Annotated in this window: 44 protein-coding genes and 1 tRNA gene; 28 read left to right on the plus strand and 17 right to left on the minus strand. The window is 65.3% G+C overall.

Features of this window, described 5'->3' with window-relative positions; all coding sequences use genetic code 11:
* Positions 1-312: 312 nt before the first annotated feature.
* From ACMZ91_RS19900 to ACMZ91_RS19940, 9 genes are all read left to right on the plus strand, one after another.
* Positions 313-744: a DUF2946 domain-containing protein gene (locus tag ACMZ91_RS19900; RefSeq protein WP_414578424.1), complete on the plus strand. Its 432-nt coding sequence runs from the start codon at positions 313-315 to the stop codon at positions 742-744.
* A 72-nt stretch (positions 745-816) separates the two neighbouring features.
* Complete coding sequence (locus tag ACMZ91_RS19905) at positions 817-2880, plus strand: TonB-dependent copper receptor (RefSeq protein ID WP_414578423.1); 2064 nt, start codon at positions 817-819, stop codon at positions 2878-2880.
* Between the two features lie 276 nt (positions 2881-3156).
* Positions 3157-4263 carry an efflux RND transporter periplasmic adaptor subunit gene (locus ACMZ91_RS19910; RefSeq protein WP_071228524.1) on the plus strand — a complete coding sequence of 369 codons (1107 nt, stop codon included), beginning with the start codon at positions 3157-3159 and terminating at the stop codon, positions 4261-4263.
* The gene (locus ACMZ91_RS19915; protein WP_414578421.1) at positions 4260-7385 is read left to right on the plus strand and encodes an efflux RND transporter permease subunit; all 3126 of its coding nucleotides are present in this window, start codon (positions 4260-4262) and stop codon (positions 7383-7385) included. The genes ACMZ91_RS19910 and ACMZ91_RS19915 overlap by 4 nt, the downstream gene beginning before the upstream one ends.
* The gene (locus ACMZ91_RS19920; RefSeq protein ID WP_121504476.1) at positions 7378-7917 is read left to right on the plus strand and encodes a GNAT family N-acetyltransferase; all 540 of its coding nucleotides are present in this window, start codon (positions 7378-7380) and stop codon (positions 7915-7917) included. Before ACMZ91_RS19915 ends, ACMZ91_RS19920 begins: the two co-directional genes overlap by 8 nt.
* Positions 7918-8095: 178 nt before the next feature.
* A complete protein-coding gene (locus ACMZ91_RS19925) occupies positions 8096-9616 on the plus strand; it encodes an alanine/glycine:cation symporter family protein (protein WP_071228526.1) in 1521 nt (506 codons plus the stop codon).
* The gene (locus ACMZ91_RS19930) at positions 9609-10445 is read left to right on the plus strand and encodes a TrmH family RNA methyltransferase (RefSeq protein WP_414578419.1); all 837 of its coding nucleotides are present in this window, start codon (positions 9609-9611) and stop codon (positions 10443-10445) included. The genes ACMZ91_RS19925 and ACMZ91_RS19930 overlap by 8 nt, the downstream gene beginning before the upstream one ends.
* 237 nt (positions 10446-10682) lie before the next feature.
* Positions 10683-11675, plus strand: coding sequence for a hypothetical protein (locus tag ACMZ91_RS19935; RefSeq protein ID WP_032130209.1), 993 nt, complete (start codon positions 10683-10685; stop codon positions 11673-11675).
* 10 nt (positions 11676-11685) lie between these two features.
* Complete coding sequence (locus ACMZ91_RS19940; RefSeq protein ID WP_049399972.1) at positions 11686-13137, plus strand: alanine/glycine:cation symporter family protein; 1452 nt, start codon at positions 11686-11688, stop codon at positions 13135-13137.
* Between the two features lie 283 nt (positions 13138-13420).
* On the opposite strand, the gene ACMZ91_RS19945 is transcribed toward ACMZ91_RS19940, so the two are convergent.
* The 4 genes from ACMZ91_RS19945 to ACMZ91_RS19960 all read right to left on the minus strand — a co-directional run bounded on the left by ACMZ91_RS19945 (position 13421) and on the right by ACMZ91_RS19960 (position 16600).
* Complete coding sequence (locus tag ACMZ91_RS19945) at positions 13421-14842, minus strand: M28 family peptidase (protein WP_049461870.1); 1422 nt, start codon at positions 14840-14842, stop codon at positions 13421-13423.
* 224 nt (positions 14843-15066) lie between these two features.
* Positions 15067-15471, minus strand: a complete 405-nt coding sequence (mscL, locus tag ACMZ91_RS19950) for a large-conductance mechanosensitive channel protein MscL (RefSeq protein WP_032130206.1) — start codon at positions 15469-15471, stop codon at positions 15067-15069.
* A 55-nt stretch (positions 15472-15526) separates the two neighbouring features.
* Complete coding sequence (locus ACMZ91_RS19955) at positions 15527-16243, minus strand: fumarylacetoacetate hydrolase family protein (protein WP_032130205.1); 717 nt, start codon at positions 16241-16243, stop codon at positions 15527-15529.
* A 75-nt stretch (positions 16244-16318) separates the two neighbouring features.
* A complete protein-coding gene (locus tag ACMZ91_RS19960) occupies positions 16319-16600 on the minus strand; it encodes a hypothetical protein (RefSeq protein ID WP_005410817.1) in 282 nt (93 codons plus the stop codon).
* 178 nt (positions 16601-16778) lie between these two features.
* On the opposite strand from ACMZ91_RS19960, the gene ACMZ91_RS19965 reads away from it, so the two are divergent.
* Positions 16779-17114, plus strand: coding sequence for a Rieske (2Fe-2S) protein (locus tag ACMZ91_RS19965; protein ID WP_049401603.1), 336 nt, complete (start codon positions 16779-16781; stop codon positions 17112-17114).
* A 318-nt stretch (positions 17115-17432) separates the two neighbouring features.
* Here the strand turns inward: ACMZ91_RS19965 and ACMZ91_RS19970 are convergent, their stop codons facing one another.
* The 4 genes from ACMZ91_RS19970 to thiS form a co-directional block, all read right to left on the minus strand.
* Positions 17433-19280 (minus strand): SLC13 family permease, encoded by a 1848-nt coding sequence (locus tag ACMZ91_RS19970; RefSeq protein WP_010481466.1) that lies wholly within the window; start codon positions 19278-19280, stop codon positions 17433-17435.
* Between the two features lie 27 nt (positions 19281-19307).
* Complete coding sequence (gene trmB, locus ACMZ91_RS19975) at positions 19308-20042, minus strand: tRNA (guanosine(46)-N7)-methyltransferase TrmB (RefSeq protein WP_010481468.1); 735 nt, start codon at positions 20040-20042, stop codon at positions 19308-19310.
* Positions 20042-20836: a thiazole synthase gene (locus tag ACMZ91_RS19980; protein WP_010481470.1), complete on the minus strand. Its 795-nt coding sequence runs from the start codon at positions 20834-20836 to the stop codon at positions 20042-20044. Before ACMZ91_RS19980 ends, trmB begins: the two co-directional genes overlap by 1 nt.
* 153 nt (positions 20837-20989) lie before the next feature.
* On the minus strand, positions 20990-21190 hold the full coding sequence (gene thiS / locus ACMZ91_RS19985; RefSeq protein WP_008265079.1) for a sulfur carrier protein ThiS: 201 nt from the start codon (positions 21188-21190) through the stop codon (positions 20990-20992).
* A 207-nt stretch (positions 21191-21397) separates the two neighbouring features.
* Between thiS and ACMZ91_RS19990 the strand changes: the two genes are divergently transcribed.
* Both ACMZ91_RS19990 and ACMZ91_RS19995 read left to right on the plus strand, forming a co-directional pair.
* Positions 21398-23251, plus strand: a complete 1854-nt coding sequence (locus ACMZ91_RS19990; RefSeq protein WP_149908732.1) for an autotransporter outer membrane beta-barrel domain-containing protein — start codon at positions 21398-21400, stop codon at positions 23249-23251.
* Between the two features lie 128 nt (positions 23252-23379).
* Positions 23380-23453, plus strand: a tRNA-Gly gene (locus tag ACMZ91_RS19995).
* A gap of 137 nt (positions 23454-23590) precedes the next feature.
* Here the strand turns inward: ACMZ91_RS19995 and ACMZ91_RS20000 are convergent.
* A complete protein-coding gene (locus ACMZ91_RS20000; protein WP_049463496.1) occupies positions 23591-24328 on the minus strand; it encodes a hypothetical protein in 738 nt (245 codons plus the stop codon).
* A 296-nt stretch (positions 24329-24624) separates the two neighbouring features.
* Here ACMZ91_RS20000 and ACMZ91_RS20005 point away from each other — a divergent pair, with 296 nt between their 5' ends.
* The gene (locus ACMZ91_RS20005; protein ID WP_049463498.1) at positions 24625-25029 is read left to right on the plus strand and encodes a DUF805 domain-containing protein; all 405 of its coding nucleotides are present in this window, start codon (positions 24625-24627) and stop codon (positions 25027-25029) included.
* Between the two features lies 1 nt (position 25030).
* Here ACMZ91_RS20005 and ACMZ91_RS20010 read toward each other — a convergent pair whose 3' ends face one another.
* The gene (locus ACMZ91_RS20010; protein WP_238380425.1) at positions 25031-25888 is read right to left on the minus strand and encodes a PoNe immunity protein domain-containing protein; all 858 of its coding nucleotides are present in this window, start codon (positions 25886-25888) and stop codon (positions 25031-25033) included.
* Positions 25889-26003: 115 nt separating this feature from the next.
* Here ACMZ91_RS20010 and ACMZ91_RS20015 point away from each other — a divergent pair, with 115 nt between their 5' ends.
* Entirely contained in the window at positions 26004-27185 is a 1182-nt protein-coding gene (locus ACMZ91_RS20015) for a hypothetical protein (RefSeq protein ID WP_149908731.1), read from the plus strand.
* 125 nt (positions 27186-27310) lie between these two features.
* Here the strand turns inward: ACMZ91_RS20015 and ACMZ91_RS20020 are convergent, their stop codons facing one another.
* Positions 27311-27733: an acyl-CoA thioesterase gene (locus tag ACMZ91_RS20020; protein ID WP_149908730.1), complete on the minus strand. Its 423-nt coding sequence runs from the start codon at positions 27731-27733 to the stop codon at positions 27311-27313.
* Positions 27734-27812: 79 nt separating this feature from the next.
* A complete protein-coding gene (locus ACMZ91_RS20025) occupies positions 27813-28178 on the minus strand; it encodes a hypothetical protein (protein ID WP_223224661.1) in 366 nt (121 codons plus the stop codon).
* Between the two features lie 167 nt (positions 28179-28345).
* On the opposite strand from ACMZ91_RS20025, the gene rimK reads away from it, so the two are divergent.
* The 5 genes from rimK to ACMZ91_RS20050 all read left to right on the plus strand — a co-directional run bounded on the left by rimK (position 28346) and on the right by ACMZ91_RS20050 (position 32525).
* Positions 28346-29224 (plus strand): 30S ribosomal protein S6--L-glutamate ligase, encoded by an 879-nt coding sequence (gene rimK / locus ACMZ91_RS20030; protein WP_071229673.1) that lies wholly within the window; start codon positions 28346-28348, stop codon positions 29222-29224.
* Between the two features lie 245 nt (positions 29225-29469).
* Positions 29470-29946 (plus strand): hypothetical protein, encoded by a 477-nt coding sequence (locus ACMZ91_RS20035; protein WP_149908729.1) that lies wholly within the window; start codon positions 29470-29472, stop codon positions 29944-29946.
* A gap of 89 nt (positions 29947-30035) precedes the next feature.
* Positions 30036-30509 (plus strand): hypothetical protein, encoded by a 474-nt coding sequence (locus tag ACMZ91_RS20040; protein WP_071229642.1) that lies wholly within the window; start codon positions 30036-30038, stop codon positions 30507-30509.
* An 8-nt stretch (positions 30510-30517) separates the two neighbouring features.
* Positions 30518-31195: a response regulator transcription factor gene (locus tag ACMZ91_RS20045; protein ID WP_005410804.1), complete on the plus strand. Its 678-nt coding sequence runs from the start codon at positions 30518-30520 to the stop codon at positions 31193-31195.
* Positions 31158-32525: a sensor histidine kinase gene (locus tag ACMZ91_RS20050; RefSeq protein WP_032128829.1), complete on the plus strand. Its 1368-nt coding sequence runs from the start codon at positions 31158-31160 to the stop codon at positions 32523-32525. The genes ACMZ91_RS20045 and ACMZ91_RS20050 overlap by 38 nt, the downstream gene beginning before the upstream one ends.
* A gap of 173 nt (positions 32526-32698) precedes the next feature.
* Here ACMZ91_RS20050 and coaE read toward each other — a convergent pair whose 3' ends face one another.
* The 3 genes from coaE to ACMZ91_RS20065 are packed head-to-tail and all read right to left on the minus strand — an operon-like array spanning position 32699 to position 35453.
* Complete coding sequence (gene coaE, locus ACMZ91_RS20055) at positions 32699-33310, minus strand: dephospho-CoA kinase (RefSeq protein WP_149908728.1); 612 nt, start codon at positions 33308-33310, stop codon at positions 32699-32701.
* An 11-nt stretch (positions 33311-33321) separates the two neighbouring features.
* On the minus strand, positions 33322-34185 hold the full coding sequence (locus tag ACMZ91_RS20060) for a prepilin peptidase (protein ID WP_032128827.1): 864 nt from the start codon (positions 34183-34185) through the stop codon (positions 33322-33324).
* Between the two features lie 8 nt (positions 34186-34193).
* Positions 34194-35453 carry a type II secretion system F family protein gene (locus ACMZ91_RS20065; protein WP_149908727.1) on the minus strand — a complete coding sequence of 420 codons (1260 nt, stop codon included), beginning with the start codon at positions 35451-35453 and terminating at the stop codon, positions 34194-34196.
* Between the two features lie 357 nt (positions 35454-35810).
* Here ACMZ91_RS20065 and ACMZ91_RS20070 point away from each other — a divergent pair, with 357 nt between their 5' ends.
* The 6 genes from ACMZ91_RS20070 (at position 35811) to pilB (ending at position 43163) form a co-directional block, all read left to right on the plus strand.
* Positions 35811-36221 (plus strand): pilin, encoded by a 411-nt coding sequence (locus ACMZ91_RS20070; RefSeq protein WP_149908726.1) that lies wholly within the window; start codon positions 35811-35813, stop codon positions 36219-36221.
* An 82-nt stretch (positions 36222-36303) separates the two neighbouring features.
* Positions 36304-38265 carry a hypothetical protein gene (locus ACMZ91_RS20075; RefSeq protein WP_188348074.1) on the plus strand — a complete coding sequence of 654 codons (1962 nt, stop codon included), beginning with the start codon at positions 36304-36306 and terminating at the stop codon, positions 38263-38265.
* Entirely contained in the window at positions 38258-38704 is a 447-nt protein-coding gene (locus ACMZ91_RS20080; RefSeq protein WP_180838167.1) for a GtrA family protein, read from the plus strand. The genes ACMZ91_RS20075 and ACMZ91_RS20080 overlap by 8 nt, the downstream gene beginning before the upstream one ends.
* Positions 38701-40245 (plus strand): NAD(P)/FAD-dependent oxidoreductase, encoded by a 1545-nt coding sequence (locus ACMZ91_RS20085; protein ID WP_149908724.1) that lies wholly within the window; start codon positions 38701-38703, stop codon positions 40243-40245. The genes ACMZ91_RS20080 and ACMZ91_RS20085 overlap by 4 nt, the downstream gene beginning before the upstream one ends.
* 96 nt (positions 40246-40341) lie before the next feature.
* On the plus strand, positions 40342-41319 hold the full coding sequence (galE, locus tag ACMZ91_RS20090; RefSeq protein ID WP_329916249.1) for a UDP-glucose 4-epimerase GalE: 978 nt from the start codon (positions 40342-40344) through the stop codon (positions 41317-41319).
* Positions 41320-41435: 116 nt separating this feature from the next.
* The gene (pilB, locus tag ACMZ91_RS20095) at positions 41436-43163 is read left to right on the plus strand and encodes a type IV-A pilus assembly ATPase PilB (RefSeq protein ID WP_149908722.1); all 1728 of its coding nucleotides are present in this window, start codon (positions 41436-41438) and stop codon (positions 43161-43163) included.
* A gap of 151 nt (positions 43164-43314) precedes the next feature.
* On the opposite strand, the gene ACMZ91_RS20100 is transcribed toward pilB, so the two are convergent.
* Both ACMZ91_RS20100 and ACMZ91_RS20105 read right to left on the minus strand, forming a co-directional pair.
* On the minus strand, positions 43315-44688 hold the full coding sequence (locus ACMZ91_RS20100) for a sigma-54-dependent transcriptional regulator (RefSeq protein WP_032128822.1): 1374 nt from the start codon (positions 44686-44688) through the stop codon (positions 43315-43317).
* Positions 44689-44748: 60 nt separating this feature from the next.
* Entirely contained in the window at positions 44749-46362 is a 1614-nt protein-coding gene (locus ACMZ91_RS20105; protein WP_049401617.1) for a sensor histidine kinase, read from the minus strand.
* 405 nt (positions 46363-46767) lie between these two features.
* Here ACMZ91_RS20105 and sucC point away from each other — a divergent pair, with 405 nt between their 5' ends.
* The 3 genes from sucC (at position 46768) to ACMZ91_RS20120 (ending at position 50701) form a co-directional block, all read left to right on the plus strand.
* Complete coding sequence (gene sucC, locus ACMZ91_RS20110; RefSeq protein WP_004154430.1) at positions 46768-47937, plus strand: ADP-forming succinate--CoA ligase subunit beta; 1170 nt, start codon at positions 46768-46770, stop codon at positions 47935-47937.
* Between the two features lie 20 nt (positions 47938-47957).
* Complete coding sequence (gene sucD, locus ACMZ91_RS20115) at positions 47958-48833, plus strand: succinate--CoA ligase subunit alpha (protein ID WP_005410793.1); 876 nt, start codon at positions 47958-47960, stop codon at positions 48831-48833.
* Between the two features lie 233 nt (positions 48834-49066).
* The gene (locus tag ACMZ91_RS20120; protein ID WP_414578065.1) at positions 49067-50701 is read left to right on the plus strand and encodes an NAD+ synthase; all 1635 of its coding nucleotides are present in this window, start codon (positions 49067-49069) and stop codon (positions 50699-50701) included.
* The last annotated feature ends 181 nt before the right edge of the window (positions 50702-50882 follow it).

Here is a 50882-nt window from a genome sequence, read left to right on the forward strand (position 1 = left end):
TTTACGTTGGCAAAACGGATCTGACCCCGAGAGGCGTTCAGACAGATCGCAGAAATCTGTCGAAGGCGGGGTGGGTCCGGTTGCGGGGGCGTGAGCGCCATGGATGGCGCGACCGAGCTTACATGGACGTACTTGCAGCGGCCCCCGCAACCGGACCCACCCCGCCTACCCTCAGGAAACCAGCTTCTGCTGTTGCTTCGGCTCTTGACGTGGACGTGGCCTCTGCGGGTGCAGGGCGCAGCCCTGCCGAAAAACCCCTCCTGCGACGGTTCGTCGCACGGGCAACCCTGGACCCGGCTCTAAACTAGCGGGGTGACTCGCCTGTCCCGCCCGCAGCGCCTCCTGCTCCAGCTCGCCGTCCTGGCGACGCTGTTGATGGTGCTTGCGCCACTGGTCAGCCGCGCGCTGCAGGCGCAGCCGATGGAGCATGCCGCGATGGCAGGCATGGACCACGCCGCCATGGGTCATGATATGCACGACATGGCCATGGCCGGGCACGATCAGCACGGCGCCGCACCGGCCGCGCCCAGCCGCCCGCCCGACCCCCACGCCGTGCACGGCGAAGCCTGCGAATACTGCGTGCTGGCCATGCGCCTGCTGCCGTGGCTGGCGGTGCTGGTGCTGCTGTTGCCGCTGCTGTGGCGGCCGCGCCTGGTGTTCCCGTGGTCGCAACAGGTGCTGCCGGCACTGCGTTGGCCGGCGCATGCCGCGCGCGGGCCACCGCGCTTCTCCTTCGTCCGCTGATATCCCTATCGAATCTGCCGCACGACGCCTGACCCGGCGCCGTGCGCGCGTGCGTACTTTGGAGCTGTTCCGATGAAAATGACTTCCCGCCCCGCGGGCGCCTGCGCGCGCCTGCCGGTTGCCCTTGGCCTGGCCGTGGCCGCGTCACTGGCCCACGCTGCGCCTGCCGAAGAGGCACGTACCCTCGACACGATGGTGGTCACCGCCGCCGCACCGTCGTCCCCGCTGCACTGGGTGACCGATCCGCGCCTGCCGCGGCAGCCGGTGCCTGCCAGTGATGGCGCCGACTACCTGAAGACCGTCCCCGGCTTCTCCGCCATCCGCAACGGCGGCACCAACGGTGACCCGGTGCTGCGCGGCATGTTCGGTTCGCGCCTGAACATCCTCAGCAACGATGGCAACCTGATCGGTGCCTGCCCGTCGCGCATGGACAATCCGCTGTCCTACATCGCGCCGGAAAGCTTCGACCGGCTGACCATCATCAAGGGCCCGCAGAGCGTGCGCTGGGGGGCGGGCGCGTCGGCCGGCACCGTGCGTTTCGAGCGCGATACGCCGCGCTTCGAGGAGCCGGGCCTGCGTGCCGATGCCAGTGCGCTGGTCGGTTCGCGCAACCGCAACGACCAGGTGCTGGACCTGACCCTGGGTAACCCGACAGGCTACGTACGCGCCAGCGGCAACCGTTCCGAAGCCGATGACTACAAGGACGGCCACGGTGACGTGGTGCCGTCGAAGTGGCGCAAGTGGAACGGCGACGTGGCCATCGGCTGGACGCCGGATGCCGACACGCTGCTGGAAATTTCCGCCGGTGCCGGTGATGCGATCGCGCGTTACGCGGGCCGTGGCATGGACGGTGCCGCGTTCGAACGCACCAGCTACGCGGCGCGTTTCGAGAAGCGCAACCTGCCGGGGGCATGGGACACGTTGCAGGCCAACGTGTACTACAACAACGCCGACCATGTGATGGACAACTACACGCTGCGCACGCCGAACCCGAACAGCATGATGCCGATGCCGATGGCGTCGAACGTGGATCGCCGTACCCAGGGCGGCCGGGTCAGTTCCGAGTGGCGCTGGCAGGATGTGCAGCTGGTGGCGGGTATGGATGGCGAAGACAGCCGCCATCGTGGCCGCATGGGCATGGGCCGCGACACCTACCGCCAGGCCGCCTGGGAAACCGATGCCAACTTCCGCCGCTATGGCGTGTTCACCGAGTTGACCCTGGGTGCGGGCACCGACCAGCGCTGGATCAGCGGCCTGCGCATCGACCGCGCCAGCGTCCGCGATGAGCGGCAGTCGGTGCGCGGGATGATGGGCAACCGGCCGAACCCGACCGCTGGCCTGCAGCGCAAGGAATGGCTTGGCAGCGGCTTCCTGCGCTACGAGCAGGACCTGGCCGATGGCCTGACCTGGTACGCCGGCCTCGGCCACAGTGAACGCATGCCCGACTACTGGGAGCTGTTCTCGCCCAACCACGGCCCGGCCGGTGCAGTGAACGCGTTCACCGGCGTGCAGCCCGAGCGCACCACCCAGCTTGATGTGGGCATGCAATACAAGGGGCCCCGTGTGCAGGCCTGGGTGTCGGCGTACGCCGGGCAGATCCAGGACTACATCCTGTTCACCTACCACGGCAGCGGCATGATGGGCATGAGCCAGGCCCGCAACGTCGATGCCCGCATTGCCGGTGCCGAGGCGGGCCTGGAAGTGAGCATGGCCGAGCAGTGGAAGCTGGGCGGCACGCTGGCCTATGCATGGGGTGAGAACCGCGATCAGCATCGCCCGTTGCCGCAGATGCCACCACTGGAAGCACGCCTGAGCGCGAACTGGGAAGGCCAGCGCTGGAGTGCCGGTGCGCTGCTGCGCGCTGTGACCCACCAGCATCGTGTCGCAAATGGCCAAGGCAATGTGGTCGCGCAGGACCTGGGGCCGAGTGCCGGCTTCGCCACCTTCGCGCTCAACGCTGCTTACCGCTTCAGTTCGCAGCTGCAGCTCAGCGCGGGCGTCGACAACCTGTTCGACCGTGCCTACAGCGAGCACCTGAATCTGGCCGGCAGCGCCGACTTCGGTTTTCCGGCTGACCCGGTGCGCATCAACGAGCCGGGCCGCAGCCTGTGGATGAAGGTGAACTACCGGTACTGATCCGCCGGGTGTAAAAAAAAACCGGGGCCGGATCCCCGCCAGGATCCGCCCCCGCCCGACGCCCTCTGCCGGGCAGCTTCGACTCTACGATGGCAACGCCTGCGGTGCACGGCTGGATACACCTCGACACATGCCGACACCGCTGCGGTCAGCCTTGCACGGAACGGGTTCACGGCGCTATCGCGACGCCGGTTCCACGCCAGTAAACGCTTGGCACATATCGCTTCTGTGGGCGCTTGCCTACACTCGGCGGCCGTGGATCACTCAGGACCGTTCATGTTGGCTCGCATCGCTTCGACCCTGGCCCTTGGCCTCAGCCTGGCCGTGCTGGCCGGGTGCGCGGGCAAACAGGAGGCCGCCGCCCGTCGGCAGGGAGAAGCGGTGCCGGTCACCGCGCAGGTCGTGCAGTCCACGCAGTGGAATGACACGCTGCAGGCACTGGGTACGGCCAAGGCGCGCGAATCGATCAGCGTCACCGCCAAGGTCAGCGAGATCGTCGAGAAGGTGCACTTCGAAAGCGGCCAGCATGTTGCCGCTGGTGCGCCGATCGTGACCCTGCGCGGGCAGGCCCAGGAGGCCGCGCTGGTGCAGGCGCAGGCCACCTTCCATGAGGCCGACCAGCTGTACAGGCGCCAGCGCGAGCTGGCCACGCAGCGGCTGGTGTCCAGCGCCACGCTGGATACGCAGAAATCGATCCGCGATGCCGCCGAGGCGCGTGTGGCGCAGATGCAGTCGGACATCGGTGACCGCCGCGTGCGTGCACCGTTCGCCGGTGTGCTCGGCATCCGCCAGGTCAGCCCGGGCACGTTGCTGACGCCGACCACGGTGATCGCCACGCTCGACGACATCGAACACATGCACATCGATTTCCAGGTGCCGGAAGTGGAACTGGCCGCGCTCGGCGTCGGTGACAAGGTCAGTGCCACCAGCGTGGCGTGGCCAGGCCGTACCTTCGAGGGGGTGGTCAGCACCGTCGACGCACGCATCGATCCGGCCACCCGTGCGGTGACCGTACGGGCCGACTTCGCCAACGGCGACCATGCCCTGCGCCCGGGCATGCTGCTGGACGTGCGCCTGTTCCACCCCGAGCGCCCGGCGCTGGTGATTCCGGAAATTGCCGTGGTGCAGGTCGGTCGCGATACCTTCGTGTACCGCATCACCGCCGACGACAGTGTCGAACGCGTGGATGTGGTCACCGGCGCGCGCCGTGCCGGCGTGGTCGAGATCAGGCAGGGGCTGGAAGCGGGCCAGCGCATCGTGGTCGATGGCACCGGCAAGCTGCGCCCGGGCCTGAAGGTCGCAGCCAAGGACGCGGCACCGGCCACGGGTGCCAAGCCGGCTGATGCACCGGCGCCGGTCGCTGCCGAGGGCCACGGCGGATGAAGCTGTCCGACATCTCCATCCAGCGGCCGGTGTTCGCCGTGGTGATGAGCCTGTTGCTGCTGGTGCTGGGCGTGATGTCCTTCACCCGCCTGACCCTGCGCGAACTGCCCGCCATCGATCCGCCGATCGTTTCGGTATCGGTGGACTACACCGGCGCTTCGGCCGCGGTCATCGAAAGCCGCATTACCCAGGTGCTGGAAGATGCGCTGGCCGGCATCGAAGGCATCGATACGATCAACGCGCGCAGCACCAACGGCCGCTCGCAGGTCAGCATCGAATTCACCTCCAACCGCGATATCGAAGCGGCGGCCAACGATGTGCGCGATGCGGTCAGCCGCGTCGCCGACCGCATGCCGGAGGAAGCGCGTCCGCCGGAGATCGCCAAGGTCGAGAGCGATGCCGACCCGATCATCTGGTTCAACATGGTCTCCTCGACCATGGACACGCTGGAGCTGAGCGACTACGCCGACCGCTACGTGGTCGATCGTTTCTCCAGTCTCGATGGCGTGGCCCAGGTCCGCATCGGCGGCCGCCAGCGCTATGCGATGCGGATCTGGCTGGACCGTGACCAGCTGGCGGCGCGCGGACTGACCACCGGCGACGTGGAAACCGCGCTGCGCAACGAGAACGTGGAACTGCCGGCCGGCCGCATCGAGTCGACCGACCGCGATTTCACCCTGCGCGTGGAGCGCAACTACATCAAGCCCGAAGACTTCGCGACCATCCCGCTGGGCAAGGGTCGTGACGGTTACGTGGTGCGCATGGGCGATGTGGCGAAGATCGAGCTGGCCTCGGCCGAGCGCCGCGCGTACTACCGCAGCAACGGCGAGCCGGGCATCGGCCTGGGCATCGTCAAGACCTCCACCGCCAACTCGCTGGACGTGGCGCGTACTGCGCGCGCTGAAGCCGAACGGGTCGCGCTGACCCTGCCCAAGGGCACGCAGATCTTCGTTGCCTTCGACAACACCACCTTCATCGAAGCCGCGGTGGACCGCGTCTACGCCACGCTGGTGGAGGCGATGATCCTGGTGCTGGCAGTGATCTGGCTGTTCCTCGGCAGCTTCCGCGCTGCGCTGATTCCGGCGGTGACGGTGCCGGTCTGCCTGGTCGCGGCATTCATCGCGCTGTATGCGTTCGACTTCTCGATCAACCTGCTGACCCTGCTTGCGCTGGTGCTGTGCATCGGCCTGGTGGTGGACGATGCGATCGTGGTGGTGGAGAACGTGCAGCGCCGCATCGACCTGGGCGAACCCCCGCTGGTCGCCTCCAAACGCGGTACCACGCAGGTCGCCTTTGCGGTGATCGCCACCACCGCGGTGCTGGTGGCGGTGTTCCTGCCGGTCGGGTTCCTGGAAGGCAATACCGGGCGCCTGTTCCGCGAACTGGCGGTGGCGCTGGCGGCGGCGGTGGCGTTGTCCGCCTTTGTGGCGCTGACGCTGACGCCAATGATGGCCTCCAAATTGCTCAAGCCGCATACCGGGCAGGCACCGCGTGGCCTGCATGGCTTCATCAACCGCAACCTGGAACGCCTGGCCGGGGCCTATGGGCGGGTGCTCGACCACCACGTGGACCGCACCTGGATCTACCTGCTGGTGATGGTGGCCGCACTGGCCGCCAGCTGGGGCCTGCTCAAGCTGCTGCCGTCGGAACTGGCGCCGGCCGAAGACCGCGGTTCGTTCCAGATCATGATCGATGGCCCGGAAGGCGCCGGCTACGACTACACCGTGCAGCAGGTGCAGCAGGTGGAATCCATGCTGGCACCGCATGTTGGCCTGGACAAACCGATCGTGCGCGCCAATCCACGCGTGCCCGGTGGTTGGGGTGCCAGCGAGGAAATGCACACCGGCCGCGTCAGCATCTTCCTGCAGCCGTGGCGCCAGCGCAGCGAAGGCACGCCGGAAGTGGCCAACGAACTGCAGAAGGAACTGGACACCATCCGCGGCGTGCGCGTGCGTACGCAGGTGGGCGGTGGCCTGGTGCGCAGCGGCGGGCAGCCGTTCCAGATCGTGCTGGGCGGCCCGGAATATGCCGAGATCGCGCAGTGGCGCGACCGCATTCTGCTGCGCATGGCCGACAACCCCGGCCTGGTCGGTCCGGACTCGGATTACAAGGAAACGCGGCCGCAGATGCGGGTCAACATCGACCGCCAGCGTGCGGCCGACCTCGGCGTGCCGGTCACCGCGATCGGTTCGGCACTGGAAACCATGATGGGTTCGCGCCGCGTCACCACCTTCGTCGACAACGGCGAAGAGTACGACGTGCTGGTGCAGGCCGGTCGCGATGGCCGTGCCAGCCCGGCCGACCTGGCCGCCATCCGCGTGCGCGCGACCTCCGGCGAACTGGTGCCGCTGTCCAACCTGGTCACGCTGAGTGAAGTGGCCGAGGCTGGCACCCTGAACCGCTTCAACCGCCTGCGCTCGATCACCATCAACGCGGGCCTGGCGCCGGGCTATCCGCTGGGTGAAGCCATTGCCTGGGCGCAGCAGGTCACGCGCGAGGAGCTGCCGCAGTACGCACAGGTGAACTGGAAGGGCGAATCGCGCGAATACCAGAGTGCCGGTGGCGCGGTGCTGCTGACCTTCGCCATGGCGCTGCTGGTGGTCTACCTGGTGCTGGCCGCGCAGTTCGAGAGCTTCATCCACCCGCTCACCATCATGCTGACCGTGCCGCTGGGCGTGCTCGGCGCGCTGGTCGGGTTGTGGGTGAGTGGCGGTACCGTGAACCTGTTCAGCCAGATCGGCATCGTCATGCTAGTCGGCCTGGCCGCGAAGAACGGCATCCTCATTGTTGAATTCGCCAACCAGCTGCGTGACGACGGAAGAACCGTGCGCGAGGCGATCATCGAATCGGCGATGGTGCGCCTGCGCCCGATCCTGATGACCTCGATCGCCACCGTGGTCGGTGCGATTCCGCTGGTGGTGGCCGGTGGCCCCGGTTCGGCCAGCCGTGGCACCATCGGCATCGTGATCATCTTCGGTGTGACCCTCTCGACGTTCCTGTCGCTGTTCGTGGTGCCGGCGTTCTACGCGCGGCTGGCGCCCTACACCCGCTCGCCGGAAGCGGTGAAGCGCGAGCTGGAGAAGCAGGAAGCGGAATCGCCCTCGGTGGGTGGCCATGCCTGATCCGACCACCGTGCTGCGAGGCGACGGCTTCCAACTGCGCCCCTGGCGCCCGGATGATCTGGAATCGCTGCTGCGCCATGCCAACGACGCCGAGGTATCGCGGGGCCTGCGTGATCGTTTCCCGTACCCGTACACGCGCGAGGATGGCGAGGCCTTCCTCGCCGGTCGCGTGCTGGCCCCTGGCACCCTGAACCTGGCCATCGAGATCGACGGCCAGGCCTGCGGCAGCGTCGGGGCCCAGCAGGGCACTGCCGAGCGCGGGCACATGGCGGAACTGGGCTACTGGCTGGGCCAGGCCTACTGGGGCCAGGGCCTGATGACCCGGGTGGTCGGCCTGTTCGCACCCTGGGTGATGGACGAGCTGCGCCTGTTCAGGCTGCAGGCCGGGGTAGTCGACTTCAACCTCGGCTCGGCCCGGGTGCTGGAAAAGAACGGCTTCCAGGAAGAAGGCGTGGACCGCTGCGCGGTCTACAAGCGCGGGGTGCTGCACGACCTGCGCCGCTTCGCCCGGGTGCGCACGCAGCTGCCCTGAACACGCGGGCCGGCCGCGGTAGAGCCGAGGCCGTGCTCAGCCGCCGTCATCACCACGCCGAGCATGGGCTCGGCTCTACAACACAGCGCTACCGCAGCGGCCTTCGATCAGGGAGAATCGACCGGTCCCCTCCAGCCGACGGGACGTCCTCACAACCCGCCGACTGGAGAGAGCGCGCGTGGAAGCTACCGTACATTTCATCAACAGCATCATCTGGAGCAAGGCACTGATCTTCGTGTGCCTGGGCGCCGGCCTGTTCTTCAGCCTGCGCACGCGCTTCATGCAGATCCGCGGCTTTCTCGAGATGTGCCGCCTCACCGTCAAGGGTGAGAAATCCGACGCCGGTGTGTCGTCCTTCCAGGCCCTGGCCATGTCGATGGCCGGGCGCATGGGTATCGGCAACATCGCCGGCGTGGCCACCGCCATCGCCTTCGGCGGCCCCGGTGCGATCTTCTGGATGTGGGTGATGGGCTTCCTCGGCGCATCCACCTCGTACGTGGAATGTACGCTGGCACAGATCTACAAGACCAAGGACGCCGAAGGCCGCTACCGTGGTGGTCCGGCGTACTACATCGAAAAGGCCATGGGCCTGAAGTGGTACGCGCTGGTCTTCGCCATTGCCACGATCATTGCGGCCGGTTTCCTGATGCCCGGCGTGCAGGCCAACGCCATCGCCGACAGCATCATCAACGCCTGCCGTGGCACCGCGCTGTGTGGTCCGCTGGATGGCCAGACGATGGGCATGGAGTCGGTGCAGGCGCTGAAGCTGGGCATCGGCATCGTGGTGGCGCTGCTGCTGGGCGTGGTGATCTTCGGCGGCGTCAAGCGCATCGCCAACTTCGCCGAAGTGGTGGTGCCGTTCATGGCGGCAGCCTTCATCCTGACCGCCATCGTCATCATGATCATCAACTACGATCGCGTGCCGGAGATGTTCGGCATCATCTTCAGCAGCGCCTTCGGCACCCACGCCGCGTTCGGCGCGATGATGGGCCTGGCGGTGGAGTGGGGCATCAAGCGCGGCATCTACGCCAACGAAGCCGGCCAGGGCTCGGGCCCGCACGCGGCAGCCGCCTCGGAAGTCTCGCACCCGGCCAAGCAGGGCTACGTGCAGGCCTTCGCCATCTACTTCGACACCATGATGGTGTGCACCGCCACCGCGTTCCTGATCCTGGCCAGCGGCACCTACAACGTGTACTCGCCGGCAGGTGCCGGCGCCCCGCCGATCTTCCAGGGCCTGGCCGGCATTCCGGAAGGCGCGGGCTACGCCCAGGCGGGTGTGGAAGCCGTGCTGCCGGGCTGGGGCTCGGCGTTCGTGTCGATCGCGATCTTCTTCTTCGCCTTCACCACGATCATGGCCTATTACTACATGGCCGAAACCAACCTGACCTACGTCAACCACAACAAGAAGCGCCCGCTGACCGTGCTGGTGCTGCGCCTGGGCATCATCGGCATGGTGGTGTTCGGCGCGTTCCATAATGCAACCCTGGCCTGGGCGCTGGGTGACATCGGCGTGGGCCTGATGGCCTGGCTGAACATCATTGCCATCCTCATCATTCAGAAGCCGGCCATGCTGGCCCTGCGTGATTACGAGCGGCAGAAGAAGCTGGGCCTGGATCCGATTTTCGACCCCGATGCCCTGGGCATCAAGAACGCCGATTTCTGGCGTCAACGCAAGCTGGAGTTGTCCCGTAGTGAATGATCCCTGGAAGAATGCCCGCCGTCCGTCGTCGCGACCGCCGCGGGCCACCCCGCTGCCGCCGCGTGAGGGCGGCACCCCGCCACCGCCGGGGCGTGGCAACGACGAACTGCGCCTGTATGGCTGGAACGCCGTGCAGGCCCTGTTCGACAAGCGCCCGCAGGCACTGCGCAAGCTGTACCTGGTGGAATCGCTGATTCCGCGCATGCAGCCGGTGCTGAAGTGGTGCGTGGCCAACCGCGTGGGCTATCGCGTGGTGGAGGAGGGCGACCTCAACAAGCTGGCCGCTACCACGCACCACGAAGGCTTGGTGGCCGACGTGCTGCGCGCGCCCGTCGTGCCGCTGGCGCAGTGGCTGGAGGATCTGGGCGAAGGCCCGGCGCTGGCGTTGTGGCTGGACGGTGTCGGCAATCCCCACAACTTCGGCGCAATCCTGCGCTCGGCCGCGCACTTCGGTGTCAAGGCGCTGCTGCTGCCGTCCGGCAGCACGCTTGCGCTGTCCGGTGCCGCCGCACGCGTGGCCGAAGGTGGTGCGGAGTCGGTGCCGCTGGTGCAGTTGCCGGAGACCGCCCAGGCGATGGCGCAGCTGCGTGCAGCCGGCTTCGGGCTGGCTGCGACCCTCGTTGATGGTGGCGACGACGTGTTCCGTGCGTCGCTGCCGGAACGGTTGGTGTACGTGATGGGCGCCGAAGGCGAGGGCATGGACCGCGGCCTGGCCAGTCAGTGTGACCAGCAGCTGTCGATTCCCGGCAGCGGCGCGGTGGAAAGCCTGAACGTGGCCTCGGCAACGGCCGTGCTGCTGGCACAGTGGGCGAGCCGCCGCCACGGATGATCCCGTCGTGCTGATGCTGTGTTGATCTCCTGACCCGGCCCTTGCGGCCGGGTTTTCTTTTGCGCGGCGCAAGAGCGCAAACGATGCACGCGCAGCAAACTGGGTCATCCGCGTCAGCTTGCGTTGCTTCAAACACGCTTGATGGACAGGCAAGCAATTTTAGTATTTGTCTCATTGCTGGGCCGTTTCCTGCATCGCACGGTGGAGTTCCTTCCAACGTCGTACAGGAGTGGTTCCATGCATCGAATCCAACGCCGCACACGTCGCACTTGCCTGGTGCTGGCACTCGCTGCGCTTGCCGCACCATCGCTACAGGCCGCGGAACGCAGTCTCGATGGTGTCAATTTCACCGGCCCGTTGATCACGCCGAATCCGGCCGGCCTGCCGCAGGGCAACTGGTACATCGAGCCCTATCTGGTGCGGGTCGACAGCCGCGACCACTACGACAACAACGGTGATCGTCGCCGCAGTGCCGGGCACAGTGGCGCCTGGGCCACGGTGGTGCCGATCATCTATGGCTTCAGTGACCGGGTGATGGGCCAGGTCAATCTCAGTGCCTCGCGCTCCGAATCCGGCAGTGCGCGCAGCAGCGGCTTCCGCGCCGGTGACACCACCGCACGCCTGCAGTACCTGCTGCAGGCGCCGAATGCCGATGGCACCCGTCCGGCCATCTCGGTCGCGCTGGTGCAGCGTTTCAGCACCGGCAGCCATGACCGTATCACCGGCAATCCGCTGGATGCACAGGGCGACGGCGTTCAGCGCACCACCGCGGCGCTGGGCGTGCAGCAGGTGGTGTGGCTGGGCAATGACCGCCCCGTGCGCTGGCGCGCCCAGCTCAGCGCCGGGCCGGCACCGTCGCGCACTGCCATTTCCGGCACCAGCGTGTACGGCACCGATGACAGCTTCCAGGGGCACATTTCGCGCGGCTCGGTACTGGGCCTGTCGGTAGGCGCCGAGTACAGCTTCAATTCGCGCTGGGTGGGGGTGATGGAAATGGCCGCCAGTCGCGAGACCGGCCAGCGTCTGAGCGGCTTCGCACGCAACGGCAGTGGTGCGATCGAGCGGATTGAAGAGCACCGTCCGGCCAGCCGCAACGTCAGCCTGGCGCCGGCGGTGGAATACCACTTCAGCCCGTCGCTGGGCCTGATCGCCGGCGTCGAATTCACCGTGGCCGGGCGCAACACCGGCCGCATCATCAGCCCCCAGGTCGCCCTGGGCATGTTCTTCTGAGGGGCTGCCGATGAACATCGAATCCATCGTCAACACCATCCTCGGCATCGTCTGGAGCCCGTACCTGGTGGTGCTCTGCCTGCTCGCCGGCCTGTACTTCAGCGTGCGTACCCGCTTCATCCAGTTGCGCGCGCTGCCGGAGATGCTGCGCCTGATGTTCCGGCACGAGCGCTCCGAAGCCGGTGTGTCACCGTTCCAGGCCCTGTCGCTGTCGTTGTCCAGCCGCGTCGGCGTCGGCAACATCGCCGGCGTTGCCATGGCCATCGCCTTTGGTGGCCCGGGCGCGATCTTCTGGATGTGGATCGTCGCCTTCCTCGGCGCCTCCAGCGCCTTCATCGAATCCACGCTGGCACAGATCTACAAGGACCGCGATGCCAAGGGCCAGTACCGCGGTGGCCCCGCGTACTACATCGAAAAGGGCCTGGGCCAGCGCTGGTATGCAGTGCTGTTTGCGCTGGTGACCGTACTGGCCGGTGCGATGCTGGCCGGCACCCAGTCCAATGCGATCACCAGTGCGGTGAACGAAGCCTGGGACGTGCCGGTGATGACCACCACGGCGGTTCTGCTGGTGGTGCTGGGCGCAATCCTGATCGGCGGTGTGCGCCGCATCGCGCGGGTTGCCGAGTGGGTGGTGCCGTTGATGGCGGTGGCGTATCTGCTGGTGGCGGCACTGGTAATGGTGCTCAATGCAGAGAAAGTGCCGGAGGTGATCATGCTGGTGCTGCGCAGTGCATTCGGTGTGGATGCAGCGTTCGGTGCAATGATCGGCACCGCCATCCAGTGGGGCGTGCGCCGTGGCGTGTTGTCCAACGAGGCCGGCATGGGCAGCGGTGCGCATCCAGCCGCCGCCGCCGAAGTCACCCATCCGGTCAAGCAGGGCCTGGTGCAGTCATTTTCGGTCTACATCGACACGATGGTGGTGTGCAGTGCTACCGCCTTCCTGATCCTGTCCACGGGCCTGTACAACGTCTACGACCCGGCTGTGAACGGCATTCCGGATGAGGCGCGCCTGCTGCTGGGCAATCTGCCTGGCGTCGAGGCCGGGCCGCGCTTCGTGCAGCACGCGGTGGAGTCCGCGCTGCCGGGCTTCGGCCGCTCGTTCGTGGCGCTGGCGATCCTGCCGTTCGCGTTCACCACCATCCTGGCGCTGTACTACATGGCCGAGACCAATATCAGCTACCTGTGCCGTGATCGTCCCGCGCCGTGGGTGATGGGCGGGTTCCAGCTGCTGTTCCTGGCCGCGACCGGCTACTCGGCGGTGAACAGTGCGACGATCGCGTGGTCGCTGGGCGACATCGGCGTCGGCCTGATGAGCTGGTTGAACATCATCGCCATCCTGCTGCTGCAGAAGCCAGCGCTGGCGGCGCTGCGCGACTACGAACAGCATCGCCAGGCGGGCAAGGATCCGCTGTTCAACCCGAAGCTGCTGGGTGTGCGCAACACCAGCGTGTGGGAGGGCTGACAGGATCGGGTCAGATCCCTCGCCACGGCGAGGGCTCTGACCCACGCCATCGCCCGGTGGGTGCGCCATTACTCGGTGGATGCGCCCTTACCCGGTGGGTGCGCCATTACCCGGTGGGTGCGCCATTACCCGGTGGGTGCGAACCTTGGTTCGCACCGCCCTTCCCGCTGCGTTCGCCGGGCATGAACCCTTTTCAATGCCGAGCGGGAGGTTCCGCGCGCATTGCGATGCGCTCATTGCAATGGCGCCCACAGGTCATGGGGCGCGGCCCGGCGCTACCGCATCACTCGTTCGGCGGCGTGGTCGCCTTGGCTTCGCTGCCGAAGTTGCCATCGGCCTCTGCCGCCAGGTACGCGAACACGGTGTACGCGGCCACGTTCTGCGCCAGCGCCTTCGGGTCGATCTTGTCCAGCGTGTCGTCGGCGGTGTGGTGCAGGTGGAAGTAATCCGAGCCGTCCTGCGCCAGCCATGCCCACGCGCCACCCTTGGCGGCCAACGGGCCGACGTCCGGGCCCGGGCCACCCTTGTCGGCCTGGTACTCGATGCCCAGCGGCTTCATCACTTCGGCAATCTGCTTCGTCGCTTCGCGCGAGCCTTCCGGGTTCGGCGAACCGGTATTGAAGGCATAGATGCGGCCGGCACCGAAGTCACTCTCGGCCGCCAGCTGGTGCAGGGCCACGTCCTTGGCATGCGCCTCGGCGTAGGCCTTGCCGCCATACAGGCCCTGTTCTTCGTTGGCGAAGGCGATCACGCGGATGGTGCGCTTCGGCGCCTGCTTGAGCTGGCCGATCAGATGGCCCGCAGCCATGGTGATGCCCACGCCTGCGCCGTCATCCACCGCGCCGGTGCCCAGATCCCAGGAATCCAGGTGGCCGCCGATCACCACCACTTCCTTCGGCAGGCTGCGGCCGGTGATCTCACCGATCACGTTGTACGAGGTGGCGGTGCCATCCCAACCGCAGTCCAGCGCCACCTTCACGGTGGTGCTGCCACGTGCCAGCAGGCGGGCCAGCTGGTCGGCGTCGGGCACCGACAGTGCTGCAGACGGCACCGGGGTCAGGCCGTCGTCGAAGCGGGTGATGCCGGTGTGCGGCACGCGATGCGAGTCGGTACCGGCCGAGCGCATCAGGAAACCGACCGCGCCCTTGCGGATCGCTTCGGACGGGCCCTTGCTGCGGATCGCGCCGCCACGGCCGTAGTCGCGGCCATCGCGGAACGGCAGCATCTGGTAATCGACGAACGCGATCTTGCCCTTCAGCGAACCGGCCGGTGCGGCCTGCAGTGCGGCCAGGTCGGCGAAGCGGACCACTTCGGCTTCAACGGTTCCGCCCGGGCTGCCACCCAGCGCCGTGATCTGCAGCGGCTGCGGGTTCCTGCCGGTCACCGCGGCGTGTTCACTGCGGCGCTCCCACTTCGGGAACGTCACCGGTTCCTTCCACACCTTGTCGAAGCCGAGGGCCTTGAACTTGGCTTCGGCCCAGGCCACGGCGCGGGCGTCGGCCTCGCTGCCGGCGATGCGCGGGCCGATTTCGGTGGTGAGCGATTCAACCACTTTCCAGCCGGTGTCATCGGCCAGCGCCTGGTCGCGCAGCTGCGCAGCGGTGGACAGCGACGCCGGGGGCAGGGTGGTGGTGTGCGGCGCCGCGAAGGCCGGGGCGGCCAGCAGGGCGAGGGAGGATGCGATGGCAAGGACGCGGCGACGCATGGACAGCTCCGGGAAGGGACCAAGCCTTGGAGCTTAACAGTCGTTCAGCCCGGCGCATGGGCGGGAGGTCATGGCTGGCGCGAACGCTGTTTTCCGCCATGACCGGCAAAGCGAAAGCCCCGCCGGGGCGGGGCTTTCGTGCAGTCGCGGTAGTGCCGGCCGCTGGCCGGCTCCCGCATGTTCCGATGTTGCCGGCCAGCGGCCGGCACTACCGGTAGGCGGCCTTACTTCTTCAGGCTGTCGCGGATCTCGCGCAGCAGCACCACTTCCTCGGCCGGTGCGGCCGGGGCGGCTTCCTGCTTGCGCGACAGGCGGTTGATCGTCTTGACCACCAGGAAGATGGCGAAGGCCACGATCACGAACTGGATCAGCGTATTGATGAAGTCGCCGTAGCCGATCACCACGGCCGGGATTTCCTTGCCGTCGGCACCGATGCTGGCCGGTGACAACGTCCACGCCAACTGCGAGAAATCCACCTTGCCGATCAGCATGCCCAGCGGCGGCATGATGATCTTCTCGACCAGTGCGGTCACGATCTTGCCGAAGGCCGCGCCGATCACCACGCCGACGGCGAGGTCGATGACGTTGCCGCGCATCGCGAATTCCTTGAACTCGGTGAGCATTCCCATTGTTGTTTTTCTCCGGTGGGGGAAGTGGACAGCGCGCAGGGTAGCGCAGGTGATGTCAGCCGGCGATCACGCCGTGGCGCTCGGCCACGTTTTCCAGGCGGGCACTGAAGCGGTCGCCGGGCTTCAGCGCGGCCACTCCGGACGGGGTGCCCATGAACACCAGGTCGCCGGCGCGCAGCTGCCACAGCTTGGACAGCTCGTGCAGGATCTCCGGCACGTTCCAGATCATCTGGTCCAGCAGCGCCTGTTGGCGCACTTCGCCGTTGACCTCCAGCGACAGGTTCAGCGCGGCCAGGTCGCCGACTTCCTCGGCGTGGACGATTTCACTGATCGGCGCGGAAGCATCGAAGCCCTTGGCCGCATCCCACGGGTGGCCCTTGTCCTTGGCGGCGGCCTGCAGGTCGCGGCGGGTCAGGTCCAGTCCAACGGCATAGCCGTAGACCAGCGCCTCGGCGTCGGCCATGGCCAGCTCGCCCACGGGCGCGTCACGGCCGATCGCCACCACCAGCTCCACTTCGTGGTGCAGGTTGGCGGTTGCCGGGGGATAGGGAATGGCATCGTCGTGGCCGACCACGATCGCATCGGCCGGCTTGCTGAAGAACATCGGACGGCCGCGATCGTCGGCCGCCGGCACTGCTGCGCCCATTTCGCGGGCATGGTCGGCGAAGTTGCGGCCGACGCAGTAGATACGGTGCACGGGGAAACTGCCGCCACCGGCTACCGGCACACGCGGCAGGGCTACGGCAGGGATCACATCGGAGACATCGGACATGCGAGCATCCAGGAAGGGCGTGCCCGCAGTCTAGAACGCATGGCGCCCGCCGTCAGCGGGCGCGTAGGGCGTGGATCAACGCGAGGCCGGCAGCACCGGCTTGCGCACCACGCGGTACTCGCCTTCGACCACGGTCGGATCGACCGGACGGGCAACGCCCGGCTTGCGCGAGGCCAGCAGCTTCCACGCCAGGCCGACCAGGATCATCGCCGCACCGACGAACACGCCGATGAACACCATCGCCGCCAGGATCGCCAGGCCGAGCAGGCCCACGGCAACGCGCACCAGCGGGTGACGCGGCTTGCGCGGCGCGAACAGGGTGCGGAACTGGTTGAAGGCGGATGCGCGATTGAACATGGCGGCTCGATAGGCTGGGATCAGCGAAACCAGAGTATCGGGACGTGCCACTGTCATTGAGTGAAAAACTCGTTAAATATAGCCTGTGCTTATTACGAATCAATGACTTGTGTTCATGTTGCAGCCAGTCACCTGAGCGGGCGTGCGACAATGCGCGTTTACTGTCCGAGCCTTCGCCATGACTGCCGCCGCTGCCCTGATCGCCCTTGATGCCATTGCCGATGGCGCGTTTGCCGAGGTCGAAGCGGTGGTTGATGGCGATGCCGAATCGCTGGTGCTGTACCGCGACGGCGCGCAGGTGCGTGCGTTCCTGAACATCTGCCCGCACGCCGGCCGTCGCCTGGACTGGGCGCCGGGCCAGTTCCTGAAGAGCCGCGAAGGCCACCTGGTGTGCGCCGCCCACGGCGCCTCGTTCGCGCTGGACAGCGGCGACTGCATCGCCGGCCCCTGCAAGGGCGACCGCCTGCGCGCGGTGCCGGTGGACGTGCGCGACGGGCAAATCTACCTGGCCTGACCTATCGGTGTGCGGACCAACCGTCCGCACCCACCCGCCCAACCCCGGTCTTGCCGTGTGCGCAGGAAAGCGCACACGAGCAAGCGGCGACCGAGCTTACATGGGTGAGGGCGCTTTGCTTGCGAAGCACTGCTTCGCAAGCGCCCGAACGCACAGCCGCCAGCGGCTGGGCCGGGTCCCGGAGGGGGACTTGCAGCGTCCCCCGCAACCGGACCCACCCCGCCATCCCACGGAATGCACGCTTCTGCCGTTGATGTTGCCGGCCAGCGGCCGGCACTACCGGGGTGCAGGGCGCAGCCCTGCCAACAAACCTCAACCTCAGAACATCAGGTTGATCATCAACACCACTACGCAGGTGTAGATCAGTGACAACGGGCCGCCGACCCGCCACATCTCGCGCGGGGTGTAGTTGGCCGGGCCGGTGATCATCGAAATCACCGGGTTGGAGGCCGTCATCAGGTTGTTGGACGCCGACAGCGCCACGATCAGCGCGAACGCCGTCGGGTTGCCGCCCGCCGCCAGCGCAAGGTTCACCGCAATGGGCACCATCACGATGGTGGCGCCCACATGGCTGATCACCAGCGAGAACGCCGTGGTCAGCAGCGCCAGCGCCACCTCCAGCACCCACACCGGGATGCCGGTGGGCAGCTTGTCGATGGTATGGCCGGCCACCCATGCCGCCGCGCCACTGGAATCCATCGCCCAGCCGAGCGGGATCAGCCCGGCCATCATGAACACCGTTTTCCAGTTGATCGAGGCGTAGGCCTCGTCCATGCGCAGCACGCCGGTCAGCAGCATGCCGGCCACGCCGGTCATCAGCGTCAGCGCCACCGGCAGCTTGCTGGTCAGCGCGATCAGGATGGTCAAGGCGAAGATCGCCATCGCGATCTTGAACTTGTGCGGGCGCTGCTCGCCGGTCGGGTAGTCGGTCACCACCACGAAGTCACGGCTGCGGGCGGCCTGCGCCAGGTCGGTCCAGATGCTGTGGAAGACCAGCATGTCGCCGGCGCGCAGCTGCACGTCGCGCACGTCCTCGCGGATCACTTGCTTGTCGCGGTTGATCGCCAGCAGGCTGATGCCGCGCTCCTTGCGCAGGCGCAGATCGGCTGCGCTCTTGCCGATCACGTTCGAGGTCGGCGGCACCACCGCTTCGGAAATGCCGGCGCGGCTGGGGTTGAACAGGTCGCCCAGGTGCTTCAGCCGCGAAGACATGCGCAGGAACTGGTTCTGCGCGAAATCGTTGATCTGCTCACGCGGGCCCATCGCGCCGAGCACGCTGCCGACCCAGATGCGCATCTCCGCCGGTGGCGCCAGGCGGGTGTCATTGCCGGTTTTCAGGGCCAGCAGCAGCGGGGCATCGTGCAGGTTCTCGGCCTCGCCCAGGGTCATGCCCACCAGCGGGCTTTCGGCACTGACCACCAGCTCGAACACATCGCCTTCGATGCCATAGGTCTTGGCGAAGTAGCTCTCGGTGCGCGCGGGCGTGACCCCGTCGTTGACCAGGTTCTCTTCCTCGATCAGCTTGCGGTCGCCGTAATAGCGGAAGTACAGCAGCGAGGCGATCAGCAGGGCCACGCCGATCGGCAGCGGCGCGAACATGCGCAGCGGCTCGATGGTGGCCAGGCCGGAAGGCAGGTTGTTGTTGGCCGAGGCCAGCAGATCGTTCAGCAGGATCAGCGGTGAATTGCCGACCATGGTCAGCGCACCACCCATCACGATTGCCGCCGAAATGGGCAGCAGCAGGCGCTGCAGGGTCAACCCGGTGCGCGCGGCCAGTCGCGAGGCGACCGGCAGGTACAGCGCCATCACCGACGGGTTCTGCATGAAAGAGGAATTCAGGCCGGCAATGGCTGTGGTCATCATCAGCAGCCGCTGCTCGACACCATGGCCGCGCCGCAACAGCCACGCGGCCAGCCGGTTCAGCGCCCCGGTGCGGTCCAGGCCCGCACCGAGGATGGTGGTGGCGATGATGCTCATCACCGCGTTACCGGAGAAGCCGCCGAAAATTTCCTCCGGCGCGATCAGCCCGGTGACACCGAGCACCACCAGCACCACCAGCGCGACCACGTCGGCGCGGATGCGCTCGAACAGGAACATCGCCATCGTGAAGCCGACCAGCCCGAGCACGAGCTTCATGTCGTTGGTCAGCGTCAGCGCGGTATCCATGTGGGGCGCGGTGTCCTCAGGCGATCGTCAGGTGCGGTCGTACAGCAGGTCCCAGACGCCGTGGCCGAGCTTCTGGCCGCGGGTCTCGAAGTGGGTCTGCGGCCGCCAGTCCGGACGCGGCACGCTGCCACGCGGGCCGGCGCGGTTGACCAGGCCAGCGGTGGCGTCGAGCACGTCCCACATCTGCTCGGCGTAGTCTTCCCAGTCGGTGGCGCAGTGCAGGCGGCCGCCCGGGCGCAGCTTGCGCACCAGCAGCTCGGCAAATGCAGGCTGCAGCAGGCGGCGCTTGTTGTGGCGCTTCTTGTGCCACGGGTCCGGGAAGTAGATGCGCACTTCATCCAGCGCGCCATCGGCAATCTCGTTCTGCAGCACTTCCACCGCATCGTGGTGGTACAGGCGCACGTGGTCGGCGTTGTCGTCGGCCAGCGCGTTCAGCAGCCGGCCCACGCCGGGCGCGTGCACTTCGATGCCGATGTAGTCACGCGACGGATCATGCTGGGCGGCGAAGCGCAGCGCGGCACCGTTGCCGAAGCCGATTTCCAGCACCTTGTGCGCCGGGCGGCCGAAGGTGGCGTCCAGATCACGCGGCTGGCCGTTGTAGTCGATGCCGAAGCGCGGCCAGCGCTCGTCGAACGCGCGCTGCTGGGCGGGGGTGAAGCGGCCCTGGCGCAACACGAAGCTGCGCACCTCGCGGCGGCCCTCGCTCACGGTGAAGGGCTTGGGCGGGGCCTTGGAACCGGCGCTGTCGAAGGGATTGGTCATCAGCCGATCAACCCATCCACCGGAGAGGAGGCGCTGGCGTAGCGCTTGCGCGGGATGCGCCCGGCCAGGAAGGCCTCGCGGCCGGCCTCGACCGCCTTGCGCATCGCACTGGCCATCAGCACCGGGCTGCGCGCACCGGCAATGGCGGTGTTCATCAGCACGCCGTCGCAGCCCAGCTCCATCGCGATCGCCGCATCCGACGCGGTGCCCACGCCGGCGTCGACGATGATCGGCACCTTGGCGTCTTCGATGATCTGCAGCAGGTTGTACTTGTTCTGGATGCCCAGGCCCGAACCGATCGGCGCAGCCAGCGGCATCACCGCAGCGCAGCCGATCTCTTCCAGGCGCTTGGCCAGGATCGGGTCGTCGGAGGTGTAGACCATCACCTCGAAGCCGTCCTTGACCAGCTGTTCGGCGGCCTTGAGGGTCTGCACCACGTCCGGGTACAGCGACTTCTGGTCGCCCAGCACTTCCAGCTTGGTCAGGTTGTGGCCGTCCAGCAGTTCGCGCGCCAGCCGGCAGGTGCGCACCGCGTCTTCGGCGGTGTAGCAGCCGGCGGTGTTGGGCAGGATGGTGTAGCGCTCCGGCGGCAGCACGTCGAGCAGGTTCGGCTCGCCCGGGTTCTGCCCGATGTTGGTGCGGCGGATGGCCACGGTGACGATCTGGGCGCCTGCAGCCTCGGTGGCCAGGCGGGTTTCTTCCAGATCCTTGAACTTGCCGGTGCCGGTGAGCAGCCGCGAGCCATAGGTCTTGCCGGCGATCACCAGCGAATCGGGGGAGACATGAACGTTCATGGCGCGATTATCGCTTATCCGCCTGAAGATGGGATCACGCAATGGCGTGCAGCCAGCAGGAGGGTAAAGGTAGTGCCGGCCGCTGGCCGGCAGATGCAGGGTGCCTGACGGCGTCGGATTGCCGGCCGGCGGCCGGCACTACCCGGGATGGCCTCAGCCCCCGCCCAGCGCGTGCACGATCTCCACCACGTCGCCTTCGGCCAGGACATGCTCGCCATGGCGGCTGCGGCTGACGATCTCGCCGTTGACCTCCACCGCCACCCGGCGCTGCAGCAGCTGCTCGGCCTCAAGCAGGTCGTGGAGGGTCGCCGAGGCGGGCAGGGTGCGGGGTTCGCCGTTGAGCTGGATGTTCATCCCTGCATTGTCGCTGATAGCCCGTCGGGATCGGAACGTTTGTAATTTGAACCGGGCGCCAGCTCCGGCACAGCAGGTTTCGGCGTGGTCAGGCGACAATCCATGCGGCGGCGCAGCGTGAGCAAACGGCGGCGCGGTGAAACCATTGACCGTGCGCCGGCGTACGTGCGCCGGATTCCAACTTGTTTACCCCACAGGAGTTCCTAGATGCAGCTCAGCAAACACCCGATCCGCTCCCTCATGGCGGCTGCGATCGCACTGGCCGCGCTGCCGGCCATGGCAGGCGAAAATCCGTACTCCAAGGCGGTGTTCTTCGGTGACAGCCTCACCGACGCCGGCTACTTCCGCCCGCTGCTGCCCGAGGCCACGCAGGGGCTCTCCGGCCAGTTCACCACCAACCCGGGCTGGGTGTGGTCGCAGCAGGTCGCCAATTACTACGGCCTCAACAAGGACCCCAACGGCAACGGCCAGAACGGCGACAACTACGCTGTCGGCGGCGCCCGCGTGTCGGTCGAAGGCAGCGGTGCCCTCGGCGCGATCCCGTCTCTGAAGTCGCAGGCGGCCCGCTACCTGGCGGCAAACGGTGGCAAGGCTGACCGTAACGCCCTGTATACCGTCTGGGGTGGCGCAAATGACCTGTTTGCCGCCGCCGGCGCTGCCGGTGCGGGTGCGCCGCCGGCCCAGGTGCAGGGCATCATCGGTGCGGCGGTTACCGACCAGATCGCGCTGGTCGGTGCCCTGAAGCAGGCCGGTGCCCAGTACGTGCTGGTGCCGAACCTGCCGGACGTGGGCATCACCCCGCAGTTCCGCGGCCCGAACGCGGCGGCTGCCACCGCCATGTCGGTCGGCTACAACAAGGCGCTGTATGGCGGCCTGAAGCAGGCGGGCATCGAGTTCATTCCGCTCGATACCTTCAGCATCCTGCGTGAAGTGACCGCCAACCCGGGCATGTACGGCTTCACCAACGTCACCGGCACCGCCTGCAAGATCAACCCGGCCAACACCACGGGCAGCATCATCGGCTGCAACCCGACCACCTACGTCAGCCCGGATGCGTACCAGACCTATCTGTTCGCCGATGGCGTGCATCCGACCGTTACCGGTCACCAGCTGCTGGGCCAGTACGCCGTCTCGGTGCTGGAGGCTCCGCGCCTGCAGCAGGTGCTGAGCCACTCGGCACAGACCGTCGGCCGTTCGCGTGCCGACCAGGTCAGCAACCACCTGGGCGCCCGTCCGGCCGATGGCCTGTCGTGGTGGGGTGGCGTGCGCGGTGACCTGCAACGCTATGACCACGCCGACCTGTACGACGGCGTGGCGCCGGCCGGCCTGTTCGGTGTCGACTGGGCACGCAACGGCGTGGTGGTCGGCGGCTTCGCCGGCTTCGGTCGCATGAGTGCCGACTTCGGCAACAGCCGTGGCGACTTCACCCAGAAGGACACCACCGCCGGCCTGTTCGCTGCCTGGTATGGCGACCGCGTCTGGGTCAACGGCCAGGTCAGCTACACCTGGTTGTCGTATGACGTGAACCGCAAGGTCCAGCTGGGCCCGGCTACCCGCGAACACGGTGGCTCGCCGGACGGCAGCAACCTGACCGCTGCACTGAATGCCGGTTACGAGTTCGGCACCGAAGGTGGCTTCCGCCACGGCCCGATCGCTGCGGTGATCTGGCAGAAGGTCAAGATCGATGGTTACAGCGAAAGCGCTGCTGCGGGCACGCTGGCCACCGCCCTGGGCTACGACCGCCAGAACGTCGACTCGACCGTCGGCCGCATCGGCTGGCAGGCCCGCTTCGATGGCGGCACCGTCAAGCCGTACGTGCAGGTGACCTACGACCACGAGTTCGAGGACACCAAGCAGGCCAGCGCGTGGCTGCAGACCCTGCCGGAACTGGGCAGCTACCGCGTGCCGGGCCTGGACTTCGACAAGAACTACGCCACCGCTGTTCTGGGTGCGCGCATGGAGCTGTTCGGCCTGCAGGGCAACGTTGGCCTGAGCACCACGGCCGCGCAGAAGCGTGCCCGTGACGCGACGATTTTCGCCACCGTGGGTGGCAGCTTCTGATGAATGCAACATCCCGGGCACCGCAAGGTGCCTGGGATGCCTGCACGGCAGCGCCGGGCCATGCCCGACGGGTGCGGCGGCCACCATTGCGCAACACCGGCCGCTCCGCATAGACTTTCACCCGCAATGCGGGCGTAGCTCAATGGTAGAGCTGTAGCTTCCCAAGCTACTGACGTGGGTTCGATTCCCATCGCCCGCTCCATGTCTCCAAGGTGTTCACCCCAGGCAGACGCGGCGCAATCGTTGAACCACACCCCAGTCCAGCGTGTGGCAACGGCGCCGGAACCTCATTCTTCAATGCGTCGGGCTGTGGCTCTTCCGAACCACAGCCCGGGTGGCTTATGCGCCCGCTTGCGCAGCCGCGTCCTTGGCCGCGGCAGTGACGGAACTCCCGAAACCGGTATAGGTCGATCCGTTGCAGTGCAGGTATGCGCGGAAGACGACGCCATTCAACTCGGCGTTGTCAAAATAGCAGTGCGTACCGGTCTTGGATGATTTCTTCACAAGCCGCATTGCCATGGCGTTTGAATCGTCGACGCTGGAGCCAAGACCGGCAACGCTCCAGGACTGGCCGGGGCGGTTGCAGGTGTAGGGGTACTTATAGCCATGCGCCGACCCATAGTAGTAGTCGACATTGCACCAGGCCTGCGTCGCCGCCAGGTTGATGGCCAGCTCAAGTACGTTCTGTCCCGCAGTGGTGGTCGTCATGCCATAGGCGGAAAGCGGCGTGGAACTGCACTGCGCCTTGATACCGACACCCGGTGCCCGGAGGCTGACATAGGGGTCGCGCGCGAAGACACTGCAGACGGGACCTTCCTCGGCGACGGCAAGGAAGCCATTGGTGTTGGCCGTCGCAGCATCGATATTGCTGCCAACGCCAGCGACCGTTCCATTCTTGCCGCAGCGCCGGATCACCACCCCTCCGCCGTTCGGCAGCATGTCCATGCCGGGGTCGCAGATGCCAGGCCCGATCGAGGATGCCCCTGCCGGTCCGGTGTAATCACGTTCGGCGTTTGCGGCCATCGGGGCCTGGGTGGAAAGCAGTGCCAGCATCAGCGGAAAAGAAATCGCAGCCATTCAAAACCTCGAATCCATGAGTGAGTCGTGACGCTAGCAGAGGCGCCATTCTGGAAAACTGGAATTCGACCAATCCGCCACTGCTGCAAGCCAGTGATCCGATTCAGAATGCCCACGCCCATGGAAATGTGCGGTAGTTCGCGCTGCGTCTCTGGCTGCGCGGCTGCCGCGGCGGGCTCCTGCAACCTCCGCTGTCTGCCGGGTCCGCCGGGTCGCAGGGTTCAGTTGGTGCTGGGCTTGGGGATGCTAAAAGATCGTTAACCCTTGCCTCCCATCGTCCGCTGCCCGGAGCGCGAATGATCCCCGCACTTTTGCCCCTCAGGCGTTGCTTTGATTTTTCAGGGCGATCCAACCGGAAGGAGTTCTGGTCGTACTCCCTGTCTGCTGCACTTGTGGGGGCAGTGGGCTACACCTTGATGGACGGCGGATACTGGCTGGCGGGCACCGTGCTGCTCGATGGGGAGGCCTTCGAGCCGTTCCGGACGCTGGGGTGGGTCATGACGGTCTGCGCGGTCATCGTCCTCCTTCCGCCCATGCTGGCCCTGGCCGTTCGACGACTGCACGACATCGACGAGTCCGGCTGGTACGTCGTGATCGCCTTCATCCCGTTGGGTGTGTTCGTCCTCTTCCCGGTCATGCTTCTGCCGGGCAACGAGGAAGAGAATCGATTCGGCGGTGTTTCCGGCCTGCCGGGTGCCTGACTCAACGCCGGGCGAAGTCCACCAGGTCGGAAGGGTAGTGGGGGCAGGTGCGTAGCGTGGCGTCGTCACCGCCATACAGCACCACCAGCGCAGCCACTTCAAATGCCCAGTAGCCCCACGCGTTCGGCCCGATCAGGCGCCGGGTCCGCTTCTGAGCCTTTGGCGGCAGCAGGAAGAAGTCGCGGTACTGCACCTGCAGGTAGCCGGCCAGCAGTGAAGGGTCGAACGCTTCACCGTCGCGCAGCGGCGCGAACAGCTCGGCGAACGGTCGCGGATGAAAGACCTCATCACTGGCTTCCACCAGGCCCAGCGCCGGCGCGCTGAGGTAGTCCAGCACGCGGTCGGTGTCGAAACAGAGCACCTTCTCCACCAGCGCCGGCAGGCGTTCCTGCGCATCCAGCAGCACGTCCAGTGACAACAGCTGCAGTGCGTACTCGTAGTGCTGCGTTGTACGCGATTGCAACGACGCAGCCAGCGCGATGTCGTGACCTTGTTGCTGCAGGCTTTCCCGGGCAATGGCCAGCAAACGCGCATGCTCGAGCCAGAGATCTGCTACGTCGGCATGCATCTGCTGCAATGCCGCGGGGGCGAAGCCGCGGTCGATGCCTTTCAGCAGCAGGTTGCTGCCGGTCTGTGCAACCGTCTCCCAGCCGTAGGCATGCTCCAGGGCTGCATGTCCCTGCAGCGGTTCCTCCGCAGATTCACCGCCATTGCGCGCATGGCGTGCAAGCAAGGCCATGCCTGCGTTCCAGTCCGCCTGCCAATCCGGCAGGCGAAGCGTGCGGCGCGGCTGGCCCGGGGCCTTGGCCAGTGCTCTCCATCGCGGCAGCATGTCCTGCAGCAGATTCCGGCGATTCACGGCAGTCATCGATTCCATCATCAGCGAGAGTCTAGCGGCATTGCCGGCTCGAACCCCATTGCCTGGCACAGCGTTGAAGGTTTGAATTGTGCACAGTCGCCGCCACCAAGCCTGCATGACCGTTGATCGAATCGCCCTCCGTCGTTTCACCCAGTGGCTGCCGTTCCTGATATGGGTAGCGATCTGCGTGGTGTGGTGGTCGCCTTGGGGCGTGGTCGTTGGCCTGGCCGCATGTCTTGCCCTGGGCGGCGTGCTGCAGCACTTCGATCTGGTCGGCGATGCTGTAGGGGGCGCACTGCTGCGCTCGCGGGCGAAGCTGCCCTTCGCCACCCGGCCGCCCACGCATGATGTCCTGTTGGATTGGGGCGAGCTGGGCATGGGCGGGCCGGCCTACGGCACCCTGATGCTGCGCGATGGCGCCATTGTCGAGGGCGTATCCACCGCAGGCAGCCACGATGCCAGCGGCGAGTGGCTGGCGCTGGCGGGTAGCGCGCTGCGTGTGGCCAGTGGCTACAGTGATCGCAGCGAAGCGGTGATCGTCTACGACGAAGCGGACAAGAGGGTGATGCACCTGCTGGCGATTGTTCCCAGCCTGTTCTGGCAGGAACTGCACGAGCGCCGGCAGCTTGGCGGGGATGCCGAAGCCGCGATGTGGTTGCGGGATATTCCCAGTCGATCGACCACGCTGCGCCCCTGCCGGGGTTTATGGCTGGAACAGGAGCATCCGGCGCTGGCCGCCGGGGTGCCGCAGGTGTTGCGGCATGTCCTGCCTGATGCCCGGGTGCTGCAGGCCATCCCGCTGCTTCCCGACGACCTGCGCCTGACTGCGCATCCGACCTTGTTCGCGCGCATCTGCCCGTACGCGCTCTGTCTTGATGGCGAGCCCAGTGACCGTCACGCCTGCGATCTGGAGACGGTCATTGCCAGCCCGTCCGGTCGATGCGTGGTGGTGGCGGGAAGCGTGCTTGATGGGGATCTGCGTCCCATCGAGGGCGTATGGCTCGTCCACTGGCAGGGGCGTTGGCAGGCCATTGGCCGCCGTGCGATGGGCGGCACTGGCAAGACCCGGAGTGGGGCCTGGATCGATGTCATCGCGGTCGGCGATGACGGAACGCTTCGCTGCGAAGCCTATGAGGAACACTGGACGTTCGAGGCGATCACACTCGTCCCCACGCCACATACGGCATTGGCGCTGCCTGTGGAATGGCGGGAAACCGCATTGGCCGTGCGTGTCCGCGATGGGGGCTTCTCGCTGCGCCTGCCCCGCGCGGATCAGCGGCCCTCAGTCACAGGTTAGACTGCGTCGAATCAAACAGGGAGGTTCCGGCATGCGTCGTCGATGCAGGCCGGGAAAGCGCTGGAAAAGCTGAAGAAATGGGCTGCGGGCAGTACCGGGTGCGGATGACCGGACTTCCGTATGGCTCATGCGCCTGCCGCCTGCACCTGTTGCGCATACTCCTCGGTAAACAGCCCTGACAATGCCCGGCGCTGCTCTGCATCGATGGCGCGCGAGGCGTTGGTTGTGTAGTCGAAATGCACCATCACGCAGCGCCCGCTGGCCACCAGGGCCTCGAACTGGAACGCCTGCTGCACGATCGACAGCGAGGAGCGGCCGATGTTTTCGATGCGGGTCTCGATGCGCACTTCGTGTCCCGGCTGTATCTGCTGCAGGAAGTCGATTTCGTAGCGGCGCAGGATCAGCGTCAGGTCGCGCATGCTGGCCTCGCGACTGAAATGGCGGAAGATCTCCTGGCGACCTTCCTCGAGCCAGACGGGCAGGGCGGTGTTGGTGACGTGGCCGAGTACATCCACTTCGGAGAAACGCGGAAGGATCGTCAACGGCATGAAGTCTCCGGGGTGTAGTGGGTGGGGTCTCCGGCGACGGTGCAGCCATCGCCGGAGACAGTGCGGCGACTACCGGCTGTCAGTCTGAGTAGAAGCCGTTGCCGAGGGTGCCGGGCAGGCCGGGTTCCGGCCACGGCATCAGTGACGTGCAGGCGTCATACAGCGTGCAGAAGTCCTGCCGCAGTTGTGCAGGCACCCAGCTGCCATAGGAAACGTCGGTCGAGTCGCCCTGGCAGGCGTAGGAAACATCGATCCAGCGGGTATTGGCGTGTGAGGCAACGCCCTGGTGCTGTGTCTTGCCCGTGCAGTAGCGCAGGCCCTGGCCGATCAGGGTGTTGTTGGCATCGAAGTAGAGCCGGGAGACTGCGTGGGTTGGCGCAGCCTGTACGTGTGCGGCGCTCCCCATCAGGCCAAACAGCAACAACAGCGGAATTCCCATTCGCATCTGTGGTTCTCCTTGGGTTGTGTAAGCCGGCCGTGTCCTGTCCTGTAGCCGGCAACAGCCATCTTCGCACAGCCCCGGCAGGCACGCAGATACGGCGGCCTGCAGGGCATCATCCGCCCGCCACACGCCCGCGCTATGCTGCGCGCCTGCCGTCCGATCCTGCCGCGATGAAGCTCGCCATCCTGTCCCGCAACAGCTCCCTGTACTCCACCCGCCGGCTGGTCGAGGCGGCGCGCGCGCGCGGCCACACCGTTCGCATCCTCGACCCGCTGCGCTGCTACATGCGCATCGCCGCCGATGGTTTTTCGATGCACTACAAGGGCCGGCCGATGACCGGCGTGGACATGGTCATCCCGCGCATCGGCGCCTCGATCACCCGCTATGGCACCGCCGTGCTGCGCCAGTTCGAGCTGATGGGCGCGCGTACTCCCAACCCGTCCGATGCGATCCTGCGTTCGCGCGACAAGCTGCGCGCGCACCAGCTGCTGGCAGCCAAGGGCATCGACATGCCGGTCACCGTGTTCGGCGACAACCCCGATGACACCGTCGACCTGCTGTCCATGCTCGGCCCGCCGCCGCACGTGGTGAAGCTCAACGAGGGCACCCAGGGACGGGGCGTGATCCTCACCGAGAAGGCCAGCGCTTCGCGTGGCATCGTCGAGGCCCTGCGCGGGTTGTACGCCAATTTCCTGATGCAGGAATTCATCGGCGAGGCCAAGGGCGCCGACCTGCGCTGCTTCGTGGTCGGTGACCAGGTGGTTGCCTCGATGCAGCGCCAGGCGCCGGAGGGTGACTTCCGCTCCAATCTGCATGCCGGCGGCACCGCGGTGGCGGCCAAGGCCAGCCGCGCCGAACAGCAGGTGGCGGTGCGTTCGGCCAAGGCGCTGGGCTTGTCGGTCTGTGGCGTGGACCTGATCCGCTCCGCGCGTGGCCCGCTGGTGCTGGAGGTCAACTCCACGCCCGGGCTGGAGGGCATCGAAGCCGCCTGCGGGGTGGATGTGGCCACGCGTATCATCGAGCACGTCGAGAAGATAAAAAAATCATGATTAATCAATGGCTTGAAATTCTCATGGTCAAATGAGGCCGGCTTTAACACGCCTTTAATCGGCGTCGGCGTAGCCTTCAGCGAACCGCAGCTCTGCCTCTCAGCAGGATCGGTATCGGGATACGACTTCAGACCCAGGCGGGGCACCGCCTGGGTCTTTTTTATGCCGCCGGAAGTCCCTTGTGGAGGCAGCGTGACGGCCGTAGAGTGGCGCCCATCGTTCCTGGATGGATCCGGAGGCTGGCGATGTACCGCATCACGATGATCGCGTTGTTGCTGGGGCTGTCTGGTGCTGTCTCCGCCAAGCCGGAGAAGACCGCCATACAGATGGATGGGCAGGCCCCGGTGGCCGACCAGGTCCGGCGGGTTGAGAAGGCCCTCGATGACGGCGAGTACAGCGAGATTTCCGCCGATGACCGCGCCCAGGTGCAGCAGGCACTGGCGCGCATCACCCAGCGCATGGGCGACCACCGCACGCTTCAGGAGCTCCCGCCGCAGGTCCAGGCGGAGGTGTTCAACGACCAGGAGCGTATCAATACCGTTCTTGTCCGCGCCCACGAGGACAGCCGCCAGATCTGCCAGCACACCCGCACCACCGGCAGCAACATGCCTAAAAGCCGCTGCCTGACCGTGGCCGAGCGCCGCCGGATCGAAGAAAAGGGCAAGGCACTGCTCAACGACCAGCGCACCTTCAACAACTTCAACCCCGCCACCAACCACTAGGCCGTCCGGTGCCCCTGCGCATGGCACTTGCTGGCGTGAAGGTGGTGCGAATACAGTCAACACTCAACTCAAACAAGGATTCGTTTGTCATGAAGTCCCTCCTGATGTCGGCGGTCCTGATCTCGGGCCTGACCCTGGCCACCGCCGCCTCTGCATCGAACCAGTCCGGTGAGGTCTTTATCCCCGGCAAGCCGCTGCAGCAGCAGATCGAGCGCATCGAAATCGAACTCAACGATGGCGAGACCTACAGCGAACTGAAGCAGACCGACCGCAGCCGCGTACGCGAGGCGCTGGTGCGCATGCGTACGGCTGTCGAGCAGCATCCTGACCGCGATTCCATGCCTGAACAGGTACGAACCGACGTCTTCAACGACCAGCAGATCGTGAACACGGTTTTGACACAGGCACGTGAAGATAGTCGTCTAATATGCCAACGTGAAAAGGCCACGGGTTCGAACCGGTCCACGACGCAGTGCACTACCGTTGCCGAGCGCGCCCGGCGGAAGGACAAGGCACAGCGTGATATGGGCCAGGCCCAGCGCATCGGCAAATTCGTAAATTAGAGGTGACAGTGAGAATCCTGGTAATCGAAGACAACAGCGACATTGCGGCCAACCTGGGCGACTACCTGGAGGACCGGGGCCACACCGTGGACTTCGCGGCTGACGGGGTTACCGGTCTGCACCTGGCCGTGGTGCACGAGTTCGACGCGATCGTGCTGGATCTCAATCTGCCAGGCATGGACGGCATCGAGGTCTGCCGCAAGTTGCGCAATGAAGCGCGCAAGCAGACCCCGGTACTGATGCTCACCGCCCGCGATTCGCTGGACAACAAGCTGGCCGGCTTCGATTCCGGCGCGGACGACTACCTGATCAAGCCGTTCGCGCTGCAGGAAGTGGAAGTGCGTCTGAACGCCCTGTCGCGACGCGGCAAGGGCGTGCAGACCCGCGTGCTGGAAACCGGCGATCTGGAATACAACCTGGATACGCTGGAAGTGCGCCGCCAGGGCAAGCTGCTGCAGCTCAACCCGACCGCACTGAAGATCCTGCAGGCGCTGATGGAAGCGGCCCCGGCCGTGGTGACCCGCCAGGAGCTGGAAACCCGTGTGTGGGGTGAAGAACTGCCCGATTCGGATTCCCTGCGCGTGCACATCCATGGCCTGCGTGCGGTGGTCGACAAGCCGTTTGAAGTGCCGCTGATCCAGACCCGCCATGGCATCGGATACCGCATCGCCACCCCGGAAGCCTGATTCGGTGGCAACCAAGGGGGAGCGCCGGCGCACGCCTTATCGGCGGCGCCTGCGCAGCCGCATCATCGTTTCGTTCGTGTTGTTGGGCTTCTGCCTGACGACACTGTTCGCGTTCGCCACCAACTGGGCCCGCCTGCGCGTGGAAAACCAGCTGGTGGAAGAGCTGATGAACCGCAACATCGACGAGTATGCGCGCCGCTATTACGAGCACCCCGGGCATAACCCGGACGCACCGGTGCTGCAGATCAAGGCCTATGCCTATTCGAAGGACAAGTTCGACCGGGTGCGCGAAGAGCGCGCGCAGTGGGCGGGCTTCTCCGATGGCATCCACAGCGTCAGCGGCGATGAGCACGGCGAGCCGTACTCCTACAAGCTGGCCGTACGCAAGACGCCCGACGCCTGGTTCTTCCTCGCCTATGACATGACCGACAGCGTGCGCGGCGGCAAGCAGCTCAACCGCGCGCTGGTGCTGTCGGTGCTGGTGTTCAGCGTGCTGTCGCTGGTGCTGGGCTGGTGGTCGGCCTCGAAGGTGATGAAGCCGGTGTCGGATCTGGCCGCGCGGCTGCGTGCCTATCGCGGCGGCACCAGTGATCCCGAGCCGTTGGCGCCACGCTTCCCCGACGACGAAGTGGGGCAGCTGGCCCAGGCGCTGGACGACTATTCCTCGCGGCTGACCGAAGTGGTGCAGCGCGACCGTGAATTCAATGCAGACGTCAGCCATGAGCTGCGCACGCCGCTGGCGGTGATCCGTGGCGCTACCGAACTGTTGCTGACCCGGCCCGGCCTGGACGAGAAGGTGCTGCAGCGCCTGCAGCGCATCCAGCGCGCCGAACAGCAGTGCAGCGATCTGATCGGCGCGCTGCTGCTGCTGTCGCGCAACGAGCGCGGGCAGGGCACCAGCAACGTCGCCCGCGTGGCCGAGCAGCTGCTGGACGCACACCGTGCGCAGCTGGGTGGCAAGCCGCTGGAGCTGCTGCTGGAAGGTGAGCGCAATCTGGTGATCGACGCGCCCGAGGCGGCGCTGTCGGTGGCACTGGGCAACCTGATCGGCAACGCCGTGAAGTACTCGCAGGACGGCGAGGTACGCGTGTTCGTCGGCACCAATTCGGTGTCGGTAACCGACAGTGGCCCGGGCCTGAGCGAGGAAGACGCGGCCAAGCTGTTCCAGCGTGGCTACCGCGGCACGCATGCTGGCCACTCGCAGGGCGGCGGCATCGGCCTGTCGATCGTCAGTCGCCTGTGCGACCTGTACGGCTGGCAGGTAAGCGTGCGCCCCGGCGGCCAGCGTGGCGTGATTGCCACCCTGACGTTCTCGCCGAAGCCGTTGTAAGGGCCCCTGCTTTGGTGGGTGCCGACCTTGGTCGGCACGAACCCCGCCGACCCTGCATCGCGCCCTGTGCCGCTTGTGCCACCACCGTGATCGCTGCCGCGCCCCGCGCGTGTAGATCCACGCCATGCGTGGATGCACTTCGGTAGTGCCGGCCGCTGGCCGGCAACCAGGCCTCAACCCCCGGCCAACCCCAGATACCGCGCATGCAGCTGTTCCACCTGCACCTGCAGGTCCTCCGGCCGCCCATCATTGACCACCACGTCATCGGCCAGCGCCAACCGCTGTGCGCGGCTGGCCTGCGCAGCAATCATCCGGTCGGCCAGCGCGGCATCAATGCCATCGCGCTGCATCAGCCGCGCATGCTGCACGGCTTCGGGCGCATCCACCAGCAATACCCGGTCCAGCCACGGGTAGGCTTTCTGCCCGCCCACCTCGGTCAGCAGCGGAATCGCGGCAATCGCATAGGGGCTCTCAGCCTGCTCGCACTGCTGTTGCATCAGCAGGCGGATGGCCGGGTGGGTGATGGCTTCCAGCGCCGTCCGCTCGGCCGGGTCGGCAAACACGTGGGCGCGCAGGCGCCCCCGGTCCAGGCTGCCATCGGCCAGCAGCATGTCGGCGCCGAAACGCTCGGCGATACGGGCCAGCGCCGGGCTGCCGGCAGCCACCACGGCCCGTGCGGCCAGATCGGCGTCGGCCACCACGATCCCCAGCGCCTCAAAGCGCCGGGTCACCTCGCTCTTGCCCGAGGCGATGCCTCCGGTCAGGCCAACCACATAGCGGCTCATGGGGACTCCCCTCAGCGCAGCCCGCTCATCACCAGATACTGCTCCACCAGTGGCGCACCCCACATGAAGTACAGCCAGCCGGCGATGGCCAGGTACGGCCCGAACGGGATGGGCGTGGCGCGGTCACGGCCGCGGCTGTACAGCCAGATCGAACCGATGATGGCGCCCAGCACCGACGACAGCAGGATGATCGGCAGGATGCCCTTCAGACCACACCAGGCGCCCAGGGCCGCCAGCAGCTTGAAGTCGCCGTGGCCCATGCCTTCCTTGCCGGTCAGCTGCTTGAACAGCCACCAGACAGTCCACAATGACAGGTAGCCCACCGCCGCGCCCACCAGGGCGGGCTTGGCTGGCATGTAGAGGTTGTCGATGCTGCCTATCAGCCCCAGCCACATCAGCGGCAGGGTCAACTGGTCGGGCAGCAGCTGCGTTCGCAGGTCGATGCCGGACAGGGCGATCAGGAAGCAGGTCAGCACGATGGCACCGAAGCCCTGCCAGCCGAAGCCGAACTGCCAGACGCAGGCCAGCACCAGCACCGAGGTCAGTGCCTCCACCAGCGGGTACTGCAGCGAGATCGGCGCCTTGCAGTGGCGGCACTTGCCACCCTGGATGATCCAGCTGAACAGCGGGATGTTCTCGTACCAGCTCAGCTTGTGCTTGCAGTGCGGGCAATGCGACGGCTCCACCACGATCCCCGGTGGGGGTGGTTCATAGAAGTCCGGTTCCTCCAGGACTTCGCGCGCATCGCGCTTCCACTGCCACTCCAGCCGCTTGGGCAGCCGCAGGATGACCACGTTCAGGAAACTGCCCAGCAGCAGTCCCAGGGCGGCCGCGGCGGGGTAGCCGAGGCCGGGGTGCTGGTCGAGAAATGCCATTGATACCTTTAGCCGACGACGGCGCCGAGTTTGAAGATGGGCAGGTACATCGCGATGACCAAGCCACCGACAATGGTACCAATGAACACCATGATCATCGGTTCCAGCAGGCTGCTCAAGGCATCCACGGCATTGTTCACTTCCTGCTCGTAGTATTCAGCCACCTTGAACAGCATGGCGTCCAGGGCGCCCGCCTCTTCGCCGATGCCGGTCATCTGGATGACCATGTGCGGGAACAGGGCAGTCTGCTTCATCGCCATGTTGACCGGATAGCCGACCGAAACGTCATCGCGCATGCGCAACACGGACTCCTCGTAGACCTTGTTGCCGGTCGCGCCGGCCACAATGCCCAGCGCCTCCACCAAGGGAACACCGGCCTTGAAGGTCACTGCCGTCGTACGGGCAAAGCGGGCGATGGCACTGTTGTGCATGATCTGCCCGATCACTGGTACCTTCAGAATGGCCCGATCCAAGCCATGCTGCATCTTTGGCGATCGCTTGTAGGCCATGATCGTTCCAACGACCACCGCAACGATCACGATCACGATGGGCAGCCACCAGCTAACCATGAATCGAGATAGTCCCACGACCATCTTGGTAAAGGCCGGAAGGTCTGCACCGAAGCTGGTGAAGACTTCTTCGAACTGGGGAACGACCCATACGAGCAGGATCGTACTGACCAGGAAGGCCACCACCAGAATCATGGCGGGGTAGAACAGGGCCTTCTTGATCTTGCCCTTCAGTGCTTCGATGTTCTCCTTATAGGAGGCGATCGTGTCCAGTACCGTTTCCAGCACACCGGCGCTTTCACCCGCGCGCACAAGGTTGCGGTAGAGCTCGTCGAACTGGACAGGGTGACGACTGATCGCTTCGTTCAGTGAAGAACCCCCCTCGATGTCAGCCCGAATCCCATCCACCATCTTCTTCATGCGTGGGTTCTTGTGCCCGCTGCCGATGATTTCCAGTGCCGAGACGATCGGTACGCCGGATTTCATCATCGTGGCCATCTGCCGGCTGAAGAACGCGATGTCCTTGGCAGTCACCGGCTTGCCGGCTGCGCCGAACAGCGGCTTCGGCTTCGGTTTGACCTGGCCGGGGTTGATCCCCTGCTTGCGTAGTTCGGCGCGCAGCAGATTGGCGTTCTTCGCCAACTGCTCGCCCTTCATCTTAATACCCCGCTTGTCGGTCCCCTCCCAGACAAACGGTTGCAGCTCCATGGTGCTACGCGCCACGGGCTCTTTCTTGATCGCACTGCGACTGACAGACATGTTGGCTCCCCAAGGCCCGCCATCCCCAGGCGGGCATCCTGACCGGCGATGGTAGCCGGTTCAGGGCCGTCCGGGGAGCCTGCTGGCGTGACGCCGCGCAGGGTTTTCGACCTGGCGAGACGAAAGGTGACGTACCGCGTCACATTGCCGCGTCCATCGCAGATTCGCTTCTGGGGGGTTCCCATCCGCGAAATTGCTGCCATCATTGGCGCGGGGAAATCGGGGAGACGCTGCCATGGGAGATTGGCACGTAACCTGCGTTGATCCACCCGCGGGGAAGGGCAGCCTGCTCATCCGGTCATCTGGCCGGCAGCCACCCCCGACATCAACCACTACTTATCTTGGGGATGTACCACCATGAAGAACCAGAAGGGCTTCACCCTGATCGAACTGATGATCGTCGTCGCGATCATCGCCATCCTGGCCGCCATCGCGCTGCCGGCCTACTCCGACTACACCAAGAAGTCGAAGGTGTCGGAAGTGATTCTGGCTGCTTCGTCGCTGCGTACCGCTGTGGCTGAATATGCTGCTTCGAACAATGCACTGCCGGCTGCTGCCTGGAGTGGCTACGAGGCCCAGTCTTCGAAGTATGTCAAGAGCGTTGCTTGGCAGACCGGCAAGATTGTTGCAACTGCACAGGGTATTGACCCGGCTATCAATGATAAGACCATTGAGCTCAGCGCCTCTCTGAATTCCACCAATGGTACTGTTGCGTGGACCTGCGGCGGCGACATCCCGGCCAAGTTCCGTCCGGGTAGCTGCCAGTAATTCCACCGCTCTTTCGAGCGGGCAGTGTTTCAAGGGAGCCCCGCTTTACGCGGGGCTTGCTTTTTTGGGGGAAGGATAGGGAATGAATGCTCTGCGCAGGATGGCGCCATGGTGTTTTGCATTGGCGCTGATTGTCTATTTGAGGCCATACACCGGTATTCGTCACGACGCCACTCTGTATCTTGCGCAAGCGCTGAGGGTAATCTCGCCGGACGTATTTAATCGTGACCTCTTCTTTGTTGCTGGAAGCCAGGCCGACTTCACGGTCTTCCCGCAACTCTTGGCCGCCTTGCTTCGTTATTTTCCAGTGGGCGATGTTTTTCTTGCGCTTACCTTCTTCACCAGGTTGTGCTTCTACGCTGCAAGTTGGTATCTGATCCGAGTGCTCTTCCCTGGGAAAATGCAGTGGCCTGCTATTTTCTCATTGATCGTGATGCCTACTGGATATGGCTCATACAGCATATTTGCATACGCAGAGCCTTTTCTGACCGCTCGCCCCATTGCCGAAGCTCTGTCTCTGATCGCTTTGGGCCTTTTGATTCGTCGCCACTCGATGTGGGCAATTATTGCCTTGGGCATCGCAGGAGGCCTGCATCCATTGCAGGCGCTGGGTGCGGCGATTGTTGCCTGGTGCTGGCTGGTTATGCAGAACCGACGATGGCTGTGGGCGCTACTGGCGGCGATCCCTGTCTGCATCTTGGGCATTGCCAAGGTCGGGCCGTTCTCCGGATTGTTCACTAGGATCGATCCGGATTGGATGGAGCTGCTGCTGCAGTTGAGTGACAATATTTTCCTCTCCCACTGGGAGGTCCGGGACTGGTGTATTGTCGTCACGGATTTTTATCTTCTGTATCGGCTTTCCCGTTGTGTTCCCATCGATAGTCCTCTTGTCGCGCTCTGTAAGGCGGTCATGGCGGCATTCGCCGTCGGACTCACGTTGTCCGTTCTCTTCGCCGATATGCTGCAGTTGGCGTTGCCCGCAGGCGCCCAGTTTTGGCGTGTGCTCTGGGTAGTTCACTGGTTTGCGATGGCAGGTTTGCCATGGGTGCTGTGGGATCAGTGGCAACGCCAGCCGAAGGATTGGGTCGCGATTATTCTGATGGTGGCGATTGTCGGGACGGGCGCGAGTGTCTCCCGGACGACTCTGCCATGGGCCGTGCTCGGCCTGATTCCTCTGAGCATTGCTTGGCCTTACGTTTCAGCCAAGGTGGGAAGAACCATCAAGGGTTTCATGCTGGTTGGTCTCATTGCGATTCTTGTGGTCGCTTTGTTTCGCTATCAGTTCAGTGCGTGGCTAGTTTTCAAGGCGCTCGGTAGCAGTCTGGAACGTGTCCGTCAGGATGTAGTGATACTGGGTTACCCGTTAATAGCTGGCTCATTTGTAGCGCTTCTTGCCTGGATCTATACCCGCTCAGGGAGGAATCTCGGTGCTGCACTGGGAGTGCTTTCTTTGATTGCATTGGGAGGGGCGGTACACCTTTGGGATTCGCGGAGTCCTTGGTCGAGAGTGGTTGAGGCATCTGCAGGCCAAGATGTGTTCGGTGAGCATGTGCCGCTTGACTCGACTGTCTACTGGTACTCGGCAGAACCCTCGCCGTTAGGGCCATGGCTCGTGCTAGGACGTGCAAGCTACTTCAATATCTTCCAAATGGCAGGGCAGGTTTTCAATCGAGGCACATCATTCGCAGGCATACAGCGCCAGCTCCAGATTGGACCGGTGAACGTCCAAGGTGAGATCTGCGACACTGTGAACGCGGTAAACGGAGAGCCTGATTCGTGTTGGATCGGCGACGCTGGGCTGCGCTACATGTGTACGCCTTACAAGGACGTCGCTGCGCCCGACTATTTCGTCCTGCCTTTCCGACAGACTCGCCATGTGCGGGGAACATGGGAGGCTCGTCACCCGGATACCGATGAGCTTCTCGGCAGCTACTACCTGTACAAATGCAGTGACTGGAAAGATCCCTCCGGTAAGGCACACATTGATCGGCAGTCTTGGAACTCCGTTTCGGTTCGTGGTGGGGAGGGAACTGACAATGAATAGATCCTCGCGCGGCGCAATTCACGGGAAGGGAGTAGTTGGCGAAGGTATTGGCTATCTAGCAGCATCTGCCATCGCCTTGGCGGCTGATCTGGGAGCGTTCTATCTCCTCTCATGGTGGATTGGCGGCTGGTACTTTGCTGCTGCCGGGGGCTTCCTGGTTGGCAGTGTTGTCGCCTACGTCATCAGCGTTCGCTGGGTGTTCGTTCGACGCGCGGTCAGCTCTGCCTCGGCGGAGCTGGCCATATTCGTGCTGATTGGTTGCTTCGGTCTGCTGGTTGTCCAGGGCGTGATGTGGGTCTGCATTGAGTGGCTTGGTATGCCGGGGAGCATTGCTAGGCTCGTTGCGGTCGGGTTCTCGTTTACGTCGAACTTCGCATTGCGTAAGTTGATTCTTTTCCGGTCGCGGGCACGCGAACGGGCCATCGGGGAGGTGGCATGAGCAAGCATGTAGTAATCATCGGCGCGGGTCCGGCGGGTTTGACTGCCGCGTTGGAACTAGTCGGTCAGCCGGGTGTGCAGGTCACCGTGCTGGAGGCGGACGACTGCGTGGGGGGCATCTCGCGCACGGTCAACCACAATGGAAACCGCATCGATATTGGTGGGCACCGGTTCTTTTCGAAGTCGGACTGGGTGATGCAGTGGTGGGCGAACCTGATGCCCATCGAACACACAGGCGATGTGCCGTTGAATCTTCGCTACCAGGGCCAGGCGCGTGAGGGCTTGCCGACGGGTGCGCCTGTGGCAGAGAGCTCACAGGCGACTGCGATGCTGGTGCGCAACCGCCTGTCGCGCATCTATTTCAATCGGCGCTTTTTCTCTTACCCGTTGAAGTTGAATGCGGACAGTTTCCGAAACCTCGGGGTGGGCAAGTCCGTATTGTTCGGTTTCAGCTATCTGCGCTCGCAGGTTAGCAAGATTGAGCCGGAAGTGAGCCTGGAGGACTTCCTCGTGAACCGCTTCGGGCAGCGCCTTTATCGACAGTTCTTCAAGGAGTACACCGAGAAGGTATGGGGTGTGCCCTGTAACCAGATCAGTGCCGAATGGGGTGCGCAACGCATCAAGAGCCTGTCGATCACCAAGGCGGTGTTGCATGCTGCGCGAAGCGCGCTGGGCTTGAACGGAAAGGCTGAACAGACTTCGTTGATCGAGAATTTCCTGTATCCGAAGCATGGCCCCGGTGAGATGTGGGAAACGGCTGCCGCGCAGTTCGTCGCGCGTGGTGGCACGTTGTTGATGAAGCATCGCGCTGTTGGCCTGGAAGTGGGCGAAGGTCTGGTGCACAGCGTCACCGTACAGTCCGGGACTGGCGAAGCCTTCAAGTTGGAGTGCTCGCACGTTGTCTCGACCATGCCCGTGCGTGAGCTGGTGTCCGTCTCGCGGACAAGCTGGCCCGAGGATGTGGCTGCGATCGCCGATGGACTGCAGTACCGTGATTTCATCACTGTTGGCCTGCTTTACGATGCTTCCGATCTTCCGCGGGCACTGGGCGACAACTGGATCTACATTCAGGAGCCGGGTGTGAACGTTGGGCGTGTACAGGTCTTCAACAACTGGAGCCCGTACATGGTTCGTGATGCATCGAAGGTTTGGATGGGACTCGAGTTCTTCTGCCGAGAGACTGATCCATTGTGGAACATGGATGATGCCGACCTGCAGGCACTGGCCCAGCGCGAGATGCTCCAGATCGGCTTGGTTACTACCGAGCGTGCACAGGATGCGGTCGTGATCCGAGTACCCAAAGCCTATCCAGGCTACTTTGGTGAGGCCTACGCTCAGTTCGACCGATTGCGGTCTGCATTGGATCAGGTACAGAACCTGTTCCTGGTGGGTCGCAATGGCATGCACCGCTACAACAATCAGGATCACTCGATGCTGACAGCCAAAGAGGCTGCTGATCAGATCCTGTCCGGTAACGTGGACAAAAGTCGGCTGTGGTCGATCAACGTGGACGATGAGTATCACGAAGAGGCCAAGGCCTGAGACCAAGGCCCTCCTCATGTCTCCGTCCCGGCGCGTGCCGGGATTGAGGAAGACGATAGTCCAGCGCGGTATTCGATCTGACGTGGAGTCATGCAGATGTGGAACGTCCTTGTCTGTGGAGGGGCGGGTTACATCGGTAGCCACATGTCACAGTGGCTGGCCGAACAGGGCCATGCGGTAACCGTGTTGGACAACCTGTCTACCGGTCACCGGCAGGCAGTTAAATGGGGGGAGTTTATCCAGGCAGATCTACTGGACGAGTCTTCGCTCGTGCGTGCGTTAAGCGGGCGGCGCTTTGACGTCGTGATGCATTTCGCTGCGAGTTCGTTGGTTGCATCTTCAGTCGTCGATCCATTTCCCACCTATCGGAACAATGTGGCCGGTACGCTGAATCTACTGACGCAGCTGCGGCGCAGTGATATTGGCAAGTTGGTCTTTTCATCCTCGGCTGCTGTCTTCGGGCAGTCGTCGGCTTCCCTTGTCGACGAACAGCAGCCGAAGCAGCCGATCAATCCCTATGGCGCCAGCAAGTTGATGGTTGAGCGGATGCTTGCTGACGCTTGGGAAGCGTATGGCTTGTCATCAGTGGTACTTCGTTACTTCAATGCTGCCGGTGCTCTTCCTGAACACGGCATAGGTGAGGCGCATGCGTGCGAGACTCATCTGATTCCGAACGTGCTCAGGGCCGCCGCCGGACGGGCGCCACCGCTGAAGGTGTTTGGAGTGGACTACCCCACACCTGACGGGACCTGTGTGCGGGACTATGTGCATGTGCAGGATCTCGCACGGGCTCATGGATTGGCGATGAACCTGATGGAGCGGAGCCCGGGAGCCCATGACTTCAATCTTGGCAGTGAACAAGGCTACTCAGTCATGGATATCGTTGAGGCTGCCGCGCAGGTGGTCGGGCGCGCAGTACCTTTCGAGGTAGTCGGCCGCCGGCAAGGGGATCCGGCCCGGCTGGTGGCGTCCAGTGCCAAGGCGCAACGGGAGCTGGGATGGGAGCGAAGCTGGCAGGACCTGGTAGCTATCGTCGAGAGCGCTTGGGGTTGGCATCGGGAGCAGCCGTTCTGAAGGCGGACTTTGTGTGTCTGGACAAGCGTTCACACGGGCTGCGCGGTTAGTATGTCACCCCTGTAGACAACACTATGGCCGCCACGGCGGCCGTCTTGGGCCAGTAAAGGAAGCGTATGAGCGCAGTCACCACCCCCAATCTGGTCGGCATCACCGGCCTGGCCCGTCGCTTGGTCCAGGACGGTGCCTTGGACGAGGCCTCCGCCCGCGACGCCATGGCCAAGGCGGCGGCTGCCCGCCAGCCGCTGCCTACGTGGTTCGCGCAGAACAAGCTGGTCAGTGCCTCGCAGCTCGCCGCCGCCAACGCGGTCGAGTTCGGCATGCCGCTGTTCGATGTTTCCACGTTCGATGCCAGCCAGAACGCGATGAGCCTGGTCAGCGAGGAGCTGCTGCGCAAGCACAACGTATTGCCGTTGTTCAAGCGCGGCGGCAAGCTGTTCGTGGGTACCAGCAACCCGACCCATGCGCTGGACGAGATCAAGTTCCATACCAATCTGGTGGTGGAACCGATCCTGGTCGATGAGGACCAGATCCGCCGCACGCTTGAGCAGTGGCACGCCAGCCACGACACCATCGGCGATGCGCTGGGCGGCGACGACGAGGGCATGGCCAACCTCGACGTTGGACTGGGCGACGAAGACAACGCGGGGGGCGACTCCGGCATCGACGCCAAGGGCGACGACACCCCGGTGGTGAAGTTCGTCAACAAGGTGTTGGTCGATGCCATCCGCAAGGGCGCATCGGACATCCACTTCGAGCCCTACGAAGACGACTACCGCGTGCGCCTGCGCATCGACGGCCTGCTGAAGATGGTGGCGCGCGCGCCAGTGAAGTTGAACCAGCGCATCGCCGCGCGCCTGAAGGTGATGGCGCAGCTGGACATCGCTGAGAAGCGGGTGCCACAGGACGGGCGCATCAAGCTCAACCTGTCCAAGACCAAGCAGATCGACTTCCGCGTCAGTACGCTGCCGACCCTGTTCGGTGAAAAGGTGGTGCTGCGTATTCTCGATGGCAGCGCGGCCAAGCTGGGCATCGACAAGCTGGGCTACGAGCCGGACCAGCAGAAGCTGTTCCACGACGCCATCCACAAGCCGTACGGCATGGTGCTGGTGACCGGCCCGACCGGCTCGGGCAAAACCGTGTCGCTGTATACCGCGCTGGGCATCCTCAACGATGAGACGCGCAACATCTCCACCGCCGAAGACCCGGTGGAAATCCGCTTGCCCGGCGTCAACCAGGTGCAGCAGAACAACAAGCGCGGCATGACCTTCGCTGCCGCGCTGCGCTCGTTCCTGCGACAGGATCCGGACATCATCATGGTCGGCGAAATCCGCGACCTGGAGACGGCCGAGATTGCGATCAAGGCGGCGCAGACCGGCCACATGGTGCTGTCTACGCTGCATACCAACGATGCGCCGCAGACCATCGCGCGTCTGATGAACATGGGTATCGCCCCGTACAACATCACCAGCTCGGTGACGCTGGTGATCGCCCAGCGCCTGGCACGCCGGTTGTGCGGCAACTGCAAGCGCCCGGCGAACCTGCCGGAGCACGCGTTGCTGGCCGAGGGCTTCACCCAGGCGCAGCTGGATGCGGGCATCCAGTTGTACGAGGCGGTGGGCTGCGATGAGTGCACCGAGGGCTACAAGGGCCGAACCGGTATCTACCAGGTGATGCCGATGACCGATGAGATCGCCACCATCGTGCTGGCCGGCGGCAACGCACTGCAGATTGCCGAGGCGGCGCAGCAGATCGGGGTGAATGACCTGCGGCAGTCGGCGTTGAAGAAGGCGGCAGCGGGTGTGACCAGCCTGGCCGAGATCAATCGCGTTACCAAGGATTGAGGTAAATCCACGCCATGCGTGGATGCCGCGATGCATGAGGTTGCCGGCCAGCGGCCGGCGCTACCGCGTTGGTGGGTAGATCCACGCCATGCGTGGATGGCGCGGCGGCGCACGCCAACCAAGGTTGGCGCCTACCAGGGCCGTTCGGCCCTTACTCCATCCCCAGCTTCTTCAGCTTGTAGCGCAGCGCGCGGAAGGTAATCCCCAGCTGCGCAGCCGTGCGGGTCTTGTTCCAGCGGTTCTCTTCCAGCGCGCGCTGGATGGCGCTTCGTTCCAGCTGCTCGATGTACGAGGGCAGGGCGGCACCGCCCGGCTGCAGGTCGGCCACCGCTTCGGCGGGAGCGGCGCCGCCGGGCGCTCGCGGGGCGTGCTGCGGCAGGCGCAGGTCGTCGGCACCGATGCGGTCTTCTTCGGCCAGTGCCAGCGCGCGCTCCAGAATGTTCTCCAGCTCGCGCACATTGCCCGGGAACGCGTAGTGGGCCAGCGCTTCCAGCGCCGATGGCGCCAGCAGCGGTGTGGCACGGCCGTGGCTGCGGGCCAGCCGCGCCAGCACGGCGGCAGCCAGTTCCGGCAGGTCCTGGCGGCGCTCGCGCAGCGGCGGCACCTTCAGTTCAATCACGTTGATGCGGTAGTACAGGTCGTGGCGGAAGCGCCCGTCCTCGACCAGCTCGGCCAGGTCACGGTGCGTGGCCGAGAGAATGCGCACGTCCACCGGTTCTTCGTTGGCCGCACCCACCGCACGCACCGACTTTTCCTGGATGGCACGCAACAGCTTCACCTGCATCTGCAGCGGCAGCTCGGCCACTTCGTCCAGGAACAGGGTGCCGCCATGTGCAGCCTGGAACAGGCCCGGCTTGTCGGCATGGGCGCCGCTGAAGCTGCCTTTGCGGTGGCCGAAGAACTCGCTCTCCATCAGCTCGCCGGGAATGGCACCGCAGTTGACCGGTACGAACGGACCAGCCGCACGCGCGCCCTGGGCGTGGATGGTGCGCGCGACCAATTCCTTGCCTACGCCCGATTCACCGAGGATGTAGACCGGTGCCTGGCTGCGCGCGACCTTGCCGATGGTGGTGCGCAGTACGTCCATCGCCGGCGAAGCGCCGAGCAGGCGTGCAGCCTGTTCGGTGGCGGGGCCGGGCGCAGGGCGTTCGGTGTTGTTGAGTTCCAGCGCGTGCTTGACCAGGCCGCGCAGCACCGAGATGTCCACCGGCTTGCTGACGAAGTCGAAGGCGCCGGCCTTCAGCGCTTCCACGGCCAGGTCCATGCTGCCGAATGCGGTGATCATCGCCACGGGTGTGCGCGGGTAGTGCTGGGCGATCTCGCTGACCAGCTCGATGCCGTTGCCATCCGGAAGGCGCATGTCGGTGATGCACAGGTCGTACGGGTTGCTGGCCAGCAGCTCGCGCGCTTCGGCCAGGTTGGCGGCAGTACTGATGCGCAGCCCCATGCGGCCGAGGGTCAGTACCAGCAGTTCGCGGATGTCGCGTTCATCGTCGACGACGAGGGCGCTGCGGGTTTCGTTCATGGGCGTGAAAGATAAACGAGGGGGCTGGAAGCGACAAATGTTTGACGCACAGATTTGGAATCAGGTGGGCAACAGCGTGTGCGGGCCGGGCAGCACCAAGCGGAAGCACGAGCCTCCTGCCGGCACCGGGATGTAGTCGAGCCGTGCCTGGTTGGCGCGGCACAACTCGCGGGCGATATACAGGCCCAGCCCGGTGCCGTGCTCGGAGGTGGTGAAGAACGGACGGAACAGCTGTGCGGCCACGCTCTCGGGAATGCCGGGACCACGGTCCATCACGTCTATCACCGCGCTGCGCTCGTGCTGCGCCACGCGCAGGCGCACCCGCGCCGGCTGCTGGCCGATGCGGCCGTATTTCAGTGCGTTGTGCACCAGCACGGTGAGCACCTGGTACAGGTGTTTGCTGTCGACCTGCGCCATCACCGCCGTGTCGCTGATGATCGGTTCGATGCTGTCGGTTTCCAGCGTCTGGCCCTGCTTGTACTCCAGCACGAAGCGGCGCACGAAGGCGACCAGGTCGACGTTCTCGGGTGTGGCGCGCTCGCGCCGTGCCAGCCCCAGCACGCTCTCGACGATGCCGTTGGTGCGCTGGCATTGCTGGCGGATGATCTGCAGCAGGCGGCGGTCGCTTTCGTTGAAACCGGTGCCTTCCTCCAGCAGCTGCACGGCGTAGTTGATCGCCGCCAGCGGATTGCGGATCTCGTGGGCGAGGCTGGCCGAGAAGCGGCCCATCGCCGACAGGGTGAGCGATTCGGCGCGCCGCGAGACCACGCTGGAGTCGTCCAGGAATACCAGCGCCAGTTCGCTGCCGGCCAGCAGGCGGGCGAAGCGCGGTTGCACTTCCGGCTGGTCGGGGTTGAGCTGCAGCGGCAGTTCGTCCTGCGCCCAGCCGTTGCGCCAGCGCTGCAGGCGGCGCGCCAGTTCCGGCGCGGCACTGGCCAGATCCAGCCGTCCCGTCTCACCGATGCCGTCGTTGTCGCCGAGCAGCATCGAGGCCGCTTCATTGGCCAGGGTGATGCGGTTGTCGGCGTCCACCACCAGCACGCCGGTGCGCATGCGGCGGATGATCAGTTCGTTGATCTGGAACAGGTTGGCCACTTCGTCGCCGCGCTGGTTGGCCAGCTGCTGGTTGCGGCGCGCGCGGTTGCCCACCTGGTAGCTGATGAAGGCCAGCGCCAGGTAGCTGGTGGCGAACATGGCCAGCTCGGCCAGCGTGCGGGTGGGGTCACCGCCTTCGAGCACCTTCCAGAGGTATTCGGTACCGGTGGCCAGGCTGGCCGCAACCGCCAGGCCCAGGCCCCAGCTCAGCGGCAGCAGGGTGGCGGCAGCGGCGATGTTGAACAGCAGCGACATCGAAATGCCGGCGCTGGCACCGGGCAGGGCATGCGCCAGAAGGGTGGCGGCGATGATGTCCACCAGCACGCTGCTGACCACGATCGGGCGCAGCCAGCGTTCGTTGCGGCCGATCGCCAGGGCCAGCAGCGACAGCAGCAGATAGATCGCCGCGACGGTATCGGCCAGACGCGGGTGATGGGCCTCGCCGACCATGCCGGACAGGGGGCTGTAGAGCAGGCCGGCGATGACCGCGGCGATCAGCACCCGGTACAGCGCGAAGAAGTACAGCTCACGCCGCGGAATCGATTCGATGCGGTCGATCAATGAAGCACTGGGTGACACGCCGGAACTCCCCTTCTGGCTGCCTGGGTCTGGAATCTGCGGCGGCCCTGCCTGGCATCCCCTGAAGCCGGGCGGGTTCGTCGCTTCTATATGGCCCGCGGTGGAAGCCGCCGGGCAAGCCCGACACTACACACCTTGGTTGACCAGTATAGGGCCCCCGGCAGGACGCCGCCGGAGCCGCCCGGATCGCGCATTTGGCCTGCCGTGGATACCGGTGGCCAACGCCGGCCCGGGCGCAACTGCCTGAATGGCGGTGAAAATCTGGCCGGGTGTGGCGTTTTGTACAGACTTCTTTGCGCCCCGGCGCTGGCTCGGCCACAATAGTGGGCCCGCCGCGGTCCATGCCGGCGCCCCGCCGGGGCCCTGAGGAATTGCGTGCGGTCGTTCCTATTCCCACGGTGACGCATGAATTTCCACGAATACCAGTCAAAACAACTGCTTGCCGAGTACGGCATCCCGGTCCCGGCCGGCAAGGTCGCTGCGACCCCGGACGAAGCGGTTGCCGCTGCCAACTCCCTGGGCCAGGGCCCCTGGATGGTCAAGGCGCAGATCCACGCTGGCGGCCGCGGCAAGGCTGGCGGCGTCAAGTTCTGCAAGACCACCGACGACGTGAAGGCCGCTGCGGCCAAGATGCTCGGCACCAAGATGGCCACCTACCAGACCGCTGGCGTTGAACTGCCGGTCAACCTGGTGCTGGTGACCACCGCCGGCGAGATCGTCAAGGAACTGTACCTGTCGGTGCTGGTCGACCGTGGCACCAAGACCATCACCTACATCGCCTCTTCGGAAGGCGGCGTGGAGATCGAGCAGGTCGCCGCTGAAACCCCGGAGCTGATCCACTCGCTGAACGTCGACTTCGTCGAAGGCGTGCAGGGTTACCACGGCCGTGATTTCGGCTTCAAGCTGGGCCTGACCGCCAAGCAGGCCGGCCAGTTCGCCAGCATCATGGTGAACCTGTACCGCCTGTTCAACGAAAAGGACCTGGCCCTGGTTGAAATCAACCCGCTGGCCATCCTGGACGACGGCAACCTGTACGCGCTGGACGGCAAGTTCGACAGCGACGACAACGCCGCGTTCCGCCAGAAGGCTCTGGTCGCCATGCGCGACAAGACCCAGGAAGATCCGACCGAAGTGATCGCTTCGGAGCTGGACATCAACTACGTCACCATGGACGGCAACATCGGCTGCATGGTCAACGGCGCAGGCCTGGCCATGGCCACCATGGACGTCATCAAGCTCAACGGCGGCGAGCCGGCGAACTTCCTGGACGTGGGCGGCGGTGCCAACAAGCAGCGCGTCATCGAAGCGTTCAAGCTGATCCTGTCCTCGGACAAGGTTGAAGGCATCTTCGTCAACATCTTCGGCGGCATCGTCCGCTGCGACATGATTGCCGAAGGCATCATCGCCGCCGTGAAGGAAGTGGGCGTCAAGGTTCCGGTCGTGGTGCGCCTGGAAGGCACCAACGTGGAAGAAGGCAAGCAGCTGCTGCGTGACAGCGGCATGGCCATCATCCCGGCTGACAACATCAACGATGGCGCCAAGAAGATCGTTGAAGCTGTCAAGAACGCTGCCTGATTCGACACCAAGGAATTCCCATGTCTGTTTTGATTAACAAGAACACCAAGGTGATCGTGCAGGGCTTCACCGGCCAGCAGGGCACCTTCCACGCCACTCAGATGATCGAGTACGGCACCCAGGTTGTTGGCGGCGTGACCCCGGGCAAGGGTGGCACCACCCACATCGACCTGCCGGTCTTCAACACCGTTGCCGACGCCGTGCAGAGCACCGGCGCCAACGCTTCGGTCATCTACGTGCCGCCGCCGTACGCGGCCGACGCGATCCTGGAAGCCGCTGCTGCCGGCATCAAGGTCATCGTCTGCATCACCGAAGGCATCCCGGTGCTGGACATGCTGCGCGTCAAGAACGTGCTGACCCGTTCGCATCCGGACACCGTGCTGATCGGGCCGAACTGCCCGGGCGTCATCACCCCGGGTGAGTGCAAGATCGGCATCATGCCGGGCCACATCCACCAGCCGGGCAAGATCGGCATCGTGTCGCGTTCGGGCACCCTGACCTATGAAGCGGTCAAGCAGACCACTGAAGTCGGCCTGGGCCAGTCCACCTGCATCGGCATCGGTGGTGACCCGATCAACGGCCTGAACTTCGTCGACTGCCTGAAGCTGTTCAACGAAGACCCGCAGACCGAAGGCATCATCATGGTTGGCGAAATCGGCGGTGACGCTGAAGAAGCCGGCGCCGAGTACATCAAGAACCACGTGAAGAAGCCGGTCGTCGGCTTCATCGCCGGTGCGTCGGCTCCGGCCGGCAAGCGCATGGGCCACGCCGGTGCGATCGCCTCGGGCGGCAAGGGCACTGCCGAAGGCAAGTTCGCCGCCATGGAAGCTGCCGGTGTTGTCACCGTCCGCTCGCCGGGCGACCTGGGCGCTGCCATCGCCAAGCTGGTGAAATAAGATCGACTGCCTCCGGCAGACGATGCTGTAGAGCCGGCCGCTGGCCGGCTGCTTGAAAACAGAAAGGCCGCCTCCGGGCGGCCTTTCTGCGTCTGGTGCCCTGACCATCCCGGTAACCCCATCCACGCATGGCGTGGATCTACTGAGCCGGGGCTGTCCACGCAGTGAGCGCGCCCGGCGCGCGCATGGCGCAGCGCTACAATGGGCACATTGCAACCACAGGCTGGATTCCCATGGCTTCGATCCGCATCGCGATGGCGCAGTTCGACTTCCCGGTCGGCGATGTCGCCGGCAACACCGAGCGCATCATCGAGATGATCGGCCAGGCGCGCGACGAGTACGGCGCCGAGCTGGTGATGTTCCCCGAGCTGGCGGTGAGTGGTTATCCGCCGGAAGACCTGCTGCTGCGCCCGGGCTTCCTGTACGAGTGCGAGCAGGCGATGGCCCGCATCGCTGCTGCCTGCCGTGGCATCACCGCCGTGGTTGGTTGGCCGCAGGCGGCCGGTGCGGTGGTCTACAACGCCGCCAGCGTGCTGCGCGATGGCCTGGTCGAGCAGACCTACCGCAAGCGCGAGCTGCCCAACTATGCGGTGTTCGACGAGCGCCGCTACTTCGATGTCGATCCGGATGGCGGCAGCTGCGTGTTCGAGGTCAACGGCATTCCGGTCGGCCTGCTGATCTGCGAGGACCTGTGGTTCGCCGAGCCGCTGGCCGACACCGTGCGCGCCGGTGCGCAGCTGGTGGTGGTGCCGAATGCCTCGCCCTACGAGCGTGGCAAGCATGCCCAGCGCGATGCGGTGCTGGCCGCACGCACCCGTGAGAGCGGGGCGGCGATCGCCTACGTCAACGTGGTCGGTGGCCAGGACGCGCTGGTGTTCGACGGCGCCTCGGTGGTGGCCGATGGCGACGGTACCGTGCACCCGGCCGCCGCCGCCTTCGTCGACCAGTGGCTGGTGGTGGAGTACGACGGTGAAAGCCGCCGCTTCATGCCGCACGTGTGGATGGACGATGGCGACGAGAGCATGGACGCGCTGGCCTGGCGCGCAGTGACCCGTGGCATCCAGGACTACTGCCGCAAGAACGGCTTCAAGAAGGTGTGGCTGGGCCTGTCCGGCGGCATCGATTCGGCGCTGGTGCTGGCCATGGCCGTGGACGCGATGGGCGCGGAAAACGTCACCGCGGTGCGGTTGCCGTCGCGCTATACCGCGGGCCTGTCCAACGACCTGGCCGCCGAACAGTGCCAGGCATTGGGCGTGAAGCTGGAGGCAGTATCGATCGAGCCGGCGTTCAAGGGCCTGATGGAATCGCTGGCGCCGATGTTCGAAGGCACTGCGCCGGACGTGACCGAAGAGAACCTGCAGTCGCGCAGCCGTGGCGTGATCCTGATGGCGCTGGCCAACAAGTTCGGTGGCCTGTTGCTGACCACCGGCAACAAAAGCGAATACGCGGTGGGTTACGCCACCATCTACGGCGACATGTGCGGTGGCTATGCGCCGCTGAAGGACCTGTACAAGACCGAAGTGTTCGGGCTGTCCAAGTGGCGCAACACCGTGGGCGGCGCGCCGGTGATCCCGCCGGCCGTGATCAGCCGCCCGCCGTCGGCCGAGCTGCGCGAGAACCAACTGGACCAGGATTCGCTGCCGGCCTATGACGTGCTGGACGGCATCCTGTACCGCTACATCGACCAGGAGCAGTCGCGCACGGAGATCGTTGCGGCCGGTTACGACGCGGCCGTGGTCGACCGGGTGCTGCGCCTGGTGCGCATCAGCGAGTGGAAGCGGCACCAGGCTGCGCCGGGGCCGAAGGTCTCGCGCCGGGCATTTGGCCGCGAGCGTCGTTACCCGATCAGCAACGGCTACAAGGGCTGAAGCTGCGGTTGGCGGGTAGTGCCGGCCGCTGGCCGGCAACCCCGCATACCGCGTATCCACGCATGGCGTGGCTCTACTGCGTTCGGTAGTGCCGGCCGCTGGCCGGCAACCCGTATACCGCGCATCCACGCATGGCGTGGCTCTACTGCGTCCGGTAGTGCCGGCCGCTGGCCGGCAACCC

Origin of the sequence: Stenotrophomonas sp. FR024 (assembly GCF_047500745.2) — a bacterium.
GTDB classification, from domain to species: Bacteria; Pseudomonadota; Gammaproteobacteria; order Xanthomonadales; family Xanthomonadaceae; genus Stenotrophomonas; species Stenotrophomonas maltophilia_A.

Excerpts from the sequence above, each read along its gene's own strand:
- ACMZ91_RS19905 (WP_414578423.1), top strand. The coding sequence starts at position 817 with ATGAAAATGACTTCCCGCCCCGCGGGCGCCTGCGCGCGCCTGCCGGTT.
- ACMZ91_RS19910 (WP_071228524.1), top strand. The coding sequence starts at position 3,157 with ATGTTGGCTCGCATCGCTTCGACCCTGGCCCTTGGCCTCAGCCTGGCC.
- ACMZ91_RS19915 (WP_414578421.1), top strand. The coding sequence starts at position 4,260 with ATGAAGCTGTCCGACATCTCCATCCAGCGGCCGGTGTTCGCCGTGGTG.
- ACMZ91_RS19920 (WP_121504476.1), top strand. The coding sequence starts at position 7,378 with ATGCCTGATCCGACCACCGTGCTGCGAGGCGACGGCTTCCAACTGCGC.
- ACMZ91_RS19935 (WP_032130209.1), top strand. The coding sequence starts at position 10,683 with ATGCATCGAATCCAACGCCGCACACGTCGCACTTGCCTGGTGCTGGCA.
- ACMZ91_RS19940 (WP_049399972.1), top strand. The coding sequence starts at position 11,686 with ATGAACATCGAATCCATCGTCAACACCATCCTCGGCATCGTCTGGAGC.
- ACMZ91_RS19945 (WP_049461870.1), bottom strand. The coding sequence starts at position 14,842 with ATGCGTCGCCGCGTCCTTGCCATCGCATCCTCCCTCGCCCTGCTGGCC.
- mscL (WP_032130206.1), bottom strand. The coding sequence starts at position 15,471 with ATGGGAATGCTCACCGAGTTCAAGGAATTCGCGATGCGCGGCAACGTC.
- ACMZ91_RS19955 (WP_032130205.1), bottom strand. The coding sequence starts at position 16,243 with ATGTCCGATGTCTCCGATGTGATCCCTGCCGTAGCCCTGCCGCGTGTG.
- ACMZ91_RS19960 (WP_005410817.1), bottom strand. The coding sequence starts at position 16,600 with ATGTTCAATCGCGCATCCGCCTTCAACCAGTTCCGCACCCTGTTCGCG.
- ACMZ91_RS19965 (WP_049401603.1), top strand. The coding sequence starts at position 16,779 with ATGACTGCCGCCGCTGCCCTGATCGCCCTTGATGCCATTGCCGATGGC.
- ACMZ91_RS19970 (WP_010481466.1), bottom strand. The coding sequence starts at position 19,280 with ATGGATACCGCGCTGACGCTGACCAACGACATGAAGCTCGTGCTCGGG.
- trmB (WP_010481468.1), bottom strand. The coding sequence starts at position 20,042 with ATGACCAATCCCTTCGACAGCGCCGGTTCCAAGGCCCCGCCCAAGCCC.
- ACMZ91_RS19980 (WP_010481470.1), bottom strand. The coding sequence starts at position 20,836 with ATGAACGTTCATGTCTCCCCCGATTCGCTGGTGATCGCCGGCAAGACC.
- thiS (WP_008265079.1), bottom strand. The coding sequence starts at position 21,190 with ATGAACATCCAGCTCAACGGCGAACCCCGCACCCTGCCCGCCTCGGCG.
- ACMZ91_RS19990 (WP_149908732.1), top strand. The coding sequence starts at position 21,398 with ATGCAGCTCAGCAAACACCCGATCCGCTCCCTCATGGCGGCTGCGATC.
- ACMZ91_RS20000 (WP_049463496.1), bottom strand. The coding sequence starts at position 24,328 with ATGGCTGCGATTTCTTTTCCGCTGATGCTGGCACTGCTTTCCACCCAG.
- ACMZ91_RS20005 (WP_049463498.1), top strand. The coding sequence starts at position 24,625 with ATGATCCCCGCACTTTTGCCCCTCAGGCGTTGCTTTGATTTTTCAGGG.
- ACMZ91_RS20015 (WP_149908731.1), top strand. The coding sequence starts at position 26,004 with ATGACCGTTGATCGAATCGCCCTCCGTCGTTTCACCCAGTGGCTGCCG.
- ACMZ91_RS20020 (WP_149908730.1), bottom strand. The coding sequence starts at position 27,733 with ATGCCGTTGACGATCCTTCCGCGTTTCTCCGAAGTGGATGTACTCGGC.
- ACMZ91_RS20025 (WP_223224661.1), bottom strand. The coding sequence starts at position 28,178 with ATGCGAATGGGAATTCCGCTGTTGTTGCTGTTTGGCCTGATGGGGAGC.
- rimK (WP_071229673.1), top strand. The coding sequence starts at position 28,346 with ATGAAGCTCGCCATCCTGTCCCGCAACAGCTCCCTGTACTCCACCCGC.
- ACMZ91_RS20035 (WP_149908729.1), top strand. The coding sequence starts at position 29,470 with ATGTACCGCATCACGATGATCGCGTTGTTGCTGGGGCTGTCTGGTGCT.
- ACMZ91_RS20040 (WP_071229642.1), top strand. The coding sequence starts at position 30,036 with ATGAAGTCCCTCCTGATGTCGGCGGTCCTGATCTCGGGCCTGACCCTG.
- ACMZ91_RS20050 (WP_032128829.1), top strand. The coding sequence starts at position 31,158 with ATGGCATCGGATACCGCATCGCCACCCCGGAAGCCTGATTCGGTGGCA.
- coaE (WP_149908728.1), bottom strand. The coding sequence starts at position 33,310 with ATGAGCCGCTATGTGGTTGGCCTGACCGGAGGCATCGCCTCGGGCAAG.
- ACMZ91_RS20060 (WP_032128827.1), bottom strand. The coding sequence starts at position 34,185 with ATGGCATTTCTCGACCAGCACCCCGGCCTCGGCTACCCCGCCGCGGCC.
- ACMZ91_RS20065 (WP_149908727.1), bottom strand. The coding sequence starts at position 35,453 with ATGTCTGTCAGTCGCAGTGCGATCAAGAAAGAGCCCGTGGCGCGTAGC.
- ACMZ91_RS20070 (WP_149908726.1), top strand. The coding sequence starts at position 35,811 with ATGAAGAACCAGAAGGGCTTCACCCTGATCGAACTGATGATCGTCGTC.
- ACMZ91_RS20075 (WP_188348074.1), top strand. The coding sequence starts at position 36,304 with ATGAATGCTCTGCGCAGGATGGCGCCATGGTGTTTTGCATTGGCGCTG.
- ACMZ91_RS20080 (WP_180838167.1), top strand. The coding sequence starts at position 38,258 with ATGAATAGATCCTCGCGCGGCGCAATTCACGGGAAGGGAGTAGTTGGC.
- ACMZ91_RS20085 (WP_149908724.1), top strand. The coding sequence starts at position 38,701 with ATGAGCAAGCATGTAGTAATCATCGGCGCGGGTCCGGCGGGTTTGACT.
- galE (WP_329916249.1), top strand. The coding sequence starts at position 40,342 with ATGTGGAACGTCCTTGTCTGTGGAGGGGCGGGTTACATCGGTAGCCAC.
- pilB (WP_149908722.1), top strand. The coding sequence starts at position 41,436 with ATGAGCGCAGTCACCACCCCCAATCTGGTCGGCATCACCGGCCTGGCC.
- ACMZ91_RS20100 (WP_032128822.1), bottom strand. The coding sequence starts at position 44,688 with ATGAACGAAACCCGCAGCGCCCTCGTCGTCGACGATGAACGCGACATC.
- sucC (WP_004154430.1), top strand. The coding sequence starts at position 46,768 with ATGAATTTCCACGAATACCAGTCAAAACAACTGCTTGCCGAGTACGGC.
- sucD (WP_005410793.1), top strand. The coding sequence starts at position 47,958 with ATGTCTGTTTTGATTAACAAGAACACCAAGGTGATCGTGCAGGGCTTC.
- ACMZ91_RS20120 (WP_414578065.1), top strand. The coding sequence starts at position 49,067 with ATGGCTTCGATCCGCATCGCGATGGCGCAGTTCGACTTCCCGGTCGGC.